Origin of the sequence: Streptomyces sp. MP131-18 (genome assembly GCF_001984575.1) — a bacterium.
Taxonomy (GTDB): Bacteria; Actinomycetota; Actinomycetes; order Streptomycetales; family Streptomycetaceae; genus Streptomyces; species Streptomyces johnsoniae.
In genome coordinates, this window is the sequence record NZ_LZNS01000001.1 from 5,297,933 (window position 1) to 5,355,603 (window position 57,671).

General features: G+C 73.8%; 44 protein-coding genes and 1 riboswitch (1 of these 45 cut by a window edge). Of the genes, 29 read left to right on the forward strand and 15 right to left on the reverse strand.

Translation table 11 applies throughout. From position 1 onward, the window contains the following. Positions 1-1,682 (forward strand): chondroitinase-B domain-containing protein (locus STBA_RS24005; protein WP_253194949.1); only part of this gene is annotated, 1,682 nt, incomplete at its 5' end. A gap of 72 nt (positions 1,683-1,754) precedes the next feature. Here the strand turns inward: STBA_RS24005 and STBA_RS24010 are convergent. Together STBA_RS24010 and STBA_RS24015 are read right to left on the reverse strand one after the other, a co-directional pair. Further along, positions 1,755-1,973 carry a DUF6243 family protein gene (locus STBA_RS24010; protein WP_077061219.1) on the reverse strand — a complete coding sequence of 73 codons (219 nt, stop codon included), beginning with the start codon at positions 1,971-1,973 and terminating at the stop codon, positions 1,755-1,757. Positions 1,974-2,154: 181 nt separating this feature from the next. Continuing rightward, a complete protein-coding gene (locus tag STBA_RS24015; protein ID WP_077061220.1) occupies positions 2,155-2,640 on the reverse strand; it encodes a pyridoxamine 5'-phosphate oxidase family protein in 486 nt (161 codons plus the stop codon). Between the two features lie 345 nt (positions 2,641-2,985). On the opposite strand from STBA_RS24015, the gene STBA_RS24020 reads away from it, so the two are divergent. Beyond that, complete coding sequence (locus tag STBA_RS24020; RefSeq protein WP_143659560.1) at positions 2,986-3,948, forward strand: hypothetical protein; 963 nt, start codon at positions 2,986-2,988, stop codon at positions 3,946-3,948. 7 nt (positions 3,949-3,955) lie between these two features. Here the strand turns inward: STBA_RS24020 and STBA_RS24025 are convergent, their stop codons facing one another. Together STBA_RS24025 and STBA_RS24030 are read right to left on the reverse strand one after the other, a co-directional pair. Then, positions 3,956-4,306 carry a heavy metal-responsive transcriptional regulator gene (locus STBA_RS24025; protein WP_077061222.1) on the reverse strand — a complete coding sequence of 117 codons (351 nt, stop codon included), beginning with the start codon at positions 4,304-4,306 and terminating at the stop codon, positions 3,956-3,958. Positions 4,307-4,348: 42 nt separating this feature from the next. Beyond that, positions 4,349-6,097 (reverse strand): ABC transporter ATP-binding protein, encoded by a 1,749-nt coding sequence (locus STBA_RS24030; protein ID WP_077061223.1) that lies wholly within the window; start codon positions 6,095-6,097, stop codon positions 4,349-4,351. Between the two features lie 280 nt (positions 6,098-6,377). Between STBA_RS24030 and STBA_RS24035 the strand changes: the two genes are divergently transcribed. From STBA_RS24035 to STBA_RS24055, 6 genes are all read left to right on the forward strand, one after another. Beyond that, entirely contained in the window at positions 6,378-7,682 is a 1,305-nt protein-coding gene (locus STBA_RS24035; protein ID WP_143659561.1) for an ATP-binding protein, read from the forward strand. After that, entirely contained in the window at positions 7,679-8,119 is a 441-nt protein-coding gene (locus STBA_RS24040; RefSeq protein ID WP_077061225.1) for a roadblock/LC7 domain-containing protein, read from the forward strand. Before STBA_RS24035 ends, STBA_RS24040 begins: the two co-directional genes overlap by 4 nt. 93 nt (positions 8,120-8,212) lie before the next feature. After that, positions 8,213-8,560 (forward strand): DUF742 domain-containing protein, encoded by a 348-nt coding sequence (locus STBA_RS24045; protein WP_077061226.1) that lies wholly within the window; start codon positions 8,213-8,215, stop codon positions 8,558-8,560. Positions 8,561-8,564: 4 nt separating this feature from the next. Next, positions 8,565-9,137, forward strand: coding sequence for an ATP/GTP-binding protein (locus STBA_RS24050; RefSeq protein WP_077063555.1), 573 nt, complete (start codon positions 8,565-8,567; stop codon positions 9,135-9,137). Then, complete coding sequence (locus STBA_RS38990) at positions 9,134-10,489, forward strand: cytochrome P450 (protein ID WP_253194951.1); 1,356 nt, start codon at positions 9,134-9,136, stop codon at positions 10,487-10,489. Before STBA_RS24050 ends, STBA_RS38990 begins: the two co-directional genes overlap by 4 nt. After that, a complete protein-coding gene (locus STBA_RS24055; RefSeq protein ID WP_253194953.1) occupies positions 10,486-11,577 on the forward strand; it encodes a cytochrome P450 in 1,092 nt (363 codons plus the stop codon). Before STBA_RS38990 ends, STBA_RS24055 begins: the two co-directional genes overlap by 4 nt. A 77-nt stretch (positions 11,578-11,654) precedes the next feature. Here the strand turns inward: STBA_RS24055 and STBA_RS24060 are convergent, their stop codons facing one another. Next, positions 11,655-13,949: an MMPL family transporter gene (locus tag STBA_RS24060; protein ID WP_077061228.1), complete on the reverse strand. Its 2,295-nt coding sequence runs from the start codon at positions 13,947-13,949 to the stop codon at positions 11,655-11,657. Between the two features lie 196 nt (positions 13,950-14,145). Here STBA_RS24060 and STBA_RS24065 point away from each other — a divergent pair, with 196 nt between their 5' ends. Next, entirely contained in the window at positions 14,146-14,880 is a 735-nt protein-coding gene (locus STBA_RS24065; protein WP_077061229.1) for an SGNH/GDSL hydrolase family protein, read from the forward strand. 392 nt (positions 14,881-15,272) lie between these two features. On the opposite strand, the gene STBA_RS24070 is transcribed toward STBA_RS24065, so the two are convergent. Both STBA_RS24070 and STBA_RS24075 read right to left on the reverse strand, forming a co-directional pair. Beyond that, positions 15,273-15,575 (reverse strand): hypothetical protein, encoded by a 303-nt coding sequence (locus tag STBA_RS24070; protein ID WP_077061230.1) that lies wholly within the window; start codon positions 15,573-15,575, stop codon positions 15,273-15,275. Positions 15,576-15,629: 54 nt separating this feature from the next. Next, positions 15,630-16,460, reverse strand: a complete 831-nt coding sequence (locus tag STBA_RS24075) for a phytanoyl-CoA dioxygenase family protein (protein ID WP_171987775.1) — start codon at positions 16,458-16,460, stop codon at positions 15,630-15,632. Positions 16,461-16,553: 93 nt separating this feature from the next. Here STBA_RS24075 and STBA_RS24080 point away from each other — a divergent pair, with 93 nt between their 5' ends. Then, positions 16,554-17,342 (forward strand): helix-turn-helix transcriptional regulator, encoded by a 789-nt coding sequence (locus tag STBA_RS24080; RefSeq protein ID WP_077061231.1) that lies wholly within the window; start codon positions 16,554-16,556, stop codon positions 17,340-17,342. 19 nt (positions 17,343-17,361) lie between these two features. On the opposite strand, the gene STBA_RS37975 is transcribed toward STBA_RS24080, so the two are convergent. Beyond that, the gene (locus STBA_RS37975; RefSeq protein ID WP_077061232.1) at positions 17,362-18,444 is read right to left on the reverse strand and encodes a hypothetical protein; all 1,083 of its coding nucleotides are present in this window, start codon (positions 18,442-18,444) and stop codon (positions 17,362-17,364) included. Positions 18,445-18,953: 509 nt separating this feature from the next. Here STBA_RS37975 and STBA_RS24090 point away from each other — a divergent pair. From STBA_RS24090 to STBA_RS24115, 6 genes are read left to right on the forward strand one after another with little or no spacing between them, the layout of a single operon-like run. Further along, complete coding sequence (locus STBA_RS24090) at positions 18,954-25,796, forward strand: type I polyketide synthase (RefSeq protein WP_077061233.1); 6,843 nt, start codon at positions 18,954-18,956, stop codon at positions 25,794-25,796. Then, on the forward strand, positions 25,793-30,283 hold the full coding sequence (locus STBA_RS24095; protein WP_290443905.1) for a beta-ketoacyl synthase N-terminal-like domain-containing protein: 4,491 nt from the start codon (positions 25,793-25,795) through the stop codon (positions 30,281-30,283). The genes STBA_RS24090 and STBA_RS24095 overlap by 4 nt, the downstream gene beginning before the upstream one ends. Beyond that, positions 30,280-30,651, forward strand: a complete 372-nt coding sequence (locus tag STBA_RS24100) for a phosphopantetheine-binding protein (RefSeq protein ID WP_077061234.1) — start codon at positions 30,280-30,282, stop codon at positions 30,649-30,651. The genes STBA_RS24095 and STBA_RS24100 overlap by 4 nt, the downstream gene beginning before the upstream one ends. Positions 30,652-30,660: 9 nt before the next feature. Continuing rightward, complete coding sequence (locus STBA_RS24105) at positions 30,661-31,515, forward strand: alpha/beta hydrolase (RefSeq protein WP_253195271.1); 855 nt, start codon at positions 30,661-30,663, stop codon at positions 31,513-31,515. Beyond that, a complete protein-coding gene (locus tag STBA_RS24110; protein WP_077061236.1) occupies positions 31,512-32,708 on the forward strand; it encodes a glycosyltransferase in 1,197 nt (398 codons plus the stop codon). Before STBA_RS24105 ends, STBA_RS24110 begins: the two co-directional genes overlap by 4 nt. Before the next feature lie 36 nt (positions 32,709-32,744). Beyond that, complete coding sequence (locus tag STBA_RS24115) at positions 32,745-33,803, forward strand: class I SAM-dependent methyltransferase (protein ID WP_107485103.1); 1,059 nt, start codon at positions 32,745-32,747, stop codon at positions 33,801-33,803. A gap of 25 nt (positions 33,804-33,828) precedes the next feature. On the opposite strand, the gene STBA_RS24120 is transcribed toward STBA_RS24115, so the two are convergent. Together STBA_RS24120 and STBA_RS24125 are read right to left on the reverse strand one after the other, a co-directional pair. Further along, a complete protein-coding gene (locus STBA_RS24120; protein WP_077061237.1) occupies positions 33,829-34,827 on the reverse strand; it encodes an RICIN domain-containing protein in 999 nt (332 codons plus the stop codon). A 242-nt stretch (positions 34,828-35,069) separates the two neighbouring features. Next, positions 35,070-35,945 carry a bifunctional 5,10-methylenetetrahydrofolate dehydrogenase/5,10-methenyltetrahydrofolate cyclohydrolase gene (locus tag STBA_RS24125; RefSeq protein ID WP_077061238.1) on the reverse strand — a complete coding sequence of 292 codons (876 nt, stop codon included), beginning with the start codon at positions 35,943-35,945 and terminating at the stop codon, positions 35,070-35,072. A 22-nt stretch (positions 35,946-35,967) separates the two neighbouring features. After that, a riboswitch (ZMP/ZTP riboswitch) is annotated at positions 35,968-36,056 on the reverse strand. A gap of 160 nt (positions 36,057-36,216) precedes the next feature. On the opposite strand from STBA_RS24125, the gene STBA_RS24130 reads away from it, so the two are divergent. After that, on the forward strand, positions 36,217-36,861 hold the full coding sequence (locus tag STBA_RS24130; protein WP_077061239.1) for a hypothetical protein: 645 nt from the start codon (positions 36,217-36,219) through the stop codon (positions 36,859-36,861). A 164-nt stretch (positions 36,862-37,025) separates the two neighbouring features. Here the strand turns inward: STBA_RS24130 and STBA_RS24135 are convergent, their stop codons facing one another. Further along, positions 37,026-37,691 (reverse strand): M23 family metallopeptidase, encoded by a 666-nt coding sequence (locus STBA_RS24135; RefSeq protein WP_077061240.1) that lies wholly within the window; start codon positions 37,689-37,691, stop codon positions 37,026-37,028. A 448-nt stretch (positions 37,692-38,139) separates the two neighbouring features. Here STBA_RS24135 and STBA_RS24140 point away from each other — a divergent pair, with 448 nt between their 5' ends. The 4 genes from STBA_RS24140 to STBA_RS24155 all read left to right on the forward strand — a co-directional run bounded on the left by STBA_RS24140 (position 38,140) and on the right by STBA_RS24155 (position 42,747). After that, entirely contained in the window at positions 38,140-38,613 is a 474-nt protein-coding gene (locus tag STBA_RS24140) for a GNAT family N-acetyltransferase (RefSeq protein ID WP_077061241.1), read from the forward strand. Between the two features lie 738 nt (positions 38,614-39,351). Continuing rightward, entirely contained in the window at positions 39,352-40,539 is a 1,188-nt protein-coding gene (locus tag STBA_RS24145) for a transposase (RefSeq protein WP_077061242.1), read from the forward strand. Positions 40,540-40,956: 417 nt separating this feature from the next. After that, entirely contained in the window at positions 40,957-41,742 is a 786-nt protein-coding gene (locus STBA_RS24150) for a ScbR family autoregulator-binding transcription factor (RefSeq protein ID WP_077061243.1), read from the forward strand. A 339-nt stretch (positions 41,743-42,081) separates the two neighbouring features. Continuing rightward, positions 42,082-42,747, forward strand: a complete 666-nt coding sequence (locus STBA_RS24155) for a ScbR family autoregulator-binding transcription factor (RefSeq protein ID WP_077061244.1) — start codon at positions 42,082-42,084, stop codon at positions 42,745-42,747. Here STBA_RS24155 and STBA_RS24160 read toward each other — a convergent pair. Genes STBA_RS24160 through STBA_RS24170 form a run of 3 tightly spaced genes read right to left on the reverse strand, consistent with a single transcriptional unit; the run spans position 42,701 to position 47,840 of the window. Next, positions 42,701-44,143 carry a hypothetical protein gene (locus STBA_RS24160; RefSeq protein ID WP_077061245.1) on the reverse strand — a complete coding sequence of 481 codons (1,443 nt, stop codon included), beginning with the start codon at positions 44,141-44,143 and terminating at the stop codon, positions 42,701-42,703. The genes STBA_RS24155 and STBA_RS24160 overlap by 47 nt on opposite strands. Then, positions 44,140-45,879, reverse strand: coding sequence for a maltose alpha-D-glucosyltransferase (treS, locus tag STBA_RS24165; protein WP_077061246.1), 1,740 nt, complete (start codon positions 45,877-45,879; stop codon positions 44,140-44,142). Before treS ends, STBA_RS24160 begins: the two co-directional genes overlap by 4 nt. Further along, positions 45,876-47,840, reverse strand: coding sequence for an alpha-1,4-glucan--maltose-1-phosphate maltosyltransferase (locus STBA_RS24170; protein ID WP_077061247.1), 1,965 nt, complete (start codon positions 47,838-47,840; stop codon positions 45,876-45,878). Before STBA_RS24170 ends, treS begins: the two co-directional genes overlap by 4 nt. Positions 47,841-48,120: 280 nt before the next feature. On the opposite strand from STBA_RS24170, the gene STBA_RS24175 reads away from it, so the two are divergent. The 7 genes from STBA_RS24175 (at position 48,121) to STBA_RS24205 (ending at position 55,927) form a co-directional block, all read left to right on the forward strand. Further along, complete coding sequence (locus STBA_RS24175; RefSeq protein WP_077061248.1) at positions 48,121-48,948, forward strand: type 1 glutamine amidotransferase domain-containing protein; 828 nt, start codon at positions 48,121-48,123, stop codon at positions 48,946-48,948. A 39-nt stretch (positions 48,949-48,987) separates the two neighbouring features. Beyond that, complete coding sequence (locus STBA_RS24180) at positions 48,988-50,616, forward strand: thiamine pyrophosphate-binding protein (RefSeq protein ID WP_077061249.1); 1,629 nt, start codon at positions 48,988-48,990, stop codon at positions 50,614-50,616. A gap of 63 nt (positions 50,617-50,679) precedes the next feature. After that, positions 50,680-51,108, forward strand: coding sequence for a hypothetical protein (locus STBA_RS24185; RefSeq protein ID WP_077061250.1), 429 nt, complete (start codon positions 50,680-50,682; stop codon positions 51,106-51,108). After that, positions 51,105-51,710, forward strand: coding sequence for a DJ-1/PfpI family protein (locus STBA_RS24190; RefSeq protein ID WP_077061251.1), 606 nt, complete (start codon positions 51,105-51,107; stop codon positions 51,708-51,710). Before STBA_RS24185 ends, STBA_RS24190 begins: the two co-directional genes overlap by 4 nt. Continuing rightward, on the forward strand, positions 51,707-53,539 hold the full coding sequence (locus STBA_RS24195; protein WP_077061252.1) for an AGE family epimerase/isomerase: 1,833 nt from the start codon (positions 51,707-51,709) through the stop codon (positions 53,537-53,539). Before STBA_RS24190 ends, STBA_RS24195 begins: the two co-directional genes overlap by 4 nt. A 7-nt stretch (positions 53,540-53,546) precedes the next feature. Continuing rightward, positions 53,547-55,604 carry an alpha-amylase family glycosyl hydrolase gene (locus STBA_RS24200; protein ID WP_077061253.1) on the forward strand — a complete coding sequence of 686 codons (2,058 nt, stop codon included), beginning with the start codon at positions 53,547-53,549 and terminating at the stop codon, positions 55,602-55,604. Further along, a complete protein-coding gene (locus tag STBA_RS24205) occupies positions 55,601-55,927 on the forward strand; it encodes an STAS domain-containing protein (RefSeq protein ID WP_077061254.1) in 327 nt (108 codons plus the stop codon). Before STBA_RS24200 ends, STBA_RS24205 begins: the two co-directional genes overlap by 4 nt. Here the strand turns inward: STBA_RS24205 and STBA_RS24210 are convergent. Next, positions 55,896-56,747 (reverse strand): helix-turn-helix domain-containing protein, encoded by an 852-nt coding sequence (locus STBA_RS24210; protein WP_077061255.1) that lies wholly within the window; start codon positions 56,745-56,747, stop codon positions 55,896-55,898. The genes STBA_RS24205 and STBA_RS24210 overlap by 32 nt on opposite strands. Positions 56,748-56,920: 173 nt before the next feature. Here STBA_RS24210 and STBA_RS24215 point away from each other — a divergent pair, with 173 nt between their 5' ends. Beyond that, a protein-coding gene (locus STBA_RS24215) for an LLM class F420-dependent oxidoreductase (RefSeq protein ID WP_077061256.1) crosses the window boundary here: on the forward strand, positions 56,921-57,671 show its 5' portion. 119 nt of this gene lie beyond the right edge of the window; 751 of the gene's 870 nt are visible here — the first part of the coding sequence; it begins with the start codon at positions 56,921-56,923; its stop codon lies off the right edge, out of view.

Genomic DNA, 57,671 nt, shown 5'->3' on the forward strand with positions numbered 1-57,671 from the left:
TGGGCGAGGAGCTGTGGATCACCGAGGACGACACCGTCGAGCATCACCTGATCACCGACGAGTACGAGCTGGGCGACGTCTTCGAGCTCCAGTACGTGGTGAGCGACGGCGAGATCGACATCTACTACAACGGTGAACTCGAGACCACGATCGAGAACTCCGGCGACGGCAACTACTTCAAGGCCGGCGCCTACACGCAGGCCAACTGCGACCGTTCCTCCCCGTGCAGCGGCGACAACTACGGCGAGGTCGAGATCTACGACCTGAACGTCACGCACGGCGACGGCGACGAGGACGGGGGCGGGGACGACGGTGGGGAGAACCCCGCCCCGGACCCCGGCAGCACGGTCGACGTCTCGGACTCGGACGAGCTGGCGGACGCGTTCGACGCCGCGCAGGCCGGTGACCGGATCGTGCTCGCGGACGGCGAGTACGAGATCAGCAGCATGACCGGCAAGCACGGCACGGAGGACGAGCCCATCACCGTCGTCGCGGAAAACCGCGGCGAGGCGGAGATCAGCGACGGGCAGCTGGAAATCGAGGACTCCTCGTACGTGACGTTCGAGGGCCTGACGTGGACCAACAGCGACACGTTGAAGATCACCAGCTCGAACAACGTGCGCCTGACCCGCAACCACTTCCGGCTCACCGAGGAGGAGTCCCTGAAGTGGGTCCTCATCGGCGGGGCGGACAGCCACCACAACCGGATCGACCACAACCTGTTCGAGGAGAAGCACGAGCTGGGGAACTTCATCACCATCGACGGATCGGAGACCGAGCAGTCCCAGCACGATCGCATCGACCACAACCACTTCCGCAACATCGGCCCCCGCGCGGAGAACGAGATGGAGGCCATCCGGGTCGGCCAGAGCGCGATCTCCGAGTCGGACGGGCACACCCTCATCGAGCACAACCTCTTCGAGGAGTGCGACGGTGACCCGGAGATCATCTCCGTGAAGAGCAACAACAACACCGTCCGCTACAACACCTTCCGCGCCTCCCAGGGCACCGTGACCCAACGGCACGGCAACGAAGGCCAGTTCTACGGCAACTTCTTCCTCGGCGAAGGGAAGGAGGGCACCGGCGGCATCCGGATCTACGGCCAGGACCATACGATCTACAACAACCACTTCGAGGGCCTGACCGGCAGCGGCTACGACGCGGCGCTCCAGATCGACGGCGGCAACGTGGACACCTCCGGCGCGCTCAGTGAACACTTTCGTGTCTACCGGGCGACCGTGGTGAACAACACCTTCGTCAACAACACCTCGAACATCGAGATCGGTGCCAACTACGACCTCGCCCCCGTCGACACGGTCATCGCCGACAACGTGGTCGTCGGCAGCGAGGGCAAACTGTTCAACGAACTCATGACGCCGGAGGACATGACCTACGCCGGCAACATCGCCTGGCCGACCGGATCGGCGACCGTCGGCGTCAGCGAACCGGACTCCGCCATCATGACGGCCGACCCGCTGCTCACCGGCGAAGGCCCCGTGCAGCACATCGGCGCCGACAGCCCGGCGATCGACGCCGGCACCGGCGACCACGCGTTCGTCACCGACGACATCGACGGCCAGCCCCGTACCGGCACCGCCGACATCGGAGCGGACGAACACTCCTCGTCAACCATCACCCGCAGCCCCCTCAACGCATCCGACGTCGGCCCGGACGCCGCGTAGGCGCAGAGGAACGGCAAAAGCGGCCGGGGCGGCGCAGGCATGCTGCGTCGGCCCGGCCGCCCGGTGAAGCGATCAGCTCTGAGTGTCCTCGGCGGCCTCGGCGGACTCATCCGCCGGGGCCGTGCGAGCCGCCTCGGTGCGCTCGCGCATCTTGCGCAACAGCTCCTGCTTCCGATCGGCGGCCGACTCACGGTCCGCTGTACCCGCAGGGGCCGAGCCCTGCCGGTCGGCACGGGACAGCCTCTTGCGCTGCCCGCCTACGCCGAGAAGGTTGTTCTGGCGCTTGGCCATGGGGGTCTCCAACCTGGTGAGAAGTGATCCGGAAGACGCCGGGCGAGGATGGCAGACGCTACATGCCACGACGTTAACGCGAGCCCCGAACCCCCGGCACCTGATTTTCCCCCAGCCGCTGGTGGCGCGCGGCCGGCGCCGACTTGTCATACCTGGGGTGCACGTCTCCGTGGCGACGCGGTCAGCTCGACTTCTTGGCGAGTTCGGCGAGGAACCGCGGCATTCGGCCGGCACCGAAGTCGTAGAACCGTGCCCACCGCGGCTCGAGCGCGATACGCGCCATCTGGTCGTACATAGCCCGGCAGTTCCGTTCGAACTCGGCCGCGTACTCGGCGTCGAAGTTCTTCCGCGCGGCCGCGAGGTACTCAGGAACCACCCCCTCGACGATGGTGAGGTGCACGACGCCGCGCACCGACAGCGTCTTGGCCGAGCCAGGGCTGTCGCCGGCGTCGATGGTCAGGGCGACCTCGGGGCGGGCGGACAGCGCTTTTACCTTGGGCGCCGTGGCCGCGGTGGACATGACGATCTCGTCGCCGGTCCAGAAGATGCCGATCGGGATGACGCGTGGCAGCCCGTCGAGTCCGTTGTATGCCAGCCGCGCCATTGACGCCTGGCTCAACAGCTCGTGGGCGTCGGCCAGCTCCTGTGCGATCTGCTCGGGGTCCATGACTCGTCGTCCTCTGCTGTCGTGCGGCCGCTCGTGGCCGCCATGTCCCTGGGACGGAGACGCCGGCAGGTTCTCGACACCCGCGGCCGCATCACCGTCTACGCGCCCACGGTAATCGTGCCGCGCCCGCCGGCTTCTACGACTCCTGCCGCATCACCTCCGACCAGCCACCGGAGCTGCTCGACCGGTATGCACCCGGACGGTGCGCCGCCAGGAGCGGTCGGCCTGTTGTCGTCGTGTCGTCGTGTCGGCTGTCCGGGGGGTTGGGGGGCTGAACGTCACACCTTGGTACCGCAGGGGTGGGCTGCATGGCGTGGGCTGGGTGTGAGGTTTTAGGGTCGCGGCATGAGGCCAGGAGAGCAGCAGCCGGGGGGCGAGTCTTGGTCGAACCCCTATCAGCAGCCGGGATATCAGCAGAACAACCCGTACGGCGCCGAGCAGCCCGGTGGGCCGTGGCAGGCGGCGGGGGACACGCCGCCGCCCGTTCCGCCGCCGCCGCCGAGGCGGCGGCGGACGGTGATCGCCGTGGCGGCCGTGGCGGTCCTGGTGGTGGCGGGGGTCATCGGCAGGGTCCTCGTCGTCGCCGGGGATGACGACGGCTCCCAGGAGCGCGAGATCGGCGCGGACGACAGCCCGTCCGCCGAGGAGACCGAGCGGCCCGCGGCGCCGGACGATCCGCGGCAGGGGGTCGTCGAGCAGCCCGATCCCGTCGTCGCGCCCGACTGGCAGGTGCAGACGAACGAGGACCGCAACAACGCGTTCGACGTGCCCCCCGAGGACTGGGAGATCGAGAGCGCGAGCACCGCGCGCGGCTACGAGCAGGAGGTGCCGGGCGAGGAGCCCACGGGCGAGATGACGATCGGGGTCATGGCACCGGCCGTCTACCTGAACGCCTGGTGCGCGGAGGCCGAGTACCTCAGCGATCGGGCGATGGCCGGGACGCGGGGCGGGCAGGGCTACACCGGTACCGAGGAGGCCGCGGCGGCGGACGCGGAGCGCTTCGCGCTCGCGGCCTGGGCGGGGACGCACGAGGCCGAGGTGGAGGTGGGCGAGCCGGAGCCGTTCGAGAGCGAACACGGCCTGGTGGGGCACACCGTGACGGCGACGGTCACCGGGCTGCCGCAGGGCGAGGACAGCCCGTGCGGTCCGCCGGCCGGCCGGGTGACCACGGTTTCGTACCTCGACCCCGACAACGACCTCGCGACCTGGGTGCTCGTCGCGGACGTCGGCGTTCCCGAGGCGCTGGACGAGGAGACGATCGGCCAGATCATGAACAGCCTGCGGCCGTTCCCCGCGGAGAGCGACTGACCGCGCGTCAAGGCGGCGGGGCGGGCGCGTGGGCGAGGGCGCGCAGGGTGTCGCGGGCGTGGGTCAGTTCGGCGAGGCGCGTCTCGGCCTGCCGCAGCCGGCCTGCGATCAGGTCGGCGACCTGGCCGTGCGGCTGCTGCCCGCTGTCCCGTACCGCGAGCACGTCTCTTATCTCGGCGAGCGTAAGCCCCGCGACCTGGGCGCCGCGTATGAACACGAGGCGGTCCGCGCTCTCCGGAGGGTAGTCGCGATAGCCCGACGGGGTGCGGGGTGGCTCGGGCAGGAGTCCGGTCCGTTCGTAGAACCTGACCGTCTTCGTGGTCACCCCGGCCGCGTGGGCGAGCGATCCGATGCGCATGTCTCCAAGGATGTGTCCCCCGCCCGTCGCCCGAAAGGGTGCTTATTCGACGGCGGCGAGGAACTGGGTGGCGGCCAGTTCGGCGTACAGCGGGCTCCCGTTGACCAGTTCGGTATGCGTGCCGACGGCGAGCACCCGGCCGTTGTCCATCACCACGATGCGGTCGGCGGTGGTGACCGTCGACAGCCGGTGTGCCACGACCAGCACGGTGGTTTCGCGCGCGACGGCCGCGACCGTGTCGCGCAGCGCCGCCTCGTTCACCGCGTCCAGCTGGGACGTCGCCTCGTCGAGCAGGAGCAGCCGCGGGCGGCGCAGCAGGGCCCGTGCGATGGCGACGCGCTGCCGTTCGCCGCCGGACAGTTTGGTGCCGCGGTGGCCGACGACGGTGTCGAGCCCTTCGGGCAGCCGTGTCACCAGCGTTTCGAGGCGGGTGGTGGCGAGGACGGCGCTGACCGCCGCCTCGCCCGCGTCGGGCGCGCCGAAGAGCAGGTTGTCGCGCAGCGTGCCGGAGAGCACGGGGGCGTCCTGCTCGACGTAGCCGATCGCGGCGCGCAGCGCGGCGACGTCCCACTCGGCGATGTCCAGGCCGTCGAGCAGGACCCGGCCCTCGACGGGGTCGTAGAACCGCTCGATGAGGGAGAAGACCGTCGTCTTGCCCGCGCCGGACGGGCCGACGAACGCGGTCATGCCGCGCGGCGGCACGGCGAACGTCACCCCGTGGTGGATGTACGGCAGTTCGGGGGAGTAGCGGAAGCGCACGTTTTCGAAAGCGACGGCCGCGGGCTCGGCGCCGGGCGTGGGCAGGGGGGCCGGGGGCCGGTCGGGCTCGCCCGGCAGGGCCTGCACCTCCTGGATGCGGCTGATCGCCGCGGAGCCCAGCTGGTACTGCGAGACGGCCGTGACGAGCTGCTGGATCGGCGACATCAGATAAAAGACGTACAGGAGGAACGCGACGAGCGCGCCGACGTCGATCGCGCCGGTCGACACCCTGGCGCCGCCGACGGCGAGCACGGTGATGAACGCGACCTGCGTGGACAGCCCGGCCGTGTTCCCGGCGAGCGCCTGCCATTTGGCGGCGCGCACGCTCTCCCGCCAGGATTCTTCGGCCGCGCGGTGCACCGCGTCCCGTTCGCGCCGCTCGGCCCCCGACGCCTTTACGGTGCGCAGGGCGCCGAGAGCGCGCTCCAGGGCGGCTCCCATGCGCCCCACGGACTCCTGTGCGCGCTTGCCCGCCCGGTTGATCAGCGGGACGATGCCGCCGATCACCAGGGAGGCGACGGCTATGACGCCGACGGTCACCGCGAGCAGCACCGGGTCGACCAGGCCCATCATCAGCAGGGTGCCGACCAGGGTGAGGCCGCCGGTGCCGAAGCCGATCAGCGAGTTGGTGGTCATCGCGCGCAGCAGCGTGGTGTCGGAGGTGGCGCGCGCCAGCAGGTCGCCGGGCTCGACGGCGTCCACGGCGGAGATCCGCAGCCGCAGCAGGGCGGAGGTGAGGGAGTGGCGGGCGGTCAGCACCACCGATTCGGCGGTGCGCTGGAGCACGTAGCCGCCGAGCGCGCCGATGCCCGCGTTCGCGACGACGAGCAGGCTGAGCAGCACGAGTGCGCCGGAGATGGAACGGTCAGCCGACAGGTCGCCGATCAGCTCCTGGGCGACGAGCGGCAGGGCGAGGCCGGTGGCGCCGGTGGTCAGGGAGAGCAGGGCGCCCGCCACCAGCGCCTTGCGGTGCGGCCGGACGTAGGCCAGGAGGACGCGCCAGGGCGCGGCGGAAGCGGGAGGGACGGACACGCGTTCACCCTACCCACGCTTGGTCACCAGTTCGGCTTGCGGAGTGACGTTCCGCCTGCTTGACTCTGGCCTGCCGCTGGAGCGGTGCTTGCAACTGGCACAGGTTGGCTGCCGGTTGCTGTGCATGGTCGGGCACGGCGCGGGTAGGTCGCCGTGTCCTGATGTGCTTTTCCCCGCCGCGGATATGTTCAATTTGTGGGTAGCCGACACCTTTTGGGTGGGTGCGATGGAGATACCGGCGGCGTTGGCCGTCTGTCTGGTGGCCGGCACTGTGTCGGCCGTGCTGTTTGCCGCACTGTGGTTGCGGCAGCAACGAAGCCAGCGACGGCTGGACGTGGAGATGCGGCGCCGGACGGCGGATGCCGACGCCGAAGTGGCCGCCCTGCGCGACCGGCTGGCCGAGGCCGCGCGCCGCGAGCGGCTGATCGCCGAGGAGGCGGAGCACCTGGCGGAGAACCGGCTGCCCGCGATGGCCAAGGCGTTGCGGCATCCGCACGTCAGGGTGCCGGCGGCCCGTTACCCCGAGCTGCTCGACGGGCCGGGCGGCAAGGCGTTCGAGTTGGTACTCGCAGGGGTGTCATCGGCCGTTCTGGGAGAGCGGCGGCGCGTGGACGGCGCGGCGCAGGCGGCCATGCGCGGGGCGACGACCAAACTCCAGACCATGTGCTACCAACTCCAGACGACCGTCGACGACATGCTGCACAAGTACGACGATCCCGAGCTGGCGGAGAAACTGGCGGGTCTCGACTACCTGAACGAGCAGATCCTGCGCCGCCTCCAGGTCACCCGCGTCGTCTGCGGCGCGGGCGCGGGCCTGGTGCGCACCGCCTCGCCGCTGCGCGCGCTGGTCATGGGCGCCAGTTCCCGTATCCCGAGCTACGAACGGGTGCAGATCGTCGACCACCTGCCGGAGCCGGTGGCCGTCGCGGACCGCGCGGCCGAGCCGGTGGCGATCGTCATCGCCGAACTGATGGCGAACGCGGTGCACCACTCGCACGGCTCGCTGCCGGTGGAGGTGTCGCTCCACCAGGCGCACAACGGTGCCGTGGTCGTCATCAACGACGCGGGCATCGGCATGAACGCCGACGAGTTCGGGCGGGCCCGCCGCCTGCTGTCGGGCAAGGAGGACATCCACCTGGCGGAACTCGGCGACCCGCCGCGCTCGGGGTTCGCGGCGATCGGCGAGATGTGCCGGCAGTACGGCGTCGCGGTGTCCGTGGAGCCCTCGCACTACGCCGGGGTCAAGGCCGTGGTGTTCATCCCCAGCGAGCTGCTGACCCCGGTGACCGAGGAGCCGCCGATCCCGGCGCCCGTGTCGCGCCCCGCGCCCGTGGGCCCGGCCGTGGCCCCCGCCCCGGCGGCGGCGGAGGACGACCCGCCGGCCCTGCCGCAGCGGCGCAACCGCCGCGCGTCCGACCCGGCTCCCGCCGCCTCCGGCGGCGTGGGCGGCCCGGCGAACCGCGCGTTCCGCGACCCGGACGAGGCCGCGGCACGCATGGGCGCGCTCCAGCGGGGGACCGCCAGGGGACGGGCCGCGGAGCCAGGCAGCGCCCCCGAGCACGACTCTGAAAGGGATAGCCGATGAACGCCCGAGTCCCCGTCACCAAGCCCAAAGTGGACCTCTCCTTCGTCCTCACCCCCATCCTTGAGGTGCCGGACGTCCAGCACGCCATGGTGATCACCGCGGACGGTTTCTACGAGGCCCACTCGGGTCTCGACACGGAGACCGCCGAGAAGCTGTCCGCGGTCCTGGCGTCCCTGCTGGCCTCGGGGCGCGGCACCAGCCACACGTACTACGGCGGCGATTCGCTGCTGCGGCAGGTGATGGTCGAGACGTACGACGGGTACGTGTTCGTGATCCCGGCGGGCCAGGGCACCTACCTCGCGGTGTTCACGGGCCCCGGGGTGGCGATGGACAACGTTTCGTACGAGATGCAGAAGCAGGTGCAGACCCTGGGCAAGGCGATGGTCAGCCCGCCCAGGGGCGACGTCGGCAGGGCTCCGGCCGGCAGCGACGGCTGACCGGTCCGGCGGACCGGACGGCGCCCCAGGGGCGACGCCGTCCGCCGGGCAGCTCGTTGACCGCTGCGTGTGCCTTCACGCAAGGGAGTTTCGATGAACCGGCGGCTGATTCCGCCCTACGTGTGGACCGGCGGCAGAACGCGTCCGAGCCGGAACGTTCTGGACCGGCTGACCGTGCTGCGGTGCGCCATCGAGGAGATCCCGGGCGACGTGACGCCGGCCGGGCAGCGGGTGATGGAGATTCTTCAGGCGGGTGCCCTCCCGCTGGCGGAAGTGGCCGCCCACCTGTCCCTGCCCGTGAGCTTCGTCAAAGTCCTCGCCAGTGACCTCTTCGACCAGGGGCTGTTGATCGTGCGGGCGCCCACCGCGGTCCCCGCCGGTGAGCAGCCGGACAAGCAACTCCTTGAAAGGGTGATCCGTGGACTCCGCGCCCTCCAGTAGAGGTATTTATCTGCGCAACCCTGACCAGCAGTTGGTCAAGGTCATCGTGAGTGGCCCGTTCGGCGTCGGCAAGACCACCATCATCCGCACCCTGTCGGAGATCCCGCCGCTGAAGACCGAGGAGGTCATGACGGCCACCGGGGCCGTCGTCGACCACCTGCACGGAGTCAGGGACAAGACGACCACCACCGTCGGTCTCGACTACGGCCGCATCTCGCTCGGCGACGACCTCGCGCTGTGCCTGTTCGGCACCCCGGGGCAGAAGCGCTTCCACGCGCTGTGGGAGGACCTGACGCACGGCGCGCTGGGGGCGCTGATCCTCGCGGATACCCGCCGTATAGGGGATTCCTTCGAAGTGATGGGCATGATCGAGGAGCAGGGCATCCCGTACGCGGTGGCCCTGAACGACTTTCCCGACTCGCCCGACTACCCCGACGAGGACCTGCGGCAGGCCCTCGACCTGGCCCCCGAGACCCCGCTGGTCAGCTGCGACGCCCGCGACCGCGGTACGTCGCTGAACGCGCTGCTCGCGCTCGCCGAGCATGTGATGAAACTCCCCGCCCTGGAGCAGTCGTGACCACCGACCCCATGCAGCCGGTGCCGATGTACGGACCCGAGTTCGCAGGCGATCCGCACACCGTCTACGCGAAGCTGCGCGCGTACGGCGCCTGCGCGCCCGTCGAACTGGCGCCCGGAGTCCGCGCGACGCTGGTGACCAGCTACCGGGCGGCCCTTGAGGTGCTGCACGACACCGACACCTACTCCAAGGACCCGCGGGTGTGGCAGCACACCCTCCCGGCGGACAGCCAGCTGCTGCCGATGCTGATGTGGCGCGCCAACGCGCTGTTCAACGACGGGGAGGTGCACGCCCGTTACCGCCGCGCCACGACCGACAGCCTGGCGCTGATCGAGCCGCACGAGCTGCGCGACCTGGTGCACCGGTCCGCCGACTCGCTGATCAGCGGCTTCGCCGACCGCGGCGAGGTGGACCTGATCAGCGAGTACGTCCGCGTGCTGCCGCTGCTGATCTTCAGCGGGGTGTTCGGCGTCTCCGAGGCCGCGAGCCCGCGTCTGGTGGCCGCGGCGCACGGCATGTTCGACGCGCACTCGCCGGAGGAGGCGCACCAGGCGAACGACGAGTTCGGCCACCTGCTGGCCGAACTCGTCGCGGCCAAGCGGGAGAAGCCCGGCCCGGACTTCACCTCCTGGCTGATCGACCACCCGGTGGAGCTGAGCGAGGAGGAGGTGATCGGCCAGCTGGTGACGACCCTTGCCGCCGGCTACGACCCGCTCACCAACCTGATGGGCAACGCCCTGGCCCGGATGCTGTCCGACCCCCGCTACTACCGCACGGTCTCCAGCGGCGCGCTGACCGTCACCGACGCCATCACCGACGTGCTGTGGAACGACCCGCCGGTGGCCAACTATTCGGCGCACTACCCGCGGCGCGACGTCGACCTGCACGGCACCTGGATTCCGGCCGGTACGCCGGTGCTCGTCTCCTACGCCGCGGCCAACACCGCGCCCGCCGACCTGCCGCCGGGGCCACGTTCCGACTCCGGCGCCCACCTGGCTTTCGCCGCGGGGCCGCACGCCTGCCCGGCGCAGCAGCCGGCCGTGCTGATCGCCACCACCGCGATCGACCGGCTCACGTCGTGGCTGTGCGACATCCGGCTCACCGTTCCCTTTGACCAGCTCACCTGGCGCCCCGGTCCTTTCCACCGGGCGCTCACCGAGCTTCCCGCCGTCTTCACACCGATCGCGCCCGATCAGAAGGGAACCAGTCCATGGACCGTCAGCCGTTCGTCCTCGACCCCACCGGAAGAGACGTCCCCGGCGAAGCCGCCCGTCTCCGGGAGGCAGGACCGGCCGTCCGTGTCTTACTCCCCGGCGACGTCGAAGCGTGGGCCATCACCAGCCACGCCTTGATCAAGCGGCTGCTCACCGACCCGCGGGTCTCGAAGGACGCGCGCAAGCACTGGCCCGAGTTCATAGCCGGCCGGATACCGGAGACCTGGCCGCTGTACACCTGGGTCGCCGTGCAGAACATGTTCACCGCCTACGGGATGGACCACACGCGGCTGCGCAAGCTGGTCGCGCCGGCCTTCACCGCCCGCCGCACCCGCGCCCTCGCCCCGCGCATCGACTCCCTCACCAGCGACCTGCTCGACACCATGGCCGCCGCGCCCGCGGGACAGCCGCTCGATCTGCGGGCCGCGTTCGCCCAGCCGCTGCCGATACGGGTGATATGCGAGCTGTACGGGGTGCCCGCCCGCCTCCAGCCCGGGATGCTGCGGACCATGGACAGCATATTCAGGACCTCGGTGCCGCCCGAGGAGGCCGCCGCCAACTACCGGCAGCTGTACGAGATACTCAGCGAACTGGCCGCCCTCAAGCGCGCCGAGCCCGACGACGATCTGGCGACCGCGCTGATCGAGGCCAGGGACGGGAACGACCGGCTCTCCGAGCAGGAGCTGCTCGACACGCTGCTGCTGGTCCTGTCCGCCGGGCACGAGACCACGGTCAATCTGCTGGCCAACGCCGTCAGGGGCCTGCTGACCCACCCCGACCAGCTGGAGCTGGTCCGCTCGGGCCGCGCGAGCTGGGACGCGGTGATCGAGGAGACGCTGCGGTGGGCCCCCTCGGTCGCCAGCCTCCCGCTGCGGTACGCGACCGAGCCGATAGAGCTGGACCACGAAGTCACCATCGGCACCGGTGAGGCGATACTCGCCGTGTTCGCCGCCGCGGGCACCGACCCCGCGCAGCACGGGCCCGACGCGGCCAGGTTCGACATCACCCGCCCCACCCGCGACCACCTGGCCTTCGGCCACGGCGTCCACTACTGCCTGGGCGCGCCGCTCGCCCGGATGGAGGCGCGGGCCGCGCTGCCCGCCCTGTTCGACCGTTTCCCCTCGATGGAGCTGGCCGATCCCACGCCGCCGCCCATCGAGTCCTTCATCTCCCACGGCCCCGAGATCCTGCCGGTCCACCTGGTCCGCGAACGGGTCGCCGGCTGAGCCACGCCGCGCCCGCTGCCGTTCTTGTCCGCCCCGCCCCGCCCCGCCGCTCCGGTGGGGCGGGGCGGGGCGCGCGTTCACCGGTCGGCGCGGACCCGTTCCCCGGCGTCCCCGGCGTCCGTGGCGTCCCCGGCGTCTCCGGCGTCTCCGGCGTCCGTGGCGGGCGGCGGCACGTGCTCGTGCAGCCCGAACCGCCGGTGCACGCGTTGAAGTCCCGGCGGCAGCCACCAGATCGCGCGCCCGCCGAGCCGCATCGTGGCGGGCAGCAGCACGCCGCGGATGAGTGTCGCGTCCATCAGCACCGCCAGCGGCAGCCCGACGCCCATCGCCATCATGAACGAGATGTCGGAGATGAGGAACGCGAGGAAGACCACGGACAGCGCCGCCGCCGCGGCGGTGACGATGCGCCCGATGCGTTCGAGCCCCACGGCGACCGCGGCCGTCGGGTCGCCGGTGTGCTCGTACTCCTCCCTGATGCGGGACAGCATGAACACCTGGTAGTCCATGCCGAGCGCGAACGCGACGGCGAACAGCAGCACCGGCACCGTGCCGACGACGTCGCCCGTGGTGGTGAACCCGAGCAGCCCCGACAGGTGCCCGTCCTGGAAGCCCCACACCAGGGCGCCGAAGGTGGCGGTCAGGCCGAGGCCGCTGAGCAGCATCGCGAGGAAGGGCAGCAGCGCGCTGCCGGTGAGCAGGAACAGCAGGATCACCATGGTCACGACCAGGGTAAGACCGGCGACCGGCAGGCGGTCGAGGATGCTGTCGATGCCGTCCATGTTGACGGCCGTCTGCCCGCCGACCAGCGCCTCGCCGGGGGCGGGCAGGTCCCTGATCTCGCGGACCAGGTCCTCGACGGCCGCGGTGCCGTTCGGCTCGGGCACGACGGACAGGTGGACGCCCCCGCCGTCCCGCGCGGCGAAGTCCTCGTGCCGCGCACCGGGGGGCGCGGCCTCGGTGCCCTGCGCGTAGGAGCCGGTGACGGTGTCGACGCGGGCCACGCCGGCCAGGGCGGAGACTTCCGCGGCGTAGGCGGGCACCTCGCCGGAGTCCGCGGGCGTGCCGGGGAGCACCACGTTCAGCGCCTGGCTCTCGCCGGAGTCGAACTCGGCGCGCAGCGTCTCGGCGACCTGCCGCCCGGCGGAGGACTCCGGCAGGCCGCGCTCGTCGGCGGTGCCCATCTTGATGCCGAGGAACGGGCTGCCGAGCAGCAGCAGGACGAGGACGCCGAGGGTGGCCACCGGGACCGGGCGGCGCATGACGAACGAGGCCAGCCGGTGCCAGAAGCCGTTCGCCACGTCCCCGGCCGCGCCCGGGGCGGCCGCCGCCGCCGCGCCGCGGCGCCGGAAGAGGCGGCCCGCCTCGACGCGCGGCCCGAGCAGCGCCAGCAGCGCGGGCAGCACGGTCAGCGTGACGACGGCGGTCAGCACGGCGACGGCGATGCCCGCGTACGCCATGGACCGCAGGGCCAGCAGCGGGAACCAGGCGAGGCCGGCGAGGGTCACCGCGACGGTGACGGCGGAGAAGACGACGGTGCGGCCCGCGGAGAGCATCATGACGCGGATGGCCGCGGCCGGTTGGCGCCCGGCGGCCAGCTCCTCGCGGTAGCGGTTGACCATCAGCAGGCTGTAGTCGACGGCCAGGCCGAGGCCGAGCAGGGTCACGACGTTGACGGCGAAGACCGACAGGTCGGTGACGCCGGCCAGGGCCCACATCATGCCCATCGACAGCATGATGGTGAGGGCGCCGACGATGAGCGGCAGCGCGGCGGCGACCAGGCTGCCGAAGATCAGCACCAGGATCACCAGCAGGATCGGGAACGCGAGCATCTCGCCGCGCACGGCGTCCCGTTCGCTCAGCTCGCCCAGTTCCCGGTTGATCATGGCGGTGCCGCCGATCTCGACGTGCAGGCCCCCGGCCTGCTCGCCCTCGAAGTGGGGCTCCAGCTCGGTGAGCCGCTCGCCCGCCTCGGTGTCGTCGCCCTCGACGGCGGCCAGGATCAGCGCCTTGTCGCCGTTCTCCGCGCGCAGTTGCGGGGCGCGGTCGGCCAGCCAGTAGGAGAAGACCTCGGCGACGCCGTCCTCCTCGGCCAGCCGGCGGCTCAGCTCCTCGCCCGCGGCGGCGGTGGCGGGGTCGTCCACGCTGTCCTGCGCCCTGACCAGCAGGGCCAGGTTCAGGTCCTCGCGGCCGAAGTCCTCGGCGAGCACGTCGGCGGCCCGGCCGGACTCGGCACCGGGGTCGTCGAACCCGCCCGCCTTCATCTTGTCGAACAGCGTGGCGCTCAGGGCGCCGCCGACCAGAGCGAGCAGGACGGCGACCAGGAGCACCACTCTGCGCCGTCGCAGCAGGAGCCCTGTCAGGTTCGCCAGCATCGTTCCATCTCCCTTGCATCGCGGTGTGTGTCCGCCGCAAGCCAGGACGGAGCGGGGGCGCCGGATGTGACATCGGGGGGAGTACCGCGAGGAGGCGGCGGGAAGAAATTCCTCGCCACCGGAGAGGGGGCTGAGCACGGGCCGTCCGAACGGTCCGCGCATCCGGCGGGACTTCCACCTGCCCTGGAGCAGCCCCATGTCCACCCCCATGTCCACCCTCATCCGCATGCCGCGGAGATCGGGCCTGGTCCTGTCCGTTCTCCTCGCCGTCTTCCTGACCCTGGCGGCCAGGCCCGCCCAGTCCGCCGAGCCGGTGCGGATCATGCCGCTCGGCGACTCCATCACCGGCTCGCCCGGCTGCTGGCGTGCCCTGCTGTGGCAGGACCTGACCGCGGCGGGACACACCGGGATCGACTTCGTCGGCACCCAGGCCCCGCAGGGCTGCGGGTTTGCCTACGACGGCGAACACGAGGGCCACGGCGGCATCCTGGCCACCAACATGGCCGATCAGAACCAGCTGCCCGGCTGGCTGGCGCAGACCTCGCCCGACGTGGTGCTGATGCACCTGGGCACCAACGACGTGTGGAGCAACCGTTCGACGGACGCGATCCTCGCGGCCTACACCACGCTCGTCGGGCAGATGCGCGCCGAGAATCCGCAGGTGACGGTCCTGGCGGCGCAGATCCTGCCGATGGCGCCCAGCTCGTGCGGCGCGTGCGGGCAGCGGGTGATCGACCTGAACGCGGCGATCCCGGGCTGGGCGGCGGAGTTGAGCACGGCGCGGTCACCCGTCGTCGTGGTCGACCAGTGGACCGGCTTCTCGACCGCGACGGACACGGGGGACGGCGTCCACCCGAACGACGCGGGCACCAGGAAGATCGCCGACCGCTGGTTCCCCGCGCTCTCGGGGGTGCTGACCGGAGCGGCCTGACGCAGACGCGGCCCGCGCCGGCGGCCCGCGCCGGCGGCCCGCGGCCTCAGGCCGGCGGCCTCAGGCCGGCGGCCTCAGGTCGGCGGCGGGGCCGGCGGGGGAGCGGGCTGCGGGCGCGGCTCCGGGTGATCGGGGCCAGGCGGCGTCGGCGGCACCGGGTCGGGCTCCGGCGGCGGCATCGGCTCGGGCGGGGGACCTGGCGGCGGCCCGGGCACGGGACCCGGCGAAGGGCCGGGTTCCGGGCCCGGTCCTGGCGGCGGGGTCGGCGTCGGCGGTACCGGATCGGGCGGCTTCGGTGTGACCATCGGGGCGCTCTCCCGTGGACGGCTCGCGGAAACGACAGGGACGCCACGGGTGCCCGCCCGCCCCGTGCCCGAAACGGGCCGCCGCGCTCAGACCCGCACGAGCTTTTCGAACAGGAACTCGTGCTTGAGGAACGAGACGTCGTACTCGTGCCCCGGATAGGGCGGGATCAGCTGCGCGGCCTGGATCAGCCGCCAGCCGTCCCGCAGGGCCGCGACCCCGTCCGGGTAGGGCGGTTCGTCGCCGTCGCCCGTCGTCGGCGTGGTGGCGCCCGTTCCGTCGTAGCGGGCCCAGCCGACGGTGCCGCTGTCGAGCGCCGAGGTGGACAGGTACAGGACGAGCACCTGCTGCCGCAGGGTGCCGGTGGCTGCGGGGGTTTCCGCGGTGGTCATGGGAGACGGTCCTTCCTGAACGGTGTTTTCGCGGAACGTGCGGAGCGTGCGGGGTCAGGCGTCGGCCGGCAGGCGTTCCGGCCGGTTGCTGACCCGGGTCACCCAGTGGTCGAGGTCGAAGTCGTCCTCGCCGGTCAGGGCCCGCCACAGCCGGACCCGGTTGTGGAATTCGAGCCGCCCGGTCGCCTGCTCGTACCAGGGGAACTGCACGCGCAACTCCTCGGCCACCGCCGGGTCGTCGAGGTCGGCGGTGTTCCACAGCAGCCGCTGCCGCACCACCGGATTGAAGCGGATCTTGAACATGTAGCGCCGCTCCGTGCCCTCGTTCCGCCGCCCGCCGTGCCACAGGCCGTGGTGCAGGATCACCACCGTGCCCGCCGGGCAGGTCAGCCGGTGCTGGCCGCGCAGGTTCTGGTAGCGGCCGGTGTCGCTCTCGTTCGTGCGCCGCAGATGGCTGCCCGGCACGATCAGCGTGCCGCCCGCCCGGAGCGTGACCTCCCGCGGGTAGTACATGAGCTGGACGTCGAACGCGTCGGGCCGCACGTCGATGATCGCGTCGCCGTGCAGCGGCTGGGCCGAGCCCTCGCCGGGCTCGCGCACGTGCACCGCGTGGTGGTCCACGTGCGGCGCCGGGCCGACCAGGCTGTGCAGCGCGCCGGCCACCGCGGGCACCCCGATCAGCCGTGCGGGCAGGGAGCCGGGCGCGAACGCCTCGGCCACCGGGGTGCCGTAGGGGACGGCCGGGATGCCGGCGGACAGCACGTCCACCGCGTCGGCGTTCAGCTCCTCGGGCACCACGGCGTCGAGCCGCACGAAGCCGTGGGCCACGAAGCGGGCCATCTGGACGGAGGTCAGCAGGTGCTCGGGTGCGGGACGGTCGCTCATCTTTCCCTCCAAGTGGTTGCTGCTGACCAACGGTAGAAGCGAAGGCCCAGCGTGCACATGGGTGCTGCTCACCACTACTGGTAACTTTTCACCATGCAACGCTTCCAGATCCGGCTCGGCGAGCCGCCGCACGTGGAGGGGATCGGCGTCGGCGTGCACGGCACGGCGAGCCTCCACGACACCTTCCGGCTGCCGGATCTGTGGCAGCTGCACCTGTACCGGTACACGGCCCGCCTCACTGTCGACGACACCGTGTACACCGTCAGGCCCGGCTGGGTCAGCCTCGTCCCGCCCGGCACCCTCGTGCGCTACCACTACCGCGGGCGGTCCGAGCACCTCTACGCGCACCTGCGGGCGGCCCGCACCGGCGAGCCGCACACGCTGCCCGCGGTGCAGGACGCGGGGACGCGGACCGCCGCGCTCTCCGACCAGCTCCTGCGGGCCATCGGGGCCCGCCCGCGCACCCCGGCGCGCACCGTCGCCGAGGTGTGGTCCGCGCTGTGGTCCATCGCGCACCTGCCCGCCCAGGACGGCGCGGACGGCGGCCACCCGGCGGTCGCCGCGGCCGTTGCCCACATCGAGGCGCACCTCGCCGAGCCGCTCACCGTGCCAGGACTGGCCCGGGCCGCGGACGTCTCGCACAACCACCTGACGCGCCTCTTCCGCGCCGAGACCGGCGACACGGTGATCGCCTACCTCAGGCGCCGCCGCATGGAGCGCGCGGGCCACCTGCTGCGCGACACGACACTGCCCATCGCGTCGGTGGCCGCGTCCGTCGGCATCGGCGACCTCCAGGCGTTCAACAAGATCTGCCGCCGTGAGCTGGGTGCCTCCCCCCGGGCCGTGCGCGCCGCCGCCCGCCGCGGCCCCGCGCCCGGGTGAGGCGCGCGGCGCCCGGCGTTCACCCGGGCCCGGGGCCCTGCTCCCGTGCGTCCGAAGGCAGCTGCCACCACCAGGCCACGGCAGGCAGCGGCAGGGGGCCCTCGTCCCGGCCCGGCGGGGTGCCGGTCAGGCGCACCCGGCCCGCGGCAGGTGCGCCGTCCGGCCGGTGGCGCGCGGAGCGCACCGACCAGTCGAGGTTGCCGCGCACCCACGTGCCCAGGCCCCCGAGGTAGCGCCGCACCGGGTCCGCGGCCACCGGCTCGGCCCGGGTGCGCACCGCCTGGAACCGCTGCATCACCCGGTCCCGCGCGGCCACCGCACGCGCCAGCGCCTCGGCGGGCGGGCAGTCGTACTCGTGCCCTGTGACGTCCACCAGGTTGGGCCGGGGCGCGGCGCGGTGCCGCTCCTCGTGCCGCGCGGCGACGATGTCGTTGTCCCAGCACACCAGCACGGCGCACATCTCGGTCAGCGCCCTGACCTCCGCCCGCCCGGCGTCCGCGGGCGGCAGCTCGTAGCCCTCCACGACGTCCATCAGCGTCACGCAGGCCCTCACGGCGCCGGAGCGCAGCCGGTGGGACGCGTAGTCGTTCAGCGAGGGCAGCGGGGCCGCGCGCCCGCGCGCGCTCTCCCGCGCCCGGCCGGTCAGGAAGTGCCCGGTCGCCGCGACCCAGCGGTCCAGCTGCACCGGGGTGGCCAGCGCCTGCACCCGCAGTCTGATCTCCCGCAGCGCCCGTGCCCAGCGGTCGCCGCCGGGGCCCGCGCACGGCGCGTCCAGCACCCGCAGGAGCGGGGCGCAGACCCCCGGCGCCGCCTCCTCGCCCTCCTCTCCCAGTGCGTCGTCGAGGGCGTCGTCGAAGGCGAACAGCCACATCTGGAAGTCGGCCGACAGCCGAACGCCCTCGGCGGAGCCGCGCGGCAGCACGCGCGCCGACAGCTCGCCCGCGCGCGCCCCGGTCAGCCTGGCCCGGCCGGCTTCGTCCGCGAACAGGCCCCAGGAGCCGAGCCAGGCGCGGCACTCGGCCTCGATCCGCTCGGCCTGCGGGTGCACGGCCGGGGCGATCGGGCAGTACAACACGGGTCCGTCGGCGGCGGGTTCGCGCACGCGGCTGTCCTCCCGGGGTCGGGTCGGCTGCCTGCTTCGTGCCCCGCGCCGCCGCACGCGCACACCCCGAGCGCCCGGCGCGTGGTGGCGCGTCGGGGGGAGAACGGCGGCGCCGGAGCGGGTGAATGGCGCCGCACCACCCGCACCATCCCAACGAGCGATGTCGTCAACTTTGCATGTATGGGATTACCTCGACCGTGAATATCGGCGATGCACGCTGACGAATTCGATAAGAAAATAATACATTGCTGGGGTGAATGCGGCGCGGAACAGTCCACATGTTCGTACGCCTCGGGGATCTGCCGCCCGGACGGGGCGTCACGCCACCGTCTTTGCGGCGGAATTCGCCGGAAACGGGCCGGATGTGTCGCCCCGTCCAGCAGCGGCGAAGACCACGTTGCACGTCACTGGGGTGCCGGTAATAATGACGGCAATAAGGCTGCCCAGAAGCCAGGCGAAAAAGCGGATGCGCGCGTTCGAAACCCCACACGTCCTGCACTTGGAGTGCCATGGCGCCCGTCTCAGCAAATTATCCCCTCGTCATCGGTGTGAGTCCCTTCGGGGAGCCTGATGCCCGGCTCACCGCCGCCGTCTGCCGGGCCGGCGGGCTCGGTGTGCTGGATCTGGGACCGGGTGACCGGCACGCGGCCGAGGCGCTTTCCAGACTCCGTTCCTGGGCGGGCGGCCCGTTCGGCGTCCGCGTCGGTGCGGACTGCGCGCTCGCCCCCGAGGACATGGGCGACCTCCCCGGCCTCACCGCCGTACTGGGCCACGGCGCGCCCTGGCACCCGGCGGATCTGCCCGCCGGATGGCGCGTGCTCGCCGAGGTGACCAGCGCGGCCGAGGCCGTGTCCGCCGTCAACGCCGGCGCGCACGGGCTGATCGCGCGCGGCAGCGAAAGCGGCGGCCGCGGCGGCTCGTTGAGCACCTTCGTGCTGCTCCAGCAGTTGCTCGTCCGCGAGGCCCCCGGCGTTCCGGTCTGGGCCTGCGGCGGGATCGGCCCGCACACGGCCGCCGCGGCGGTGGCCGGGGGTGCCGCCGGAGTCGTGCTCGACACCCAACTGGCGCTGCTCGCCGAGTCCGAGCTGCCCGAGCACCTCGCCGCCGTCGTCCGCCGCCTCGACGGCACCGAGACCACCGTGACCGCGGACGGCCACCGGGTGCTGCACCGCCCCGGCCCCGGCGGGCCCGCCGGGCCGCCGCTGCCCGTCGGCCAGGACGGCTACCTCGCCGCCCGGTTCGCGGACCGGTGGGGCACCGCGGCCCGCGCCGTCGCCGCCGTCTCCTCGGCCGTCACCGCCACATTCCGCGACGACGCTCCGTCCCGCGCGCTGCGCCCCGGCTCCCCCATGAGCCGCGCCCTCGGCACGGAACTGCCCATCGCCCAGGGGCCGATGACGCGGGTCAGCGACCGGCCGGGATTCGCCGCCGACGTGGCGGCCGAGGGCGGCCTGCCGTTCCTCGCCCTCGCCCTCGCCACCGGCGAGCAGACCCGCGACATCCTGACCGCCACCCGCGCCGCCCTCGGCGACCGTCCCTGGGGCGTGGGGCTGCTCGGCTTTGCCGACGAGGAGATCCGCGCCGCGCAGCTCGCCGTCGTCCGCGAGGTGTGCCCCAGCCACGCCGTCATCGCGGGCGGGCGGCCCGCGCAGGCCGCCGACCTGGAAGCCGCGGGCGTCCGCACGTTCCTGCACGTGCCCACCCCCGGACTGCTGCGGCAGTATCTGGCCGCGGGCAGCCGCAGGTTCGTCTTCGAGGGCTCGGAGTGCGGGGGCCACGTCGGCCCGCTGACCAGCTTCGCCCTGTGGGAGGCGCAGCTCGCCGTCCTCACCGGCTTCCTCGACGAGCCGGGCCGCGCGCCGGAGAGCGGCGGGGGCATCGAGGTGCTGTTCGCGGGCGGCATCCACGACCAGCGCTCCGCCGCCATGGTCGCCGCGCTCGCCGCGCCGCTCACCGCACGCGGCGCCGCGGTCGGCGTTCTCATGGGCACCGCCTACCTCTTCACCGAGCAGGCGGTCGCCCGCGGCGCGATCGGCCCGGTCTTCCAGCGGCAGGTCCTCACCGCCGGTTCCACCGCGCTCCTCGCCACCGCGCCCGGGCACGCCACGCGGTGCGTGACCAGCCCGTTCACCGGTGAGTTCGACGCCGCGCGGCAGGCGCTGCGCGAGGCGGGTGTGCCCGAGCGCGAAGCCTGGCCCGAGCTGGAGAAGCTGAACCTCGGGCGGCTCCGCATCGCCAGCAGGGGCGTCGAGCGCGTCGGCACCGAGCTGGTCCCCGCCTCGGAGGAACGGCAGCTGGCCGCCGGGATGTTCATGGCCGGCGAGGTCGCCGTGCTGCGCGCGCGGACCACCACCGTCGGCGAGCTGCACCGGGCCGTCGGCCCCGGCGCCGCCGAGCACTTCGCGGCGCGGGCCGCCGCGCTGCGCGCCTCGGCCGCCCCGGCCCAGGACGCCGCCGAGCCGCCCGCCCCGCTGGACATCGCCGTCGTCGGCATGTCCTGCATGTTCCCCGACGCCGCCGACCTCGGCACCTTCTGGGCCAACGTGCTCGGCGGCCACGACGCGGTGACCGAAGTGCCGGGCGAGCGCTGGGACACGCGCGTCTACTACCGGGCGGACGGGGCCGGGGACGGAGACGGGAGCGGGGACGGCACCCACCCGACCAGTCCTTCCAAGTGGGGCGGGTTCCTGCCGCGTATACCCTTCGACCCGCTGGCCTACGGCATCCCGCCGGCCGCGCTCGGCAGCATCGAGCCGGTCCAGCTGCTCGCCCTTGAGGCGGCACGCCGCGCCCTGGACGACGCGGGGTACGGCGCGCGCCCGTTCGACCGCTCCCGCACCTCGGTGATCTTCGGCGCCGAGTCCGGCAGCGACCTGTCCCAGGCGGCGGCGCTGCGCACCGTCCTGCCGTCCTACCTGGCGGAGCTGCCCCCGGGGCTCGCCGAGCAACTGCCGCCGCTCACCGAGGACTCCTTCCCCGGCATACTGGCCAACGTCATCGCGGGCCGCATCGCCAACCGCCTCGACCTCGGCGGCGCCAACTACACCGTGGACGCGGCCTGTGCCTCCTCGCTCGCCGCCGTCGACGCCGCCTGCAAGGAGCTGGCCGCCGGATCGAGCGACGCGGTGCTGTGCGGCGGCGCCGACCTGCACAACGGCATCAACGACTACCTCATGTTCGCCTCGGTGGGCGCCCTTTCGCCCACCGGCCGCTCCCGCACCTTCGACGCCGGGGCCGACGGCATCGCGCTCGGCGAAGGCGTCGCCTGCGTCGTCCTCAAACGCCTCGCCGACGCCGAGCGCGACGGCGACCGCGTCTACGCCGTGATCAAGGGCGTCGGCGCGTCGAGCGACGGCCGCGCCCGCGGACTGACCGCGCCGCGGCCCGAGGGACAGCGCGCCGCGCTGCGCCGCGCCTACCGCGCCGCGGGCGTCTCGCCCGCCGACGTCGGCCTGGTGGAGGCGCACGGCACCGGCACCGTGGTCGGCGACCGCACCGAGCTGACCGTGCTCACCGAGGTGTTCGCCGAGGCCGGGGCGCGGCCCGGAAGTTGTGCGCTCGGCTCGGTCAAGTCGCAGATCGGGCACACCAAGTGCGCGGCCGGTCTGGCCGGGCTCATCAAGACCGCGCTCGCCCTGCACACCGGCGCCCTGCCCCCCACGGGCAACCTGACGCGGCCCAACCCGGCCTGGGACCGCGAACGCAGCCCGTTCGTCTTCCACACCGCGCCGCGCCCGTGGCCGCTGCCCGCGGCCGAACGGCTGGCGGGCGTCAGCGCCTTCGGTTTCGGCGGGACCAACTTCCACGTGGTGCTCGGCGGCCATGCCGCGCCGCCGCCCCCGCACGGCCGCGAGGTGTGGCCCGCCGAGCTGTTCACCTTCCGCGGCCACGACCGGGCCACGGCCGTGCGCGAGGCCGAACGGCTGCTCGCCGCCCTGGAGACGGGCCACGCCCCGCTGGCACGCCTCGCGCGGGACACCGCCCGCCGTTCTGACGCCGCGGGCGGCACGGTGCACATCGCCGTGGTCGCGGGCAGCACCGGCGAGCTGGCCGCGGCCCTGCGCAAGGCGCTGGCCGGCGGCCACGACCCGGCCCTCGGCATCCACCTCGCGCCCGAGCGGCCCGAGACGCCGGAGACGACGGAGACGCCCGAGCCGCCGGGCCGGGTCGCGTTCCTCTTCCCCGGCCAGGGCAGCCAGCGGCCCGGCATGTTCGCCGAGCTGTTCCTCGCGTTCCCCGAAACGCAGCGCCACCTCGGCCTGCTGCCGGGGCTCGCCGACACCCTGTACCCGCCCGCCGCGTTCGACGAGGACGCGGCGGAACGGCAGCGGGCCGCCGTCACCGACACCCGCGTCGCCCAGCCGGCCCTCGGCGCCGTCGGCCTCGCCGCGTTCGACCTGCTCGGCCGCGCCGGCATCCGGCCCGACCTGGCGGGCGGCCACTCCTACGGCGAGCTGGTGGCGCTGTGCGCGGCGGGCGCGCTGAGCCCCGCCGACCTGCTGCGGCTCAGCGGCCTGCGGGCCGAAGCGCTCCTCGCCTCGGCCGCCGGGGACCCGGGCGCCATGGCCGTCGTGCCGGCGCCCGCCGCCGAGGTCGAACGGCTCCTCGCCGACGGGGCCGCGGCGCGGGACGGGCACGTCGTCCTCGCGGGCGACAACGCGCCGGACCAGTGCGTCATCTCCGGCGGGACCGCCGCGGTCGCCGAGGCCGTGGCGGGGCTGCGCGCCGCGGGCCTCACGCCCAGACCGCTGCCCGTGGCCTGCGCCTTCCACAGCCCGCTGATGGCGGACGCGGGACCGGCGTTCGCCCGCGCGCTGGCCGGATACCGCTTCCGCGCCCCGGAGTTCCCCGTGTGGGCCAACCGCACGGCCGCCGCCTACCCGGCGGCGGGCGAGTCCATCCGCGCCGAGCTGGCCGCTCAACTCAGCGCGCCCGTGCGGTTCGTGGCGCAGATCGAGGCCATGTACGCGGCCGGGGCCCGGGTGTTCGTCGAGGCGGGGCCCGGCGCCGTCCTCACCGGCCTGGTGCGCAAGATCCTCGCCGGCCGCCCGCACCACGCCGTCGCCGTCGAGCCGCGGCCCGACGCCGGGCTGCGCGGCCTGCTGAGCGCGCTCGCCGAGCTGGCCGTCGCCGGTCTTGACGTGCGCACCGGCTGGCTGTTCCACGGCAGGGGCGGTGCGCCCGTGCCCGAGCGGGCGCCCGGCTGGCTGGTGGACGGGCACCTGGTGCGCACGGCGGACGGCGAGCCGCTGCCAGGCGGGCTGCGCCCGGCCCGGCGCGTTCCGGCCGCCGCGCCCGGGACCGGCGAGCCGGCCGCACGGGACGCGCTGGTCACGCAGTTCCTCACCACCACCAGGGAGTTGGTCGCGGCCCAGCGCGATGTGCTCCTGTCCTACTTCGGTGGTGCCGCGCCGCCAGGCGTGCTCCCCGAGCCGGGCCCCGCGCTGCCCGCGCCGTCCGCTCTGCCCGCCCTGAGCGCCGACGCGCCCGTTCCCGTGACGCCCGCCGCCCCGGCGGCCCCGGCCGGCGCGGCGCCCGCGGCGCCCACGGCGGAGGCCGCCGCGCGACCGGCCGCCAGCACGTTGGACACCGTGCTAGGCGTCATCAGCGAACGCACCGGCTACCCCGTGGACATGCTGGACCCGGCACTCGACCTGGAGGCCGACCTCAGCATCGACTCCATCAAACGCACCGAGATCGCGGGCGAGTTGGCCGCGCGGCTCAGCGGTCCTGGCGCGGCGCCGCTGACGGACGCCGAGGTCGACCGGCTCTCCGGCGCCCGTACCGCGGCTGCCATCGCCGACTGGCTGGCCGGGCGTACCGCCGCACCCGTACCCGCGCAGCGCTCGGCCGAGCCGCGGACGGATGTGCCGCGGACGGATGTGCCGCGGCCGGAGGTGCCGCGCGGCACCGCGCCGAAGCGGCTCGTTCCGCACCGCGTGCCGCTCGCCGCGCAGCCGGAGCCGGGGGACCTCGCGGGGCGGCGCTTCGCCCTGCTCGGCGAGGGGCCGCACGCGGAAGCCCTCGCCGCCGCACTCGCCGCCCGCGGCGCCCAGCCCCTGCCGCGGGCGGCAGGACACCTGCTGTCCGAGCGCGAAGGCCCGCTGGACGGCGTGCTGTTGCTCGGGCCGCTCGCGGGCGGGGCCGAGCGCCCGCCGCTGCCCGCCGCGTTCCCGGTGATCCGGGCAGCCCTGCGGCTCGGCCCCGGGCGGCTGCTGTGCGTGCGCCCGGCCGAGGGCCGGGCCACCGGCCTCGACGGGCTGCTGCGCACCGTGGCCCGCGAATACCCCGGCACCCTGGCACGCGTGGTCGGCATCGACCCGGCCGCGCCCGCCGACGCGACCGCCGCGCTGCTGCTCGGCGAGCTGGCCGACGCGGACCGCGCCCCCGTCGTCCTGCACACGCCCGCGGGGCGGCAGGGCTACGCGACCGCGCCGGCCGCGCTGACGCCGCCCCCAGGGCGTTCGGCCGCGGCCGACGGCACGGCGCTCGGCCTCGGCCGCGACGCGGTGGTGCTGCTCGCGGGCGGCGCCCGCGGCATCACCGCGCACGTCGCCACCGCGCTCGCCGCGGCCACCGGCTGCCGCATCGAGCTGCTGGGCCGCACCCCGCAGGCCGTGGAGCCCGAGGCGGCGGACACGGCGCGGGCCGCGGACCGTACGGCGCTGCGCGCCGCACTCGCGGCCCGCGGCGGCGCCGACCCGGCCGCGATCGAGCGCGAGGCCGCGCTGATCCTGGCCCAGCGGGAGATCGCCGCGACCCTCGCCGAGCTGAACGGGCTGGGCGCCGAGGCCCGTTACCAGTCCGCCGACCTGCTGGACCCGGAGTCGGTGCGGCAGGCCGTCAAGGCGGTGCACACGCGCCACGGGCGGCTGGACGGCGTGGTGTGCGCGGCCGGGGTCATCGAGGACCGGCTGATCGACCAGAAGACCCCCGAGTCCTTCGCCCGGGTCTTCGCCACCAAGGTGGACGGCGCGCGAACGCTGCTCGACGCGGTGGCCCAGCTGTCCCAAGTACCCCGGTTCGCGGTGCTGTTCGGCAGCGTCTCCGCCGTACTGGGAAACCGGGGGCAGGCCGACTACGCCGCGGCCAACGACGCGCTCGAAGGCGTCGCCGCCGCCTGGGCGGCCCGTACCGGGGCGCGCGCGCTGACCGTTCACTGGGGGCCGTGGGCGCCGTCCGCGGCGCATCCGGGGATGGTCTCGCCGGAGCTGGGGCGGGACTACGCGCGGCGCGGCGTCGGCCTCATCGAGCCGGACGAAGGCGCGCGGGCCCTGCTCGACGAGCTGGCCTGGGGCGATCCGGCGCAGGCCACCGTCGTGTACACCGCGGCGGACGGGTGGGGCGCGTGACGGCGGCGCGGGGGGCGGTCCCCCCGGTCCCCCCGGTCCCCCCGGTCGCCGTCGTCGGCATGGCGGCGATGCTGCCGGGCGCGCCCGATCTGGCGACCTACTGGCGCAATCTGGTCGCGGGCACCGACGCGATCACCGAAGTGCCGGGCGAGCGCTGGGACCCGGCCTACTACCCGGACCCGGTGTACTGCCGGCGCGGCGGCTTCGTCGACGAGTTCGCCGAGGTGGAGGTCACCAGGTTCGGCATCATGCCGGGCGCGGTGTCCGGCACCGAGCCCGATCAGCTGATCGCGCTCTCGGTCGCCGCGGACGCCATCGCGGACGCGGGCGGGACCGAGCGGCTGCCCGACCGCGACCGCGTGGGCGTGATCCTGGGCCGCGGCGGCTACCTCTCGCCCGGCCTGGCCCGCCTCGACCAGCGGCTGCGCACCGCGCACCAGCTCACCCGCACCCTGCGCGAGCTGCTGCCCGAGCTGGGCGATGAGCAGCTGAGCCGGGTGCGTGCCGCCTTCGAGGAGCGGCTCGGGCCGCACCGCCCCGAGCACGCGATCGGCCTCGTGCCCAACCTCGCGGCCTCGCGGCTCGCCGGCCGCCTCGACCTGCGCGGCCCGGCCTACACGGTGGACGCGGCCTGCGCGTCCGCGCTCATCGCGGTGGACCAGGCGATCGCCGCGCTGGCCTCCGGCGCGTGCGACGTCATGCTCGCCGGGGGCGTGCACCACTGCCACGACATCACCCTGTGGAGCGTGTTCGCCCAGCTGAAGGCGCTCTCGCCGAGCCAGCGCATTCGCCCGTTCCACGCCGGGGCCGACGGCCTGCTCATCGGCGAGGGCACCGGAGTCGTGGTGCTCAAGCGGCTGGCCGACGCCCGGCGCGACGGCGACCGGGTGTACGCCGTCATCCGCGGCTCCGGGGTCGCGGGCGACGGCCGGGCCGGGGGCCTGGTCAGCCCGGACCCGGGCGGCCAGGCCCGGGCCGTGCGGCTGGCCTGGCGCGCCGCGGGCCTCGACCCCCGCGCGCCAGGCGCGTTGGGGCTGATCGAGGCGCACGGCACCGCGACGCCCGCCGGGGACGCCGCGGAACTGGCGACGCTGGCCGAGGTGTTCGGCCCGCCGGGCGCGGGTGACGCGCCCGTCATCGGCTCGGTGAAGTCGATGATCGGCCATCTCATGCCCGCGGCCGGGGCGGCGGGCCTGATCAAGGCGGCGCTGGCCGTGCACCGAGCGACGCTGCTGCCCACGCTGCACTGCGACGATCCGCATCCGGCGCTCGCGCGGACCGTGTTCCGGCCGCTGGCGGGCGCGGCGCCCTGGGAGGGCGGCCCGCGCCGCGCCGCGGTCAACGCGTTCGGCTTCGGCGGGATCAACGCGCACCTCGTGCTGGAACAGGACCCGGACGCCCCCGACGGCCGGGCCGCCGCGGGTGCGGGTGCCGGGCCCGCGGCCGTGCGCGAGCCGGAGCGGGTGCTGCGGCTCGCCGCCGCGGGCCCGCGGCCGCTGGCGGAGCTGCTCGACGCGGACGACGCCGCGGTCCGTGCCCTGCCGCAGCCGCCCGCCGCCGCGCCCGCGGCCGAGGGCGAGAGCCGGCTCGGGCTCGTCGAGCCGACCGCGAAGCGGATCGCGCTCGCCCGCCGCGCGGTCGCGCGCGGCCGGGCCTGGCGCGGCAGGGACGATGTGTGGTTCAGCCCGCGGCCCCTGCTCGGCGGCCCGCGGCCCGGCCTGCTGGCGTTCGTCTTCCCCGGTCTTGAGGCCGAGTTCGAGCCGCGCGGGCTCGCGGAGGTGGCCGAGCGGTTCGGTCTCGCGCTGCCGGCGCGCGCCGCCGCGGACACCGGTGACACCGTGCGGCAGGGCCTCGGCGTGCTGTCGGTCGGCGGGCTGATCGAGGCGGCGCTGCGGCGGATGGGCGTGGTGCCGGACGGCGTGGCCGGGCACAGCGTCGGGGAGTGGTCCGCGATGGTCGCCGGCGGGCTGTACGGGCGCGAGCAGTCCGACCGGCTGCTCGCCGCGTTCGACCCGGACTCCCTCGTGGTGCCCGGTCTGGTGTTCGCGGTGCTCGGCACCGCGGCGGACCGGGTGACCGAGGCGCTGGCCGGCCGGCCGGACATCGTGCTCAGCCATGACAACTCGCCGCACCAGACGATGGTCTGCGGTCCCGAGCCTGCCGTGGCGGAGCTGGTGCGGTGGTTCCGCGCGCGGCGGGTCCTGGGGCGGGTGCTGCCGTTCAGGTCCGCCTTCCACACGCCGATGCTCGCGCCCTTCCTGGCGCCGCTCGCCGCGAGCGCGGAACGGCTGGAGGTGCTGCCCGCGGCGCTGCCGGTGTGGTCGGCCACGACCGCCGCGCCGTTCCCGGCCGATCCGGCGGGCGTGCGGGAGCTGTTCCGGCGGCACCTGCTGGAGCCGGTGCGGTTCCGGCCGATGATCGAGGCGATGCACGCGGCGGGCTACCGGGTGTTCGTGCAGGCGGGCACCGGGCAGCTGGCCTCGCTGATCGACGACACGCTGACCGGCCGCCCGCACCTGACCGTGGCGGCAAACTCACCGCACCGCGGCGGCCTCGCGCAGCTGCGCCGCGTCGCGCTCGCGCTGTGGACGGAGGGTTCGCCCGCCGCGGCGGAGGCCGAGCCGGGCCCCGCGGCACAGCCGGCGCGCGCCGCCGTGCCGCGCGTCGGCGTGCCGTCGGCGCGGCTGCCGCTCGGCGGCCCGCTGGTCTCGCTGCGCGCGGAGGACCGCGCGGCCCTCGGCGCCGCGCTGCGGTGCGCGCTGGCCGACCGCGCGGCCCGGGACGGGGCGCGGGACCCGGCTCCGGCTCCGGCCGGGGCCGCGGAGCCCGAGCTGGCCGGACTGCGCGACCTGGGCGAACGGGTCCCCGCCGCCGGGGAGTTGGCCGCGCTGCTCGCCGAGACCGCCGGTGCCGCGACCCGCGTCATCACCGCGGCCCGCGCGCCACGGCCGCCCGCGGCGCCGCTGCGCAGCACGCTGCGGATCTCGACCCGCACCATGCCCTACCTGCTCGACCACTGCTTCTTCGCGCAGCCGCCCGGCTGGCCCGACATCGCCGACCGGCGGCCCGTGGTGCCCGCCACCACCATCGTCCAGCACATGCAGGACGCCGCGGAGCGGGCGGCGCCCGGCCGCCGTGCGACGGCGCTGCACGGCGTGCGGTTCGACCAGTGGGCGGACGCCCTGCCGGAAGCGACCGCCGACATCACCGTCACGCCCGGCGCGGGCGGCGCGTTCACGGTCGCCTTCGGCGCATACGCCCGCGCCCGCGTCACCGTCGCGGCGCACCACCCCGCGCCGCCCGCCCCCTGGCCCGCGCCCGCCCCCGGCATGGAGTGGCCCTGTGCGCACGGCCCCGCCGACCTGTACGCGGACCGCTGGATGTTCCACGGCCCCGCGTTCCAGGGCGTCACCCGCCTCGCCGGCACCGGGGAACGGCACATCCGCGGCACCATCACCGCGCCCGCCGCGCCGGGCGCGCTGCTGGACAATGTCGGCCAGCTCCTCGGGTACTGGCTGATGGCGACCAGGCCGGGCCGGGCCATCGTCTTCCCGGTGCAGATGGACGCGATCCGCTTCCACGGGCCGCAGCCCCCGCCCGGCACCGACGTGGAATGCACCGTCCGCGTCACCGGCCTCGACGAGACGTCCGTGACCGCCGACGTCCAGCTGACCGTGGGCGGCCGGGTGTGGGCGGAGATCGACGGGTGGCGCGACCGCAGGTTCGCCGGGCCGCTCTCGCTGCGCTCCGGCGGCTACCCGGAGCGGCGCCCGCTGGCGCGTCAGCAGCCGGGCGGCTGGTGGCTGCTGACGGACCAGTGGCCCGATCTGGCCTCGCGGGAGCTGGTGATGGGCACCCAGCTCGGCAGCGAGGAACGTGCCGCCTACGCCCGGCGCCCCCCGCGCGGGCGCAGGGAGTGGCTGCTCGGCAGGATCGCCGCGAAGGACGCGGTGCGCGGGTGGTTGTGGCGGCATGGTGAGGGCGACGTCTTCCCCGCGGAGATCGGCATCGGGAACGAGCCGACCGGGCGGCCGTTCGCCACCGGTCGGCACGGCCGGGCGCTGCCGCCGCTCGATCTGTCGCTCGCGCACCGCAAGGACGTGGCCGTCGCGCTCGCCCGCACCGCGGGCGCGGGCGCGGGCATCGACGTGGAGCTGATCGCGCCGGACACCGAGCGCGCCGTCGCGGTGGCGCTCGGCCGGGACGAACGCGCGCTGCTGGATGCGTGCGCCGCCGGGGGCGCCGAGCCGGGCGACGCGTGGTTCGCGCGGTTCTGGGCCGCGAAGGAGGCCGCGGCCAAGGCCGAGGGCACCGGATTCCGCGGCCGCCCGCGGGACTTCGCCGTCGTCGAGGCGGGGCGGGACCAGCTGGTCGTGGCCACGGGCACGGGCCGCCACCGGGTGCGCTGCACCCGCGTCACGCACGGGGCGAGGGTCTACGCCGTCGCCTGGACCGTACCCAACGAGCACGAGGAGAAGAGCGAGTGAGCGTCGTACAGCCGGTCGCGACCAGGGAGGCCGTGCTGGCCACGATCGCCGGGATGATCACCTCGATCCTCGGCGACGACGAGACCGACGAGACCGACGAGACCAGAGAGACCGGGGAGACGGGCGAGGCGGGCGAGGCGCAGGACCTGGGGTTCGAGATCGGCATGGACACCAGCCTCGGCGAGGACCTGATGCTGGAGAGCATCGACCTGGTCGCCCTCTCCGAGCGCCTGGCGGACCGGTACGGGGAGCGGGTCAACCTCGCCGAGCTGATCGCGGGGATGGAGCTGGACGAGCTGATCGAGCTGACCGTGGGCCGGCTCGTCGACCACGTGCTCGGCGGCATCGAGCCGGCCGGGGAGCGCTGAGCGGTGCCGATGGTCGAGGCCAACGGCGTGACGCTGAACGTGGTGCGGCTGCCCCCGCGGCAGGCCGCGGCGGAGCGGCCCGCGCCGGTCGTGGTGTTCCTGCACGGCGCGTTCATCGACAGCCTGGCCAGCTTCTACTTCACGCTCGGCCCCGCGTTCGCCGCGCGGGGCTGCGAGGCCGTCATGTACGACATGCGCGGGCACGGGCGCAGCGAGCGGCCGCGTTCCGGATACACCGTGCAGGACTTCGGCGCCGACCTGCGGGCGCTGCTGAGGCGGCTCGGCGTCACCCGGCCCGTTCACCTGGTGGGCAATTCCTTCGGCGGCACCGTGGCGCTCGACCACGCGCTGCGGTGGCCGGGGAGCACCGCCTCGGTGCTGGTCATCGAGTCGGGTCCGGCGACCGAGCAGTGGGCGGCGACGATGCGCGCCGCGCTGCGCGACACCACGGGGGGCGGGCTCGACGCCGGGTCGCTCTCGCGGTTCGTCGAGCTGTACGGGACGGTCTCGTCCACCAGGAGCGGGCCGCGGCACGAGGCGCGCATCGAGCGGCTCGGCCGGTCCGCGGGGCGGCTGATCGGCTCGACCACCATCGTGCAGGACATCACGGCGGGTCGGCCGGTGACGGAAGAGGAGATCCGTGCCGTCGACTGCCCGGTGCTGCTGGTGAACGGCAGCCGGGGCCTCGTCGGCCCGCAGTCGGCGTGGCTGGCCTCGGTACTGCCGCGGGCGCGGATCGCCGAGGTCGCCGGGATGAAGCACTCGGTGCTGGTGGAGGCACCGGACGCGGTCGGCCGGCTCGCACTCGACTGGGTGGGGGAGCACGCGGGCGCGGGCGGCGCGGTGCGCGGGGAGGGCCGGTGAGCCGGTTCCTCTTCGTGGTGCCCCCGCTGGTGGGGCACGTGAATCCGGCCGTGGCGGTCGCGGGCGAGCTGGTGGGGCGCGGGCACGCCGTGGCGTGGGCGGGCGAGCCGGGTCTGCTGGCGCGGCTGCTCCCGGACGAGGGCCGGGTGTTCGCCTGCGCGGTGCAGCCGGACTGGTCGGCGCGGCCGGACGGGCTGCGCGGGGTGGCGGCGCTGAAGTTCCTGTGGGAACGCTGGTTCGGGCCGCTGGCCGAGGCGATGCTGCCGGGTGTGGCGGAGGCGGTGGAGCGGTTCCGGCCGGATCTGATCGTGGCCGATCAGCAGACGGTGGCGGGCGCGCTGGCCGCCGAGCGCGCCGGGCTGCCGTTCGTGACGCTGGCGAGCACCTCGGGGGAGCTGACCGGGGCGGTGGGGCTGCCGAAGGTCGGCGCCTGGACCGCCGAGCTGCTGGCCGGGCTGCGGGCGCGGTTCGGCGACCCGGAGGCCGGGCACGATCCGCGGTTCTCGCCCTGGCTGACGATCGTGTGCTCCACGCCCGAGCTGGCCGGGCCCGTGCCGCCGGACAAGGGGCCGCTGGCGTTCGTCGGGCCCGCGCTCGGCGCGCGCCCGCGCGATGCGGCGTTCCCGTGGGACTGGGTCGGGGAGGGCGGAGGGCTGCCGCTGGTGCTGGTGACGCTGGGCACGGCGAACAGCGCGGCGGGCGCCCGGTTCCTCGGCGCGTGCGTGGCCGCCGTGCGCGAGCGGGCGGACCGCCTGCGTGCGGTGGTCGCCGATCCGGGCGGGGTGCTCGGGCCGCCGTCGGCCGCCCCCGGCCTGCTGGTGCGGCCGGCGGTGCCGCAGCTGCCGCTGCTGGCCGGGGCCGCCGCCGTGGTCTGCCACGCCGGGCACAACACGGTGGCCGAGGCGCTGTGGCACGGCGTTCCGCTGGTCGTGGCGCCGATCCGGGACGACCAGCCGGTGATCGCCGGGCAGGTCACGGCGGCGGGGGCCGGGGTGCGGGTCAGGTTCGGGCGCAGCGGCCCGGAGACGGTCGGCGCCGCGCTGGACGCGGTGCTGTCCGGGCCCGGGTACGCCGCGTCGGCGCGCCGTGTCGCCGCTTCCTTCCGGGCCGCGGGCGGTGCGGCGGCCGCGGCGGAGCAGGTGGAGCAGGTGGAACGGGCGGAACGGGCGGAGAAGCTGGCGGCGGGCACATGAGCGGCGCCGCTCCCGAGAGGTGAGGAGAGCCAGAGGATGACGCCGGACACGGAGCAGATCGCGCGGGCGCGCGCGGACTACCGCGAGGAGCTGGCCGGCGGGCTGGAGCCGTTCCTGCTGCCCCGCAGGACGGACTGCCCGTGGTGCGGGTCGGAACGGCTGACGTGCCGGGTGCGCACCCGGGACTGGTTCCAGAAAAAGCCGGGGGAGTTCACGGTGGACCGGTGCGGGGCGTGCGGGCACGTCTTCCAGAATCCGCGGCTGAGCGAGGCGGGTCTCGCGTTCTACTACCGGGACTTCTACGACGGTTTCTGCGCCGACACCATCGGGCGGCTGTTCGAGGGCGCAGGCCCGCGTTTCCGCGCGAGTGTGGCGGCCGTGACGCCGCATGTGACGTCGGGCACCTGGCTGGACGTGGGGACGGCGAACGGGGCCTTCCCGGCGGCGGCGCGGCGGATGCTGCCGGACACCGAGTTCCACGGTCTCGACATGGGCGAAGCCGTGCTGGGAGCGGAACGGTCGGGCCGCGTGGCGCGGGCGTTCCGCGGCTTCCTGACGGAGCTGGCGAGCACGGAGCTGGCCGGGGCCTACGACGTGGTGAGCATGTTCCACTACCTGGAGCACACGCAGGACCCGCGGCGCGAGCTGGCAGCCGCGCGCGCCGCGCTGCGGCCGGGCGGCCATCTGGTGATCGAGGTGCCGGACCCGGAGTCGCTGTCGGCGCGGCTGTTCGGCCGGTACTGGATGCCGTGGTTGCAGCCGCAGCATCTGAACCTCGTGCCCCTGGCCAACATGCGCAAGGAGCTGACCGGACTCGGCTTCACGGTGCTCGATGTCCGCCCCCGCCCCGCGCACGTGCGCGGGGACGTGATCGCCGCATGCTGGTTTCTGCTGAACCGGGTGCTGCCGCGGGACGACGTGCCCTGGGACGTGCGCCGACCGGGCGCGGCGGCGCGCTTCGTGCGCAAGGGCGGGGTGCTCGCGGCGCTGCCCGCGCTGGCCGCGGCGCAGGGGCTTGACGCGCTGCTGGCCGTTCCGGCCAGGCGCGGCAGGCTGGCGAACGCTTACCGGGTGATCGCCAGGCGCGGGGCGTGAGCCGGGACGTCGGGGCCCGTGGGGCTCAGTCGGCGGCTTCGATGAGGAACTGCTGATCGGCCGTGCCGACGCATGTCATCTGCGCGACCTCGGCGCCCTCCTCGTCGACCGGGCCGATGAAGCCGAGGCACTTGTCGCTGTGGGCGGGCATGATGCGGTAGCCGCCCGCGGTGGGCACGTCCATGGGCTCGATGACGAAACGCTGGTGCGGCAGGCCGTCGTTGCAATCGCGGGGCGCGAGCAGCAGGCCGTCCTCCTGGCCGCCCTGGTCGACGGTCAGGCAGCCGGGTCCGTTGTCGGGGTGGACGAACAGGAGCTGGTAGGTGCCCTCCGCCGCCTGTTGCAGGACGATCCGCGGCGGGGCGGCCGTCGCGGTGGCGCATTCGCGCTGGACGAGCAGCGGCCGGTCGGTCCGCCCGTTGCGTTCGCGTCCCTCGGTCAGGCACATGCCGGTGTGGGCGGGGCGCAGCAGGACGTCGCCGAGGGGCGGGACGTGCTGGTCGGCGCTTTCTGGCGACGGCTGGGCGACGGGGTCCCGCGGCTCGTCGTCGGAGCCGGCGGCGAGGACGCCGCCGATGCCCGCGACGATCAGGCCACCGGCCGCGGCGGCGGTGAGCAGCCGCCGCCAGTGGCGGCGGGCCGTCGGCGCCGCGGGCTGCGGCGGCTCGTCCGGCTCGGCTTCGGTTTCGGCTTCGGCTTTTGCTTCGTCGGTGTCCTGAGCTTCGTCGGGGCCCTCGGCGCCGACGGCGATGCGGGTGCGGGCCGCGAGCCACCGTTCCGCGTCCTCGCCGGTGCCGCCGCAGGCGCGGACCAGCCCGGTGACGACGGCGGCGCTGGGCAGCGAGGTGCGGGTCAGGCTGCCGGCGAGGGTGCTGGTCGGCAGGCTGTGGCCGACCGCCGCGGCGCGTTCCGTCAGCTCCCGGAAGGTCAGGCCCGACGCGTCCTTCAGCGCCCGGAGCGCGTCGACGAACTCCTCGGGCGTGGCGAGGCCCGCGGGGCCGTTCCTCCTGCGCTCTGGCGTCATGGCCGCTCCCCCTCTGTGCTGCTCGCGCGGAAGCTTCCCCCCAACCGGCGTTCCTGCCAAACCGCGGGGTGCACTGTCGGCCATTCCGGGGGCGGCGCGGCCCGGTGCCGGGGCGGCGCCGCGGGTCCTGCCGGGCGCGCCCGGCAGGACCGTGAACGGCCAGGACGCCCGGCCGCGCCCGCCCGCCTGCCGCGTTCGACGGAGCGCGGCGGCACCGGGCGGGGCGGCGGGCACCGCCGGAATCAGGCCGGAACGAACGCGCCCGCGGCGGCCCCGCGGGCGGCGGCCTCGACGGTCTGGGCGAGGAGAACGGCGATGGTCATGGGGCCGACGCCGCCGGGCACGGGGGTGATGAGGCCGGCGCGCGCCGCCGCCGACTCGAAGTCGACATCGCCGACGTTGCCCGGGTTGTAGCCGGCGTCGATGACGACGGCGCCGGGCTTCACGTCCTCGCCGCGGATGAAACGGGGGCGGCCGACGGCGGCCACCAGGATGTCGGCCCGGCGCACGGCCGCCGTCAGGTCCTCGGTGCGGGAGTGACAGAACGTAACGGTGGCGTTCCGCTGGAGCAGCAGTATCCCGACCGGCTTGCCGAGGATCGCGCTGCGGCCGACGACGACGGCGTGCCGCCCGGCCGGGTCGACCTCATACGCGTCCAGGAGCCGCATGATGCCGCCCGGGGTCGCGGACAGGAATCCGGGCAGACCGAAGGCCATGGCGGCGAAGGACCGCGTCGTGACGCCGTCCACGTCCTTGTGCGGGGCGATCGCCTCGAAAGCGGCCCGTTCGTCGATGTGCGGGCCGACGGGGTGCTGGAGCAGGATTCCGTCGACACCGGGGTCCTCGGACAGGCCGGTGAGGGTGTCCACCAGCTCCGCGGTCGTGGTGGCCGCGGGCAGTGCGACGAGGCGGGAGTCGATCCCGGCCTTCGCGCACCGGTTGCGCTTCATGCGGACGTAGGTCACCGAGGCGGGGTCCTCGCCGACCAGCACCGTGGCCAGGCAGGGAGCCCGGCCGGTGCCGCGGGCGAAGTCGGTCGCGGCGGCGGCGCTCCGTTCGACCAGGTCCCGGGCGATGTGGGTGCCGGTCATGAGACGGGCGGTGGGGGCTGCGGACATGGGCCACTCCTGCACGGTCGTCGCGGGGTGCCCAGGCGCACGGCAGTGGCGGAATCGCCGGGCCGCTTCCCGGTGGTGCTCCACCTGAAGGCGCCAGTCACGGCCCGGCCCCAGGGTACCGGGCGCGCCCGGTACTGCCCCGGGAGTACGGGCCCGGGTTACTGCCCGGGGAGTAGGGGCCCGGCGGGAGTCCGCCCTCCGCAGGACGCCCGAGGTCGGCCCCGGGGGCAGCCTGGTGGGGCGGCAGTCGAGGAGAGGCGAGGAGGACCGGATGTTGCTCATCGACGTGTACGTTCCGCCGGGGGTGCTGGACGGCCGGGAGAAGCAGGAGCTGGGGCGTCGCATGATCGACGCGCTGATGGTGGAGGACGGCAGCCACGCGCGGGCGGTGCTCGACGCGCAGCGGCGACTGACGCAGGTGCTGGTGCACGAGCCCGCGGGCTGGGTGCTGGGGGACCGCCCGGCGGCCGACCCGGCGGACCCGCCCCGCTACCTGGTGCGGATGACCGTTCCCGCTCCGTGGCGCAAGGACATGGCGCCGCACGTCGTCGGCCCGCTGACGGACGCGATTGCCGCCACGGAGGAGGCGGCGGGGCGCGATCCGGGGCGGGTGCGGGACGAGCCGCACGTCACCGTCCAGGTGGTGGGCGTCTCGGAGGGCGGCATCGGGCTCCTGGGGCGGTCCCTGGGCAGCCAGGAGCTGGTGGAGCACGTCACCCGCGACTACCGGACCGGGCAGCAGGGAACGGAGCAGGAGCTGCCGCCCGGCATGGCGCTCGACCCGGTGTGCGGCATGGTGGTGGACGCGGCGGAGACGGTGCTCACGCTGGAGCACGAGGGGGTCCTGCACGTCTTCTGCGACGGCTCGTGCCGCCGCATCTTCGCGGCGGACCACGGGCTCGCGCTGAGCCGCTGAGGCGGGACCGGCGGCCGGCACGGGGGCGGCGGCCGGTCACGGGGGCGGCCGGTCACAGGACCGGCCGGGCACGAAGGCGCCCTCCCCGCTCGGTGCGGGGAGGGCGCCGGTGGGTGGGCCGGGGCGCGGGGGGCGCGGGGGGGCGCGGGGGGCGCGGCCCGGAGTCAGAGCTTCAGGTCCTGCTCGGCCAGGAAGGCCACGGGGTCGACGGCGGAGCCGTAGTCGGCCGTGGTGCGGATCTCGAAGTGCAGGTGGGGGCCACTGCTGTTACCGGTGTTGCCGGACAGGCCGATCTCGTCGTTCGTCGAGACCTTCTGCCCCGCCTTCACGTCGACCTCGGAGAGGTGCGCGTACTGGGTGAAGGTGTCGTCGTCGTGCTTGATCACGATGGCGTTGCCGTAGGCAGGGCCGTCGCCGGCGCCGTTGCCGCCCGCCTTCACGACGGTGCCGCTGTGGGCCGCGTGGACGGGGGTGCCGGTGTCGACGGCGAAGTCCTGGCCGCTGTGGCCGCTGGCCCAGCGGTCACCGCTGTTGCCGTAGGTCGCGGACAGGGTGTAGTCGCCCTCGATCGGCGAGGTCCAGGTCTTCTCCAGCTCCTCGGCCTTCTCGGCCGCGGCCTGCTGGGTGTCTGCCTGCGTGCCCGTGGCGTCGGCAAGCTGGGTCGCGGTCGCGGGGGCGAAAACCTGGGTGGGCTCGCCGTCGCCGTCGCCTGCCGCCACCGAGGCGCCGGTCACGGCCACCGAGGCGCACAGTCCGGCGGCTATGGCGACGCCGGTCCTGGAGCGCGGACGGAGGTTCTTCACGGTGCGGAGCGTGGTGGTGTTCGGCATGGGAGAACTACCTCGCAAAGTCTGGGGTATCCGCCGGAAACGGCCGGACATGTTCATTGATAAACGGCGGCTCGAAGGGGTTCAAGAGACCCTTTTACGAAGCTGGGGCGTAGCGGGGGAAAGTGCGGTGCCGGCGGAATAGCGTTCATTGTCCCGGTGCCGCGCGGCCGGGGGCGACGGGGGCCGCAGGTCCCCGCGTTCCTCCGCGCTCTCCCGTCATGACCTGCGCCTATGAGCGATGCGGCGGTGCCGGTCCCGCGGGGGGGCCGCAGGGGTCCCGCGGGGCAGGACCGTAATTCCCGAGCCGGGTGACAAAGGTCCCGGGACCTTTGTCATTACCGTGTCTACGAAGCTGCTTCGTGGACACGGATTTCCCTGTGACGAGCGCCACGCGGGGGGTGTGGGAGAAAGGCGGGTGCATGGCGCGGAATCCCGGCATGATCCCGGCATGGTGTCCTTGAGAGTGGTGACCGAGTCGGACTGGCCGCTGTGGCGGGAGGCGCGCCTCGCCGCGCTCGCCGATGCCCCGCACGCGTTCACCGCGCGGCTCGAGGACTGGCCGCGGGGCGGGGCGGAGCAGTGGCGCGCCCGCCTGGCCCTGCCCGGGTCGCGCAACGTCGTTGCCGTGCTGGACGGCCGCGCCGTCGGCATGATCAGGGGGGTGCCGCGCGGGGGCGGCGCGTGCGAGCTGAGGTCGGTGTGGGTCGGCCGCGCGGCCCGGGGCCGCGGCGTCGGGGGCCGGCTGCTGGCGGCGGTCGAGACCTGGGCCCGGGAGTCGGGAGCCACGTCACTGCGGCTGTCCGTACTCCCGGGGAACGCCGAGGCCATCGCCTTCTACCGGCGCAACGGTTTCCTCCCGACGGGCCGGCGGCTGCCGCCCGGCGCGACCGGCGAGCAGTCCATGGCGAAACGGCTCGGCTGACACCGCGGCGACGGCTGCCGGTGGGTGGGGGCGTCCCGTTCACCGGGGGCTGCGGGTTGCCGGGCGGTGCCCACTGCCGTGACCTCCTGGTTGGTGGTCTAATGCAGGTTCCGCGGCGAGCGGCGGCGTGGGCGTGGGCGCGCTGTCGGTGAGCCATCGGGGTCCGCGCGGCGGGAATGTGCATACCGGACGGTTTTTTATACGGCCTGCGCCGCGACGGGCACATGGCGAGGCGAGCGTCAACGGCCCTCGCGCGCCGGGCCGGTGGGGGTTTCCCGTGGGGCGCGAACGCCCGCGCGGGCGCGGACGCTGCCCGCGGGGCCGCGGTGGTGCGCGTGGGGTCACGGTGGCGTTTCCCGAAGGTGCAGGTCGTGCCGGTCGTGCGCGTTTCCTGTGTGGCGCCCGCCGCGGCCGGCTGCACGGATCAGGCCGCCCGGCGGCCCGCCAGGGCCGTATCCAGCCAATCTAGGAGATGCGGAACCGCTCCCCTTGGGGCAGGTAAAGACCTCGGTAAAGGCGAATAAAGTTCTGGACCCGCATGCGGTTTTATTTCGCAACGGTGCGTGCAGTCATTCGCTCTGCCCAGTGCGCCATTGATTGCCTCGTGAACCGCATCTTCCGCATTAACTGTGGTCGTATCGCAACTACGTCAGGTTCAACTTGCGCGTCACCCTATGCCATAAGGAAACATGAGACCGTCGCCAAAACGAGACGTGCTGGCCGGGAGGTTTGGAGTCCATGTATGCGAGCACCATCGTCCCGAGAATCATCCCTGACGCGGTCGCGTCATTCGCCGATGGAGTCTTCAGTCCGATGCCGCGGGTAGACCAGCGGCGGTGGGCGGAGGTCTACCTCCGTGGGCTGCTTCTGGTCGAGGGAAAGAAAACCGTCCGCAAGATCGCCGATAGCATACTTTCCATTCCGGCGCATCAGTCCCTGCAACAGTTCATCAATCAGAGTCCGTGGGAGTGGGAGCCCGTCCGGGCCCTACTGGCGCGTCACATCCAGGCCGCGGAACGGCCGATGGCCTGGGTCCTGGCGCGCACGGCCATACCCAAGCGAGGAGACAGATCGGTGGGCGTGGAACGTCAGTTCCTGCCCGAGGCGGGGCGCACGCTGAATTGTCAGATCGGCGTGGGAGCCTTTCTCGCCAACAGTTCGGGAAGCATTCCGGTGAATTGGCGGATTCTGCTTCCCCGAAGATGGGGAGACAACATGAAGTTGAGGAAGTCGGCCTATATCCCGGATGGAGTGGGAGCACAGCCGGAATGGCGGGAGTCGATCGACATGGTGAGCGAGATGGATACGGAGTGGGGGCTCGCCCGCGCGCCCGTCATCGCCGATATCAGGCACCTCAGGCACGCGGACGACTTCATCACGACGCTGATGGACCGCGGGTTCACGTTCGCCCTCGAAGTCGACGGATCGATGAAGGTGCTCGGTGGCGCGCACCTGAGTGCCGTTTCGAGCCGCCGCCCGGCTTTGCAGGGCGCGACCGGAAAGGTGGTGGCCGTCCGCGACTATGTGCAGTATCCGGGCGCGCAGCGCAGCAGCGTGCTCGCCCCCGTCAGGGCGGAGGCCCGCCGCAGCCGCGTCGTCTCCTCGCTGGTGCGCATCCACGCAGGTGGCCGCCATACGCCGCCGCGGGTGGTGCGCCTGCTGAGCGAGATCTTCCCCCTGGGCCGCCCGGCCCGCTTCTGGATCACCAACCTGGCCGATCACCGTGTTGACTCGGTGATGTCCCTGGCCCGGCTGTCGCTGCGGAGCAAGGAGGACATGCAGAAGCTGGAGGACAGGTTCGGCCTGCGGGACTTCGAGGGGCGCTCGTTCCGCGGGTGGCACCACCACATGACCATGGTTTCCGCCGCATACGCGTTCGACAAAATCGGCTGGGGCCATGATTCGGCGCTGTGTTCGTGCAATTGACAGCAGGAGTGCACGTACTGGCCATGACACCCCCGCCTCCGCCTTCTGTGCCCGCCGACGCGATCTGGGGAGATCGCGCTGCCGGCGGACGCCGCCTGCTTCCGGAGTGCGCTGCGGACCGCGTAGGGGACGCGGGCCGCGACAGGAGTGAACGGTTGTGCCTCGCGTGAATAAGGTGACGGACTTCGCGACGTCCTGTGTTCTTCCGTCGCATCGTCACTTTTCGAATACAGCCAAACATGAAGTGAAGGCCCAGGCGCCGGCCACGCCCACCGGCGGTCCGGGGCAGCGCAGCGCGGCGGATGCCGCCCGGCCGCCAATTCCCTGCCGGGCGAGCCGGATTGAGTCCCTCCGCTTCGTGATATGCAAGGGGCGAGGGCGCACAGCACGGCGGTTTCTTTCCGAGGAGGGGCGGGAGTGCAGCAGACGAGGGCCCGCAGGACGCGACGAGCGATCCTGGACGCGGCAGCCGAGGTGTTCGGCCGGCAGGGGTACGACGGAACGGCCCTCACGGACATCCTTCGGGCCGCGGGCGTGACCAAGGGGGCGCTGTACTTCCACTTCACTTCGAAACAGCAGGTCGCCGAGGTCGTCCTGGAGGAGGAGGCGGTGGCGTGGGCCGCTCTTGCAGCCCGTGCCAAGGAGCTGGGGCCGCGGGGGCTCCAGGGGCTCATCGACTTCTCCTACGCGGTGGCCCGGCTGCTGCACGGCAGCACCGCCGCCCGCGCGGGGGTGCGACTGCGTCGTGAGGTGGGCGTGTTCGACGGCCCGTGGGGCGCGCCGGAGCGTTCCTGCGTCGTCATGGTGCGCGGCTACCTCGCCCGTGCGCTCGCCGATCGCGAGCTGCGGACCGAAGTGGACTGCGACGCCGCGGCGGAGGCCATCGTCGCCGCGGTCATCGGCGCCCAGCTGCTCGCCGAGCGGGTGGCCGAGGGGCCGGGTCTCGAAGACCGGCTCACCTCGATCTGGCGCATGCTGCTGCCGACCCTGGCCGCCGACCCGCGGCCGTACCGCCTCACCGCGGCACCGAACGAGGAGCCGGTCCGTGAACCGGAATCGGCCCGTGAACCGGAATCGGTCCGTGAACCGGAGCCGGTCCGTGAACGGGAGTCGCCTCGTTCCCCGCGCCCGCCCGTTCCGCCGCAACCGGTTTCCCCTCGGTCGGCCGCCGGTGCCGTGCCGGACGTCGCCCCGGCCGGGTAACCACCCGGCCGCGCGCCCGGCGCGCGCGCCGCACCCGCCGCTCCCGCGCTCCGCCTACCGGCGGAGCGCGGGGCGCGTGCGGCCAGGTGCTGCCGCGCCGCGCTCCCCGCTGCCGCGCCGCGCGCCGCCGTGGCGCGGGACAAGCCTGACCATCCGGCCAGAAGGCGCGTCCCGGGTTCCGGTCCCGTAACAGATCACAGTGAGCACCCAAACGCCCCCGTTAAAGTACGCACCAAACGGTTTGTTTTGGACGTGACCGACTCGCTCACGGCAAGGCCCCGGCCAGCACGCGGCTTTCGCGGGCCGCGGCGTGCTGCGGTTCACCACCAGGAGGTTCGTTTGGCCACCCAGCAGCGGGCGTTGCGCACCAGGCGCCGTGTGATCGAAGCCGCCGCGGCCGTCTTCGACGAACACGGGTACGCGTCGGCCAGCATCACGGACATTCTCCGAGCCGCGGGCGTCACCAAGGGCGCTCTCTACTTCCACTTCGACTCCAAGGAGGCCCTGGCCCGCAGCGTCATGGCGGAGCAGCGGCGTTCGGTCATGCTCACCAACACGGGCCTCCACGCGCAGACGGTCATCGACATCACGCACGGGGTGGCGCGGTCCTTCGCCACCAACACCCTGCTGCGGGCCGGCGTGCGGCTGACCGTCGAGCAGGGCGTGCTCGGCGAGTCCGACCCGGGGATGTACCACTGGTGGACGGAACTGTGCCGCAGCCAGCTGATGCTGGCGAAGGACCACGGGGAGCTGCGTCCCGGCGCCAGCCCCGAGGATCTGGCCTACATGATCATCGGCTCCTTCACGGGAGTGCAGTTACTGTCGGCGGTCGCCTGCGACCGTGCCGATCTCGTGGAGCGGCTCACCACCTGGTGGCGGGTCGCGCTCCCCGGCATGGTCCAGGAGTCCGTCCTGCCGCGGCTGCGCCCCCACGGCAGCGCCGATGTCATCGCCATGGTCAACGGGACCTCCGCGAGCCACTGTTGCGGCGACGCGCTGTGCTGACGCGGGCGGGCAGCGCACGCCGGAGGAACTGGAGGGGAATCCACGCCCACGCCGGCCGGTACCGCGTCTCGTACAGCACCTCGTACACCGCCTTGTCCAGCTCGTAGGCCCGCAACAGCGCCGCGTCCTCGGCCGGTTCGCGGCCCGCGGCCCGTGCGTACCCGCGCCAGAAGGCGTCCGCGCTGCGTTCGGCCCACCGCAGGGCCGCGGCGCGGCGCCGCGGCTCCGCGGTGGCGTCCGCCGCGGCGCCGGTGAGGCCGTGGTGCGCGGCGTAGTCGAAGGAACGCAGCATCCCGGCCACGTCCCGCAGCGGGGAGTGGGCGGCGCCGCTCTCGCCGTGGGACGCGGCCAGCGGCTCGCCCTCGAAGTCGATCAGCAGCCAGCCGTCCGCCGTGCGCAGGGTCTGCCCCAGGTGCAGGTCGCCGTGCACGAGGTGCGCGGTCCGCCCGGCCGCCGGGTCCAGGTCCGCGACCGCCGCGAACGCCGCGCGCAGGCCCGGCGCGTACCGGGCCAGCCGCGGTGCCGCGGCCAGCGCCGCGTCCAGCCGCCGCAGGAACGAGGCGGCCAGCGCCGCGTAGTCCGCGGCGCCGAGCGGCGTCACCCCGCCGGCGGCGGCCAGGTCGCGGTGGACGGCGGCGACGGCCTCCCCGAGCCTGCGGGCCTCCGCGGTGAAGTCCCCGGCGCCCGCACCGGCCAGCGCCAGCTCCCAGCCGTCGGCGGCCCGCGGCAGGTAGGTCTGCACCGTGGCCAGGGTGGTGGGCGCGCCGCCCGGCCCGTCAGGTCCTTCGGACTCCACGGAGCCGAGCAGCGGCGTGACGTGCCGCGAGCCCGCGTCCCGCAGCATGCGGTGCAGCACGAGGTCCGGGTTGGGGCCCGGCAGGACGCGGCGGAACACCTTCAGGATGTACCGCTCGTCCACCACCACCGAGGTGTTGGTCTGCTCGGCGCCCGGCGGGCGCACCGGCGCCGCGGGCCCCGGCGGGCGGAACCCGGGGGGTTCGGCACGGAAGCGCAGCCCGTCGCGTTCGTGCCCGGCGGCGACGTGCGCGATCAGTACGCCGACGAGCGAGGCGTCCGCGAGTGCGTCCCACACGGCGGCGCCGCCCGGCCGCGCGATCACCGCGGCGCCGGGCGGCGCCCCGCCCGCGGGCCCGACGCCGAGCGGCACCTGGTAGTCGCCGCCCGCGCGGCCGGCCGCGGCCTCGTCGCGCACCAGCGCGATGACCCCGGCCGTGCCGCCCGCGCGGTGGAACGTGTGGGTGCGCACGACCGCGGGCCGCGGCAGGCGCCCGCCGGCCGCGGCGAACCAGCGCTGCCGCGGCAGCCACGCGGCCAGGGCCGCGCGGACCTCGGGCGAGTTCAGCACGTCGGTCGGGTCAAGGGGCGTGCGCGTCACGGCTGTTCCGGCCTTTCGACGCCGAACCAGTAGACGCCGTGTCCCGGGAGCGTCAGCTGGTAGGGGGCGGAGCCGAGGGCGGGGAACGTCACGGCGCCGGTCAGTTCGACCAGCCCGGCGCCCGCCGCGCCCGGCAGGGAGAGCGAGACCGGCTGCGGCATGCGCGAGAAGTTGTTCACGCACAGCACCTGGTCGTGGGAGCCGTCCGGGCCCCGGTAGTGGCGGATGAAGGCGAGCACGGCCGGGTTGGAGGTCTCCACCTCACGGAAGGTCCCGAGCCCGAATGCCGGGTGCCGCCTGCGGAGGGTCAGCATCCGCCGGGTCCACTGGAGCAGCGAGGCCGGGGAACGCAGCTGCGCCTCGACGTTGACCGCGGGGTGGCCGAAGACCGGGTCCATGATCACCGGCAGGTCGAGTCGGCCGGGGTCGGCGGCGGAGAAGCCCGCGTTCCGGTCCGGCGTCCACTGCATCGGGGTGCGCACCGCGTCCCGGTCGGCGAGCCATATGTTGTCGCCCATGCCGATCTCGTCGCCGTAGTAGAGGATCGGCGAGCCCGGCAGCGACAGCAGCAGCGAGGTGACCAGCTCCAGCTGCCTGCGGTCGTTGTCCAGCAGCGGCGCGAGGCGCCGGCGGATGCCGATATTGGCCCGCATCCGCGGCTCGGGCGCGAACTCCTCGTACATGTAGGCGCGTTCCTCGTCGGTGACCATTTCGAGGGTCAGCTCGTCGTGGTTGCGCAGGAAGATCCCCCACTGGCAGTGCTCGGGGATGCCGGGAGTGCGGGCGACGATCTCCGAGACCGGGGCGCGGTTCTCCTGCCGCAGCGCCATGAAGATCCGCGGCATCAGCGGGAAGTGGAACGCCATATGGCACTCGTCGCCGCCCTGCGCCGGGTCGCCGAAGTACTCGACGGCGTCGGCCGGCCACTGGTTGGCCTCGGCCAGCAGGACGCGCCCCGGGTACTCGGCGTCCACGATCTTCCGGACGCCCTTGAGGAACGCGTGGGTCCGCGGCAGGTTCTCGCAGTTGGTGCCCTCCTCCGCGAACAGGTAGGGCACCGCGTCCAGGCGGAAGCCGTCGATGCCGAGGTCGAGCCAGAAGCGCAGCGCGTCCAGCATCGCGTCCTGGACGCGCGGGTTCTCGTAGTTCAGGTCGGGCTGGTGGGAGAAGAACCGGTGCCAGTAGTACTGGCCGCGGACCGGGTCGTACGTCCAGTTGGACGTCTCGGTGTCGACGAAGATGATGCGCGCGTCCGGGTACCCGGTGTCGTCGTCGGCCCACATGTAGAAATCCCCGTACGGGCCTTCGGGATGCCTGCGGGACTCCTGGAACCAGGGGTGCGCGTCGGAGGTGTGGTTCATCACCAGGTCGGTGATGACGCGGATGCCGCGGGCGTGCGCGGCGTCGACCAGGCCGACGAAGTCGTCGATGGTGCCGAACTCCGGCAGCACCGCACGGTAGTCGCTGATGTCGTAGCCGCCGTCGCGCAGCGGCGAGGCGTAGAACGGCGGCAGCCACAGGCAGTCGACGCCGAGCCAGCGCAGGTAGTCCAGCTTCTCCGTCAGGCCCTTCATGTCGCCGGTGCCGTCGGCGTCGGAGTCGTAGAACGAGCGGACCAGCACCTCGTAGAAGACGGCCCGCTTGAACCAGTCGGGCTCAACCGGCAGCGCGCGGGCCGTGCCGAACGCCTCGGATGCGGGCTCGACGATGACCCCGGGGGCAATGCGCCTGCTCATCGCGGCAGCTCCTTCGTCAGCAGCCGGGCCACGGCCCGCGCCGGATCGATGCGGACCCGCGTGGCCTGGTCCCAGGGCACGAGTTCGCCGGTGGCCTCGTCGCGCAGCACCAGCGGCCGGTCCGCGGCGCCGAACGCGGCGGGCGCGCCGCGCACCGTTCCCTCCTCGGCGCCGAACGGGTTGAGGGTGACGACGCAGAGCACGGCGTCGCCGGTCGCCGGGTCGGTCTTGACGTAGGCGAGCAGCGCGTCGTTGTCGACGTCGAGGAAGTCGATGCGGCGCAGCTGCCGGAGCGCCGGGTGCGCGCGGCGCACGCGGTTCAGCAGCGTGAGCCACGGCGCGAGGCTGCGCCCGGCGGCCTCGGCCGCCGCGTGGTCGCGGGGCCGCAACTCGTACTTCTCGGAGGACAGGTACTCCTCGGTGCCCTGCCGCACCGGCAGGTGCTCGTACAGCTCGAAGCCGGAGTAGACGCCCCAGGTGGGCGAGAGGGTCGCGGCCAGCGCGGCGCGCAGCGCAAACATGCCGGGGCCGCCGTGCTGGAGCCCCGCGGGCAGGATGTCGGGCGTGTTCACGAAGAAGTTCGGCCGCAGGAAGTCGGCCTCCGCGGCGAGTTCCCGCGCGTAGTCGGTGAGTTCCTGTTTGCCGGTACGCCACGTGAAATACGTGTAGGACTGCGTGAACCCGACGCGTGCCAGGTCCTTCAGCACGGCGGGCCGGGTGAATGCCTCGGCCAGGAACAGCACATCAGGATGCGTTTCCTTGACCCGCCATATCAGGTACTGCCAGAACGCGAGCGGCTTCGTGTGCGGATTGTCCACCCGGAAGATCAGGACTCCCTGGTCCACCCAGTGCAGGACGATGCGCAGCAGTTCCGCGTACAGACCTTCCCGGTCGTTGTCGAAATTCAGCGGATAGATGTCCTGGTAGCGCTTGGGCGGGTTTTCCGCGTAGGCGATCGTGCCGTCCGGCCTCGCCGTGAACCACTCCGGGTGCTCCCTGACCCAGGGGTGGTCGGGCGAGCACTGGAAGGCGAGGTCGAGCGCGACCTCCATCCCGAGGCCGCGGGCCGCCGCGACGAAGCCGCGGAAGTCCTCCGCCGTGCCGAGCGCCGGGTGTACCGCGTCGTGCCCGCCCTCGGCCGAGCCCACGGCCCACGGGGAGCCGACGTCGTCCGGGCCGGCGGTCAGGGCGTTGTCGCGGCCCTTGCGGTGGGTGGTGCCGATCGGGTGGACGGGCGGCAGGTACACCACGTCGAAGCCCATCGCGGCGATGCGCGGCAGGTCGGCCGCCGCCGTGGCGAACGTGCCGTGCCGCGGGCGGCCCTGGTCGTCCCGCCCGCCGGTGGAACGCGGGAACAGCTCGTACCAGGCGCCGTGCAGCGCCCGGGTGCGGTCGGCGAATACGCGGTGCACCGGGCCGCGGGTCAGCAGTTCGCGCAGCGGGTGCCGCGCGGCCAGCGCGGCGACGTCCTCGCCGAGCGCGGGGGCGAGCCGCCGGCCGAGCGGCAGGTCGGCGCGCCGCAGCCGCGCCGCCGCCGCCCTGGCCGCGGCCGGCTCCGCGGCCTGCGCGGCGAGCCGGTCGAGCAGCGCGGCCCCGGTGGCGAGGTCGTTGGACAGCGCCGCGGCGCGCAGCCCGGCGCCGGTCTTGGCCCGGATCGTGTGCAGCCAGGTCGCCCAGGGGTCGCCCCAGGCGTCGACCCGGTAGGACCACATGCCGGGCCGGTCGGGCACCACCGTGGCGCGCCACCGGTCGAGCCCCTCGTCGGCCAGGGTCATGGGTACCGTCACCGGTCGCGCGTCCGGGCCGGGGCCCGACCAGACGACCGCGGCGGCCAGGCTTTCGTGTCCCTCGCGCCAGATGGTCGCCGTCACCGGCACGTGCTCGCCCACCACGGCCTTCGCCGGGTGGCAGCCGCCGCTGACGACGGGTGAGATTTCCGATACGGCCAGTCTGCCGCTCATATCGTGGTCCCCTTCTTGGCGGGTTGTCCCGTCCAAGAGTGCGAAATACTCCTGCACGCACGGCAATAACGCACCACAAAAGCCGCTCACTGCGTCAACTCGTGCAAGTGGCCCGCGCCGCGGCCGGTTATTTCCCGGCGGACCGCGCGCCGGGACTTTCCGGCAAGTTGAACAAGTGGTCGCGCCCGTACCGCGGCTCCTTGCCGCGCCCGCCGGGCGGCGGCTCTACTGGGAAACGTCCTGGAATTCAGGCCACCGGAATCCAAACGTGGGAGGGCCCGTGCCCAAGCAAATACTCGTCGTGCTTTCCGAGTACGGCTACTGGGGTGAGGAACTTGTCGGACCCGTCGAGGCGTTCGACGCCGCCGGGTACCGCGTCACCTTCGCGACGCCCACCGGCGAGCGGGCGCACGCGCTGCCGCCGAGCCTGGACGCCGAGTACATCGACCCGCCGCTCGGCCGGTCCGTCACCACCCGGGACATGGCCCGCAGGGCGCGCGAGCTGGACGAGTCGAGCCGCCTCGACAACCCGCTGAGCCTCGCCGACCTGATCCCGGAACGCCCCTACTACAGCGCCCTGAACCACCTGCGGGAGCTGGAGGACTACCACGCCAGGCGGGACGCGGCCGTGCTGGACCTGGTGACCGGCTTCGACGGCCTGGTCATCGTCGGCGGCAGCGGCCCCATCGTCGACCTGGCCAACAACGAGCGGCTGCACGAACTGGTCCTCGCGTTCGTCTCCGCGGACAAGCCGATCCTCGCCGAGTGCTACGGCGTGGCCGTGCTCGCCTTCGCCCGCGACCTGGAGACGCGCGCCAGCCTGCTGTGGGGCAAGCACGTCACCGGACACCCCAAGGAGTACGACTACAAGGACGGCACCGGTTTCCTCGGCGTCGACTTCAACATGGGCCCGCCGCCGTACCCGCTGGAGTACATCCTGCGCGACGCCACGGGTCCGGACGGCGGCTTCCACGGCAACGTCGGCAAGGAGACCTCCGTCATCGTCGACTACCCGTTCGTCACGGCGCGTTCGACGCCCGACTCGGCGCCCTCCGGCGCGCTGATGGTCGAGGTGCTGGACAACGGCCTGCGCCGCCACGGCTGGTGACCCGACCGACCCACCCCTGACGGAAAGGAACGGCCCAGCATGCCTGCCAGGCCCGGAAAGACCGCCATCTTCGAGCAGTTCGCGGCGGATGGCATCTCGTACATGTTCGGAAATCCAGGAACCGTCGAGCAGGGCTTCCTGGACGAAGGAGGCCGCTTCGACCTCTCCTACGTGCTCGCGCTCCACGAGGGCGCGGCCGTGGGGATGGCCGACGGGTACGCCCGCGCCACCCGGCGCCCGGGCCTGGTCCAGCTGCACAGCGGCGTCGGCCTCGGCAACGGCATCGGCATGCTGTACCAGGCCAGACGCGGCGGTTCACCGCTCGTGGTGCTCGTCGGCGAGGCCGGGGTGCGCTACGACGCGATGGACGGCCAGATGGCGGCCGACCTGGTCGCGATGGCCGAGCCGGTGACCAAGTACGCCACCCGCGTCATCGACCCCGACTCGACGCTGCGCGTCCTGCGGCGCGCCGTGAAGATCGCGATGACGCCGCCGCGCGGCCCGGTCGTGGTGGTCCTGCCGGCCGACGTGCTGGACCGCATGACCAGCGAGCCCGCCGTGCCGACCAGCCTCCCCGACACCCGCTCCCGCCCCGCCCCCGAGGCGGTGGAACGCGCCGCCCGCGTCCTCGCGGACGCCGCGCGCCCGCTGATCGTCATGGGCGACGGCGTGGCGGTCTCCGGCGCGAAGCAGGAGCTGACGCGGGTGGCGGAACGGCTGGGCGCGCCGGTGTGGGGCGCCAACTCGTCCGAGGTCAACTTCGACACCACCCACCCGCTGTACGGCGGGGAGCTGGGGCACATGTTCGGCGCCAGCAGCGCCCGCGTCGTCGGCGACGCCGACGCGGTGCTCATCGTCGGCACCTACGTCTTCCCCGAGGTGTTCCCCTCGCTGACCAGCCCGTTCCGCGACGGGGCCCGCATCGTCCACATCGACCTGGACGCCTACGAGATCGCCAAGAACTTCCCCGTGGACATCGGCCTCGTCGCCGATCCGCGGCTCACGCTCGCCGCCCTGGCCGACGCGCTCGGCCAGGACCCCGGCGGTCGAGGCCCCGGCGGCCCGCCGGCCGGGCAGGCGCGCGAGCCCGCGCGCCCGGCGCCCGTGCCCGCCGGCGAGGAGCCGCTGCTCGACGCGTTCGTGCGGACCCTCGCCGAGACCGCCCCGCCCGGCCTCGCCGTGTTCGACGAGGCGCTGACCGCGGGCGCGCCACTGGCCCGGCACCTGCCGCCGCGCGTGCCCGGCACGTTCTTCCAGACCCGCGGTGGCTCCCTGGGCGTCGGCATCCCCGGCGCGCTCGGCGTGAAGCTGGCGCGCCCCGAACTGCCGGTCGTCGGCTTCACCGGGGACGGCGGCAGCATGTACACCTTCCAGGCCCTGTGGACGGCGGCTCGGGAGCACATCGACGCCAAGTTCGTCATCTGCAACAACGGCCGCTACCGCCTGCTCGACCTCAACATCGAGCAGTACTGGGCGGAGCTGGGCATCCGGCCGCACGACGCGCCCGACGCCTTCGACCTGACCAGGCCCGCCATCGCCTTCGCCGACCTGGCCGCCGCGCTCGGCGTGCCCGCCCGGCGGGTCGACCGCCACGACCACATCGCGCCCGCGCTGGCGGAGATGTGGGCGCACGAGGGCCCGTACCTGATCGACCTGGTCATCGACTGAACGGCCTGGTCATCGACTGAACGACCCGGCGCGACGCCGGGCAGGACGAACGAGGAGACCCCAGTGAACGTGCCCGCTGCCCGCTCGACGCCGCCCACGGCCACCGTGGAGGCGCTGGTGCGCGACTGGTACGAGGCGCTCGGACGCGGCGTTCCCGCCGAGCAGTTGCTGCCGCACCTGGCCAACGGCCTGCGCATCGACCTGCCCACCACCACCCTGCGCGGCCGGCAGGAGTTCGAGCGGTGGTACCGCACGGGCGCCTGCCGCCCGCTGACCGGCGCCCGGCCGGAACCGGGCGGCATCCAGGTGCACATGCAGTCGCCCGTGCACGCGCTGGCCTCGGTCGCCGTGGCCGGCGCGGGCGACGTGCCGCCGGCCCGCCACGAGTGGTGGGTCGTCCTCCAGGACGGCGTCCCCCGCATCAGGACCATCGCGGTCCAGCCGCGGCCCGCGCCCCATCCCACCCGCGACGTGCAAGGGACGGAACGATGAGTACGCATCCGGGCGGCCGGCTGACCGGCCGCCGCATAGGCATCCTGGTGGAGAACGACTTCGTGGAGGAGGAACTCTCCTACTACCAGCGCCGCTTCGCCGAGGAGGGCGCCGAGGTCGTCCTGCTGACCCGGCTGTGGGGCCAGTCCTCGCTGCGCTTCACGGGGCACGACCGCGGCGCGCCCGTCGTGGTGGCCGGCGACCTGGAACGGCTGGACTACGCGGAGCTGTCCGGGCTCGCCGCCCTCGTCGTGCCGTCAGGACAGGTCGCCGACCGGCTGCGGTACAGCGAGAACGTGGACCGCCTCGCGCCCGCGGTCGAGCTGATGCGCCGGGCGTTCCGCATGCCGCAGCTGGTCAAGGCGTTCTCCTGCCACGCGCTGCTGCTGCTCACCGCGGCGCCCGACTTGGTGCGCGGGCGCGAGGTCACCTGCCACAACAACCTGGTGGGCGATGTCCGCAACATGGGCGCGCACTACACGGACCTGGACGTCGTCGTCGACGGCGACCTGGTCACGAGCCGCACGGTCGAGGAGTGCCACCTGCTGGCCCGCACTCTCATCGACCGGCTCGACCCGCCCGCCGCCGAGGCCGCGCCGTGAGCGGCGGCGGGGAGCCGCAGGCGGCGTTCACCTTCTCCGACACCACCGCCGGGTACGTCATCCGGCGGCAGGACCGGCGCGTGGACCTGCGCACCCTGGACGGCGGAACGGTCACGGTCCACCTCACCGCCACCACCTCGGGCCGGCGGCTGCGCAACCTGGGGGAGCCGTACGAGGACGTCAGCGGCAGCCTGTACGACGTGCTGGTGCCCGGCTGCTTCGTCTTCTGCCACGGGCCGATCTACCCGGCGGACGGCGGGCCGCACCACCAGGCGGCGCAGCTGACCGTCGTCACCGGGCCCGACGGCGGCTGGCCGTTCGAGCGCGCCGGCTGGTGGACCGGGCAGCTGCGGCAGCTCGCCGCGTTCTACCGGCGCTCCCAGTTCGGCGACGGGGAGCCGGACTTCGGCGACTACCGCACCGAGATCCTGGGCAACGGGCAGAAGGGCGCGGGGCCGAGGCAGGAGGCCGACACCATCTCCCGCATGGTCTACGGCATGGCCGCCGCCTACCTGCTGAGCGGCGAGGAGGACTTCCTCACCGTCGCCGAACGCGGCTCCCGCTACCTGCACGACCACCTGCGGCTCGCCGACCCGGACGAGGACATCGTCTACTGGTACCACGGCATGGACAACACCGGGCCGCGCGACCACAAGCTGTTCGCCTCCGAGTTCGGCGACGACTACCGGGCGATCCCCGCCTACGAGCAGATCTACGCGCTCGTCGGCCTCGTGCAGACCTACCGGGTCACCGGCGCGCCGGAGATCCTCGCCGATGTCCAGGCCACGCTCCGCCTCTTCGAACGGTACTTCCGCGATCAGGGCCGCGGCGGCTACTGGTCGCACATCGACCCGGTCACCCTCAGCCCGTTCCACGACTCCCTCGGCCCCAACCGGGCCCGAAAGAACTGGAACTCGGTCGGCGACCACGCCCCGGCCTACCTGTTCAACCTGTACCTGGCGACCGGCGACCCGCAGCACCTGCGGATGCTGGAGCACACCTTCGACATGATCGTCACCCACCTGCCGGACCGCTCCGCGCGGCCCAGCCCGTTCGTCCACGAACGCTTCCACGGCGACTGGACCCCCGACCGCACCTGGGGCTGGCAGCAGGACCGCGCCGTCGTCGGCCACAACCTGAAGATCGCCTGGAACCTCATGCGCATGCAGGGCGCCCTGCCCAAGCGCGAGTACCGCGAGCTGGCCGAGCGCATCGGCGCGACCATGCCCGACGTGGGCCGCGACGTGCGCCGCGGCGGCTGGTACGACCTGCTGGAACGCGAGCAGGAGGGCGGGCGGCACGCGTTCGTCTGGCACGACCACAAGACGTGGTGGCAGCAGGAACAGGCCATCCTCGCCTACCTGATCCTCGCCGGGAACACCGGCTCGGACGACTTCCTGCGCCACGCCCGCGAATCCTCCGCGTTCTACAACTCCTTCTTCCTCGACCACGACGAGGGCGGCGTGTTCTTCACCGTCCTGGCCTCCGGCATCCCCTACCTGCTCGGCGACGAACGCCTCAAGGGCAGCCACGCGATGAGCATGTACCACAAGGCCGAACTCTGTTTCCTCGCCGAGGTGTACACCCGGCTGCTGGTCCACCGCGAGCCGCTCGACCTGTGGTTCAGGCCCCGCGCCGACGCGGCCTTCCCCGGCCGGCTGCTGCGCGTCTCGCCCGACGTGTTCCCGCCGGGACGCATCGTGCTCGACCGCGTCCTCGTCGACGGCGCGCCCTACGACGACTTCGACCCCGGGGCGATGACGGTGCGGCTGCCCGCGAGCACCGAACGGCTCACCGTCCAGGCCCGGGTGCGGCCGGGCGGCGGGTGAGCGCGCGATGCCCGCCGCCGCCCCGGCCGTCCGGCCGGGCGACCCCTACCCGCTGGGCGCCCACGTCCGCGAGGACGGCGTCGGCTTCGCCGTCCGCTCCGCCACCGCACGCGCCGTCTGGCTGGTGCTCATGCGGCCGGCGGACGGCGCGGTTCTGCGGGAGATCCGCTTCCCCGACGCGTTCCGCGCCGGCGACGTCTTCACCATGACGGTGCCGGGGCTCGACCAGGACCGGTTCCACTACGGCTACCGGGTCGCGCCCTGGCCCGGCGGTGACGGGCGCTCCCCGGTGATCCTCGACCCGTACGCGGCCGAGCTGGCCGGTGCCGGGCCCTGGGGAACGCGGCCCGCCTACCGCTCGGCCGTCCCCGACCGTTCCTTCGACTGGGGCGGGGACCGGCCGCCCCGCGTCCCGCCCGGCGAGCTGGTGATATACGAACTGCACGTCCGCGGCTTCACCCGCCACCCCGGCTCCGGCGTCGCGGCACCCGGCACCTACGCCGGGCTCCGCGAGAAGATCCCGTACCTGCGGCGGCTCGGCGTCACCTGCGTCGAGCTGCTGCCGGTACAGGAGTTCGACGAGACCGACAACACGTTCACCTCACCCGCGACCGGCGCGCCGCTGCCCAACTACTGGGGTTACAACACCGTCGGCTTCTTCGCGCCCAAGAGCGCCTACGCCGCCGACACCAGGCCCGGCGGGCCGGGAGCCGAGTTGAAGGAGCTGGTGAAGGCCCTGCACGCGGCGGGCATCGAGATCATCCTCGACGTCGTCTTCAACCACACCGCGGAGGGCGACCACCGCGGGCCGCTGCTGTCATTCCGCGCGCTGGACGAGGCCGCCCACTACCTGCTCGGCCCCGACGGCTCCTACCGCAACTTCACCGCGACCGGCAACACCGTCAACGCCAACCACCCGGCGACCCGCGCGTTCATCCTCGACTGCCTGCGGCACTGGGTCACCGAGTACCACATCGACGGTTTCCGCTTCGACATGGCCGCCATCCTCACCCGCGGCCCGGACGGCGCGCTGATGGACGACCCGCCGCTGCTCGCCGAGATCGCCCGCGACCCCGTCCTGGCCGGCCGCAGGCTGATCGCCGAGGCCACCGACGCCGCCGGTGCCTACCAGGTGGGAACGTTTCCCCACCACGGCCGCTTCGGCGAGTGGAACATGCGCTACCGGGACGGCATCCGCCGCTTCCTCGCCGGACGGCCGGGCAGCGCGCCTGAGTTGGCGGCCCGTGTGGCCGGCTCGCCCGACCTGTACGCGGGCCGCCCGACCAGCGCCTCCGTCAACTACATCACCTGCCACGACGGGTTCACCCTCGCCGACCTCACCACCTACGAGCGGCGCCGCAACGAGGCCAACGGGGAGGGCGGCACGGACGGCGTCGCCGACGAGGACAGCTGGAACTGCGGCCACGAAGGCCCCACCGACGATCCGGAGATCCGCGCGCTGCGCGCCCGGCAGGCCCGCACCGCGTTCCTGCTGCTGCTGACCAGCCGCGGCATCCCCATGTTCCCCGCGGGCGACGAGTTCGGCAGGAGCCAGGGCGGCAACAACAACGCCTACAGCCAGGATTCGCCGACCAGTTGGCTGGACTGGTCGCTGCCGCACACCGACCACGGCCGCGACTTGTTCCGCTTCGTCCGCCGCTGCCTGGCGTTCCGCCGCGCCACGCCCGCGCTGCACCGCCAGGAGCACGCGGGCGTCCGCGCCGCGCCCGGCGCGGACGACGGCGCCGCGCCGCTCACCGTTCTGTTCACCGACGACGATCCGCACCGGCCGGGCGCCGTGTTCGTCGCCGCACACAACGGCGGGGGAACGCGCACCGTGCGCGCGCCCGCCGCCCCGCCCGGCACCCGGTGGCACCTGTTCGCGGACACCGCCGCGCCCCCCGGCCGCGACGCGTACCGGCCGGGCGAGGAACCGGCCTGCCCCGGGCCGCTGTTCACCCTGGCCGCCCACAGCGCCGTCGCGCTCGTCGCCAGACCCCGTCCGCAGCCCCATTTGCAGCCCCACCCGCAGCCCCATCCGCATCAGGAGGACGCAACGCCATGACCTTCCACGCAACGAGCGGCACCTCCGGCGGCTCGGCCGTCATCACCCTGTCCGGCGACCTCACCGGCGAGGCCGCCGCCGCCGAGTTCCGCGGCCACGTCGAACAGGCCGTCCAGGGCGCCCCCCGCCGCCTGGTCCTCGACGTGCGCCGGCTGCCCGCCCTGACCGCGGCCGGACTGCGGTGCATCGCGTTCGCCCAGCAACACCTGCCGCCCACCGCACAGATCTTCGTCCTCGGCGCCACCCCCGCGTTCCGCGAGACGCTGCGCCACGGCGGCCTCGCCGGGTCCGTCACCCTCCTCGACGAGCAGCCGAGGAACTGACGGCCGTCTCCGCCAGCCGGTCGAGCGCCGCCTGCGAGGAACTGCCGGGTGGCGCGGTGTAGGTGATGAGGTGCTGGTCCGGGCCGTCGGGCAGTTGCAGGGCCTCGTAGTCCAGCGTCAGCCGGCCCACCACGGGATGGTTGAACGCCTTGCTGCCGTTGCCCCGGGCCCGCACGTCATGCCGCGCCCACAGATTGCGGAACTCCCCGTCGGCCGACGACAGTTCGGTCACCAGGGCCGCGATGCCCGGATCGCCGGGGTGGCGGCCGGCCGACAGCCGCAGATGGCTGATGCCCTGCCGGGCGACCTGCTCCCAGTCGGCGTACAGCGAACGTGCCGCCGGATCGCGGAAGACGTGCCACACCAGATTCCGCCGCCCCGCCGCCGCGGGAAAGTCCCCGAACAGCGCCGCCGCCGTCGCGTTCCACGCCAGGACGTCCATGCGCCGCCCCAGCACGTACGCGGGCGTGGGCGCGAGCACGCTCAGCAGCCGGTGCACCCCGTCGCGCACGCGCTCCACCGGCGCCGCCCGCGGCGGCGCGCTCCCCGCGCGCGCCAGCAGATACAGGTGGTCGCGCTCGTCGGCCGCCAGGCGCAGCGCCCGCGCCAGCGCGTCGAGCACCGCGGAGGAGGGGCGGCCGGCTTTTCCCTGCTCCAGCCTGATGTAGTAATCGACGCTGATACCGGCCAGCTGCGCCACTTCCGCGCGCCGCAGTCCCGGCGACCTCCGCCGTTCGCCCGCGGGCAGGCCGTGCTCCTCGGGCCGGATTCTGTCCCGGCGCGAGCGCAGGAAGCCGGACAGTTCGCTTCGTGCGTCCATGGATTCATCCCCCAGTCGGCGACGGCAGCAGTCAAGAGTAGACCGGCTCGGCAAAGCCAGTACAAAAAAGTGGACCCGCATGCGGTTTTTCCGGCTTTTGCCATGGTCTGGAACGGACTTCGCGCGGCCGGTAATCTGCCGCCCGGACCCCCTATGCGAGAGGAAGTTCCGCAATGAAGTACGGGCTCTCCGCGTTCGTCGCGGCGGAAACGAACACGCCGGGGGAGAAGGCGATCCCGCCGGTCGATCTGGGCCGTGCGGCCGAGGAGCGCGGATTTGATTCCGTCTTCGTCGCGGAACACACCCATATCCCGGCCCAGGAGATAGCCCTCCCGGACGGCGGGGACATGCCGCGCTACTTCTCCCACATGCTCGACCCCTTTGTCGCGCTGACGGCAATGGCGGTGACGACCACCCGGATACGGCTGGGCACCGGCGTCACCCTGCTCAGCACCCGCGACCCGATCGTCACCGCCAAGGCCGCCGCGAGCCTGGACCTGATCTCCGGCGGGCGGCTGGAGTTCGGCGTCGGCACCGGATGGATCACCGAGGAGGTCCGCAACCACGGCACCGACCCGGCCCGCCGCTTCGCCGTGCTCCGCGAACGCCTCATCGCCATCACCCGCATCTGGGCCGGCGAGGTCGCCGAATTCCACGGCGAGTACGTCGACTTCGGCCCGCTGTACTCCTGGCCCAAGCCGGTGCAGCGGCCCCGCCCGCCGGTGCTGCTCGGCGGCTGGAGCCCGCGCATGGCGCGGCGCGTCCTCGACCTCGCCGACGGCTGGATGCTGCCGCCCCTGTGGGACCTCGACCGGGTCGAGGCCGAGGTCACGGCGCTGCGGCGGCTCGCGGCCGAACGGGGCGTGCCGGCGCCCGCGGTGAGCTTCTTCGTGACCGAGGGCAGCCGCGAGGAGCTGGACCGGG

Bases quoted from the DNA above. Each gene is read 5' to 3' on its own strand.
- STBA_RS24010 (WP_077061219.1), bottom strand. From the start codon at position 1,973: ATGGCCAAGCGCCAGAACAACCTTCTCGGCGTAGGCGGGCAGCGCAAG.
- STBA_RS24015 (WP_077061220.1), bottom strand. From the start codon at position 2,640: ATGGACCCCGAGCAGATCGCACAGGAGCTGGCCGACGCCCACGAGCTG.
- STBA_RS24020 (WP_143659560.1), top strand. From the start codon at position 2,986: ATGAGGCCAGGAGAGCAGCAGCCGGGGGGCGAGTCTTGGTCGAACCCC.
- STBA_RS24025 (WP_077061222.1), bottom strand. From the start codon at position 4,306: ATGCGCATCGGATCGCTCGCCCACGCGGCCGGGGTGACCACGAAGACG.
- STBA_RS24040 (WP_077061225.1), top strand. From the start codon at position 7,679: ATGAACGCCCGAGTCCCCGTCACCAAGCCCAAAGTGGACCTCTCCTTC.
- STBA_RS24045 (WP_077061226.1), top strand. From the start codon at position 8,213: ATGAACCGGCGGCTGATTCCGCCCTACGTGTGGACCGGCGGCAGAACG.
- STBA_RS24060 (WP_077061228.1), bottom strand. From the start codon at position 13,949: ATGCTGGCGAACCTGACAGGGCTCCTGCTGCGACGGCGCAGAGTGGTG.
- STBA_RS24065 (WP_077061229.1), top strand. From the start codon at position 14,146: ATGTCCACCCCCATGTCCACCCTCATCCGCATGCCGCGGAGATCGGGC.
- STBA_RS24070 (WP_077061230.1), bottom strand. From the start codon at position 15,575: ATGACCACCGCGGAAACCCCCGCAGCCACCGGCACCCTGCGGCAGCAG.
- STBA_RS24075 (WP_171987775.1), bottom strand. From the start codon at position 16,460: ATGAGCGACCGTCCCGCACCCGAGCACCTGCTGACCTCCGTCCAGATG.
- STBA_RS24080 (WP_077061231.1), top strand. From the start codon at position 16,554: ATGCAACGCTTCCAGATCCGGCTCGGCGAGCCGCCGCACGTGGAGGGG.
- STBA_RS24090 (WP_077061233.1), top strand. From the start codon at position 18,954: ATGGCGCCCGTCTCAGCAAATTATCCCCTCGTCATCGGTGTGAGTCCC.
- STBA_RS24105 (WP_253195271.1), top strand. From the start codon at position 30,661: ATGGTCGAGGCCAACGGCGTGACGCTGAACGTGGTGCGGCTGCCCCCG.
- STBA_RS24115 (WP_107485103.1), top strand. From the start codon at position 32,745: ATGACGCCGGACACGGAGCAGATCGCGCGGGCGCGCGCGGACTACCGC.
- STBA_RS24120 (WP_077061237.1), bottom strand. From the start codon at position 34,827: ATGACGCCAGAGCGCAGGAGGAACGGCCCCGCGGGCCTCGCCACGCCC.
- STBA_RS24125 (WP_077061238.1), bottom strand. From the start codon at position 35,945: ATGTCCGCAGCCCCCACCGCCCGTCTCATGACCGGCACCCACATCGCC.
- STBA_RS24130 (WP_077061239.1), top strand. From the start codon at position 36,217: ATGTTGCTCATCGACGTGTACGTTCCGCCGGGGGTGCTGGACGGCCGG.
- STBA_RS24135 (WP_077061240.1), bottom strand. From the start codon at position 37,691: ATGCCGAACACCACCACGCTCCGCACCGTGAAGAACCTCCGTCCGCGC.
- STBA_RS24140 (WP_077061241.1), top strand. From the start codon at position 38,140: ATGGTGTCCTTGAGAGTGGTGACCGAGTCGGACTGGCCGCTGTGGCGG.
- STBA_RS24145 (WP_077061242.1), top strand. From the start codon at position 39,352: ATGTATGCGAGCACCATCGTCCCGAGAATCATCCCTGACGCGGTCGCG.
- treS (WP_077061246.1), bottom strand. From the start codon at position 45,879: ATGAGCAGGCGCATTGCCCCCGGGGTCATCGTCGAGCCCGCATCCGAG.
- STBA_RS24170 (WP_077061247.1), bottom strand. From the start codon at position 47,840: ATGAGCGGCAGACTGGCCGTATCGGAAATCTCACCCGTCGTCAGCGGC.
- STBA_RS24180 (WP_077061249.1), top strand. From the start codon at position 48,988: ATGCCTGCCAGGCCCGGAAAGACCGCCATCTTCGAGCAGTTCGCGGCG.
- STBA_RS24190 (WP_077061251.1), top strand. From the start codon at position 51,105: ATGAGTACGCATCCGGGCGGCCGGCTGACCGGCCGCCGCATAGGCATC.
- STBA_RS24200 (WP_077061253.1), top strand. From the start codon at position 53,547: ATGCCCGCCGCCGCCCCGGCCGTCCGGCCGGGCGACCCCTACCCGCTG.
- STBA_RS24205 (WP_077061254.1), top strand. From the start codon at position 55,601: ATGACCTTCCACGCAACGAGCGGCACCTCCGGCGGCTCGGCCGTCATC.
- STBA_RS24210 (WP_077061255.1), bottom strand. From the start codon at position 56,747: ATGGACGCACGAAGCGAACTGTCCGGCTTCCTGCGCTCGCGCCGGGAC.